The organism is Mesorhizobium sp. IMUNJ 23232, assembly GCF_044326205.1.
Lineage (GTDB): Bacteria > Pseudomonadota > Alphaproteobacteria > Rhizobiales > Rhizobiaceae > Kumtagia.
In genome coordinates this window covers 115,344-173,014 of the sequence record NZ_JBIRCY010000006.1, presented here as the reverse complement: position 1 = coordinate 173,014, position 57,671 = coordinate 115,344, and the positions used below count along the sequence as shown (strand labels likewise).

Annotated in this window: 47 protein-coding genes and 2 tRNA genes (2 of these 49 cut by a window edge); 29 read left to right on the top strand and 20 right to left on the bottom strand. The window is 62.5% G+C overall.

The window, feature by feature from the left end; genetic code table 11:
- The 4 genes from ACH196_RS06640 to ACH196_RS06625 all read left to right on the top strand — a co-directional run.
- A protein-coding gene (locus ACH196_RS06640) for a sugar ABC transporter ATP-binding protein (RefSeq protein ID WP_396645939.1) crosses the window boundary here: on the top strand, positions 1-1,286 show its 3' portion. The gene continues 247 nt to the left of window position 1, outside the view; the window shows 1,286 of its 1,533 coding nt (coding positions 248-1,533); its start codon lies off the left edge, out of view; its stop codon occupies positions 1,284-1,286.
- Positions 1,287-1,334: 48 nt separating this feature from the next.
- Positions 1,335-2,363 carry an ABC transporter permease gene (locus tag ACH196_RS06635; RefSeq protein ID WP_396646008.1) on the top strand — a complete coding sequence of 343 codons (1,029 nt, stop codon included), beginning with the start codon at positions 1,335-1,337 and terminating at the stop codon, positions 2,361-2,363.
- Between the two features lie 108 nt (positions 2,364-2,471).
- Entirely contained in the window at positions 2,472-3,461 is a 990-nt protein-coding gene (gene iolG, locus ACH196_RS06630) for an inositol 2-dehydrogenase (protein WP_396645938.1), read from the top strand.
- A gap of 88 nt (positions 3,462-3,549) precedes the next feature.
- A complete protein-coding gene (locus ACH196_RS06625; RefSeq protein WP_396645937.1) occupies positions 3,550-4,338 on the top strand; it encodes an SDR family oxidoreductase in 789 nt (262 codons plus the stop codon).
- A 7-nt stretch (positions 4,339-4,345) separates the two neighbouring features.
- Here ACH196_RS06625 and ACH196_RS06620 read toward each other — a convergent pair whose 3' ends face one another.
- Positions 4,346-5,455 carry a Gfo/Idh/MocA family protein gene (locus tag ACH196_RS06620; protein WP_396645936.1) on the bottom strand — a complete coding sequence of 370 codons (1,110 nt, stop codon included), beginning with the start codon at positions 5,453-5,455 and terminating at the stop codon, positions 4,346-4,348.
- 152 nt (positions 5,456-5,607) lie between these two features.
- Here ACH196_RS06620 and ACH196_RS06615 point away from each other — a divergent pair, with 152 nt between their 5' ends.
- The 6 genes from ACH196_RS06615 (at position 5,608) to iolB (ending at position 12,544) form a co-directional block, all read left to right on the top strand.
- A complete protein-coding gene (locus tag ACH196_RS06615; RefSeq protein ID WP_396646007.1) occupies positions 5,608-6,465 on the top strand; it encodes a MurR/RpiR family transcriptional regulator in 858 nt (285 codons plus the stop codon).
- A 104-nt stretch (positions 6,466-6,569) separates the two neighbouring features.
- On the top strand, positions 6,570-8,504 hold the full coding sequence (gene iolC, locus ACH196_RS06610) for a 5-dehydro-2-deoxygluconokinase (protein WP_396645934.1): 1,935 nt from the start codon (positions 6,570-6,572) through the stop codon (positions 8,502-8,504).
- Positions 8,505-8,542: 38 nt separating this feature from the next.
- Positions 8,543-10,387: a 3D-(3,5/4)-trihydroxycyclohexane-1,2-dione acylhydrolase (decyclizing) gene (gene iolD / locus ACH196_RS06605; RefSeq protein ID WP_396645933.1), complete on the top strand. Its 1,845-nt coding sequence runs from the start codon at positions 8,543-8,545 to the stop codon at positions 10,385-10,387.
- Positions 10,388-10,539: 152 nt separating this feature from the next.
- Complete coding sequence (gene iolE, locus ACH196_RS06600) at positions 10,540-11,457, top strand: myo-inosose-2 dehydratase (RefSeq protein ID WP_396645932.1); 918 nt, start codon at positions 10,540-10,542, stop codon at positions 11,455-11,457.
- A gap of 68 nt (positions 11,458-11,525) precedes the next feature.
- Positions 11,526-11,741, top strand: coding sequence for a DUF3329 domain-containing protein (locus ACH196_RS06595; protein WP_396645931.1), 216 nt, complete (start codon positions 11,526-11,528; stop codon positions 11,739-11,741).
- A gap of 5 nt (positions 11,742-11,746) precedes the next feature.
- Positions 11,747-12,544 (top strand): 5-deoxy-glucuronate isomerase, encoded by a 798-nt coding sequence (gene iolB / locus ACH196_RS06590; RefSeq protein WP_396645930.1) that lies wholly within the window; start codon positions 11,747-11,749, stop codon positions 12,542-12,544.
- Between the two features lie 116 nt (positions 12,545-12,660).
- On the opposite strand, the gene ACH196_RS06585 is transcribed toward iolB, so the two are convergent.
- Complete coding sequence (locus ACH196_RS06585; RefSeq protein WP_396645929.1) at positions 12,661-13,905, bottom strand: phytanoyl-CoA dioxygenase family protein; 1,245 nt, start codon at positions 13,903-13,905, stop codon at positions 12,661-12,663.
- A 453-nt stretch (positions 13,906-14,358) separates the two neighbouring features.
- Here ACH196_RS06585 and ACH196_RS06580 point away from each other — a divergent pair.
- Positions 14,359-14,435 (top strand) — tRNA-Pro (locus ACH196_RS06580).
- A 192-nt stretch (positions 14,436-14,627) separates the two neighbouring features.
- On the opposite strand, the gene ACH196_RS06575 is transcribed toward ACH196_RS06580, so the two are convergent.
- The 3 genes from ACH196_RS06575 to ACH196_RS06565 form a co-directional block, all read right to left on the bottom strand.
- Positions 14,628-15,800: a GSCFA domain-containing protein gene (locus ACH196_RS06575; protein WP_396645928.1), complete on the bottom strand. Its 1,173-nt coding sequence runs from the start codon at positions 15,798-15,800 to the stop codon at positions 14,628-14,630.
- A 259-nt stretch (positions 15,801-16,059) separates the two neighbouring features.
- Positions 16,060-17,328, bottom strand: coding sequence for a hypothetical protein (locus tag ACH196_RS06570; RefSeq protein ID WP_396645927.1), 1,269 nt, complete (start codon positions 17,326-17,328; stop codon positions 16,060-16,062).
- A gap of 19 nt (positions 17,329-17,347) precedes the next feature.
- Positions 17,348-18,145: an ABC transporter permease gene (locus ACH196_RS06565; RefSeq protein ID WP_396645925.1), complete on the bottom strand. Its 798-nt coding sequence runs from the start codon at positions 18,143-18,145 to the stop codon at positions 17,348-17,350.
- 389 nt (positions 18,146-18,534) lie between these two features.
- On the opposite strand from ACH196_RS06565, the gene ACH196_RS06560 reads away from it, so the two are divergent.
- From ACH196_RS06560 to ACH196_RS06550, 3 genes are all read left to right on the top strand, one after another.
- The gene (locus ACH196_RS06560) at positions 18,535-18,840 is read left to right on the top strand and encodes an ETC complex I subunit (protein WP_396645923.1); all 306 of its coding nucleotides are present in this window, start codon (positions 18,535-18,537) and stop codon (positions 18,838-18,840) included.
- Between the two features lie 59 nt (positions 18,841-18,899).
- Positions 18,900-18,976 (top strand) — tRNA-Arg (locus ACH196_RS06555).
- 270 nt (positions 18,977-19,246) lie between these two features.
- Positions 19,247-20,476 carry a calcium-binding protein gene (locus tag ACH196_RS06550; protein ID WP_396645921.1) on the top strand — a complete coding sequence of 410 codons (1,230 nt, stop codon included), beginning with the start codon at positions 19,247-19,249 and terminating at the stop codon, positions 20,474-20,476.
- Between the two features lie 752 nt (positions 20,477-21,228).
- Here ACH196_RS06550 and ACH196_RS06545 read toward each other — a convergent pair.
- On the bottom strand, positions 21,229-22,401 hold the full coding sequence (locus ACH196_RS06545) for a cystathionine beta-lyase (protein ID WP_396645919.1): 1,173 nt from the start codon (positions 22,399-22,401) through the stop codon (positions 21,229-21,231).
- A 411-nt stretch (positions 22,402-22,812) separates the two neighbouring features.
- Between ACH196_RS06545 and ACH196_RS06540 the strand changes: the two genes are divergently transcribed.
- The 5 genes from ACH196_RS06540 (at position 22,813) to ACH196_RS06520 (ending at position 27,950) form a co-directional block, all read left to right on the top strand.
- Positions 22,813-23,841, top strand: coding sequence for an amino acid ABC transporter substrate-binding protein (locus tag ACH196_RS06540; protein WP_396645917.1), 1,029 nt, complete (start codon positions 22,813-22,815; stop codon positions 23,839-23,841).
- Between the two features lie 93 nt (positions 23,842-23,934).
- Positions 23,935-25,125: an amino acid ABC transporter permease gene (locus tag ACH196_RS06535; protein WP_396645916.1), complete on the top strand. Its 1,191-nt coding sequence runs from the start codon at positions 23,935-23,937 to the stop codon at positions 25,123-25,125.
- Positions 25,126-25,128: 3 nt separating this feature from the next.
- Complete coding sequence (locus ACH196_RS06530) at positions 25,129-26,289, top strand: amino acid ABC transporter permease (protein WP_396645914.1); 1,161 nt, start codon at positions 25,129-25,131, stop codon at positions 26,287-26,289.
- 36 nt (positions 26,290-26,325) lie between these two features.
- Entirely contained in the window at positions 26,326-27,129 is an 804-nt protein-coding gene (locus tag ACH196_RS06525; RefSeq protein WP_396645912.1) for an amino acid ABC transporter ATP-binding protein, read from the top strand.
- Between the two features lie 152 nt (positions 27,130-27,281).
- Entirely contained in the window at positions 27,282-27,950 is a 669-nt protein-coding gene (locus tag ACH196_RS06520; RefSeq protein WP_396646006.1) for a TIGR02117 family protein, read from the top strand.
- A 10-nt stretch (positions 27,951-27,960) separates the two neighbouring features.
- Here ACH196_RS06520 and ACH196_RS06515 read toward each other — a convergent pair whose 3' ends face one another.
- From ACH196_RS06515 to ACH196_RS06505, 3 genes are all read right to left on the bottom strand, one after another.
- The gene (locus ACH196_RS06515; RefSeq protein ID WP_396645910.1) at positions 27,961-29,175 is read right to left on the bottom strand and encodes an FAD-dependent monooxygenase; all 1,215 of its coding nucleotides are present in this window, start codon (positions 29,173-29,175) and stop codon (positions 27,961-27,963) included.
- A 27-nt stretch (positions 29,176-29,202) separates the two neighbouring features.
- Entirely contained in the window at positions 29,203-29,448 is a 246-nt protein-coding gene (locus ACH196_RS06510; RefSeq protein WP_396645908.1) for a zinc-finger domain-containing protein, read from the bottom strand.
- A 193-nt stretch (positions 29,449-29,641) separates the two neighbouring features.
- The gene (locus ACH196_RS06505; protein ID WP_396645906.1) at positions 29,642-31,051 is read right to left on the bottom strand and encodes a calcium-binding protein; all 1,410 of its coding nucleotides are present in this window, start codon (positions 31,049-31,051) and stop codon (positions 29,642-29,644) included.
- A gap of 599 nt (positions 31,052-31,650) precedes the next feature.
- On the opposite strand from ACH196_RS06505, the gene ACH196_RS06500 reads away from it, so the two are divergent.
- Both ACH196_RS06500 and ppx read left to right on the top strand, forming a co-directional pair.
- Positions 31,651-33,858, top strand: coding sequence for an RNA degradosome polyphosphate kinase (locus ACH196_RS06500; protein ID WP_396645904.1), 2,208 nt, complete (start codon positions 31,651-31,653; stop codon positions 33,856-33,858).
- Positions 33,858-35,375 carry an exopolyphosphatase gene (gene ppx, locus ACH196_RS06495; RefSeq protein ID WP_396645902.1) on the top strand — a complete coding sequence of 506 codons (1,518 nt, stop codon included), beginning with the start codon at positions 33,858-33,860 and terminating at the stop codon, positions 35,373-35,375. The genes ACH196_RS06500 and ppx overlap by 1 nt, the downstream gene beginning before the upstream one ends.
- Before the next feature lie 5 nt (positions 35,376-35,380).
- On the opposite strand, the gene ACH196_RS06490 is transcribed toward ppx, so the two are convergent.
- The 4 genes from ACH196_RS06490 to ACH196_RS06475 all read right to left on the bottom strand — a co-directional run bounded on the left by ACH196_RS06490 (position 35,381) and on the right by ACH196_RS06475 (position 38,557).
- On the bottom strand, positions 35,381-35,782 hold the full coding sequence (locus ACH196_RS06490) for a DoxX family protein (protein ID WP_396645901.1): 402 nt from the start codon (positions 35,780-35,782) through the stop codon (positions 35,381-35,383).
- A 155-nt stretch (positions 35,783-35,937) separates the two neighbouring features.
- Complete coding sequence (locus ACH196_RS06485) at positions 35,938-36,363, bottom strand: DoxX family protein (protein WP_396645900.1); 426 nt, start codon at positions 36,361-36,363, stop codon at positions 35,938-35,940.
- A gap of 113 nt (positions 36,364-36,476) precedes the next feature.
- A complete protein-coding gene (fumC, locus tag ACH196_RS06480) occupies positions 36,477-37,868 on the bottom strand; it encodes a class II fumarate hydratase (protein ID WP_396645899.1) in 1,392 nt (463 codons plus the stop codon).
- A gap of 161 nt (positions 37,869-38,029) precedes the next feature.
- Positions 38,030-38,557, bottom strand: a complete 528-nt coding sequence (locus tag ACH196_RS06475; RefSeq protein WP_396645897.1) for a class I SAM-dependent methyltransferase — start codon at positions 38,555-38,557, stop codon at positions 38,030-38,032.
- Between the two features lie 347 nt (positions 38,558-38,904).
- Between ACH196_RS06475 and ACH196_RS06470 the strand changes: the two genes are divergently transcribed.
- Together ACH196_RS06470 and ACH196_RS06465 are read left to right on the top strand one after the other, a co-directional pair.
- Positions 38,905-39,564, top strand: coding sequence for a glutathione S-transferase family protein (locus tag ACH196_RS06470; RefSeq protein WP_396645896.1), 660 nt, complete (start codon positions 38,905-38,907; stop codon positions 39,562-39,564).
- A gap of 63 nt (positions 39,565-39,627) precedes the next feature.
- Positions 39,628-40,389 (top strand): SDR family NAD(P)-dependent oxidoreductase, encoded by a 762-nt coding sequence (locus tag ACH196_RS06465; protein WP_396645895.1) that lies wholly within the window; start codon positions 39,628-39,630, stop codon positions 40,387-40,389.
- 305 nt (positions 40,390-40,694) lie between these two features.
- On the opposite strand, the gene groL is transcribed toward ACH196_RS06465, so the two are convergent.
- From groL to ACH196_RS06445, 4 genes are all read right to left on the bottom strand, one after another.
- A complete protein-coding gene (gene groL / locus ACH196_RS06460) occupies positions 40,695-42,338 on the bottom strand; it encodes a chaperonin GroEL (protein ID WP_396645894.1) in 1,644 nt (547 codons plus the stop codon).
- Positions 42,339-42,442: 104 nt separating this feature from the next.
- On the bottom strand, positions 42,443-42,739 hold the full coding sequence (groES, locus tag ACH196_RS06455; protein ID WP_349006755.1) for a co-chaperone GroES: 297 nt from the start codon (positions 42,737-42,739) through the stop codon (positions 42,443-42,445).
- A gap of 288 nt (positions 42,740-43,027) precedes the next feature.
- Positions 43,028-45,019, bottom strand: coding sequence for a pilus assembly protein (locus tag ACH196_RS06450; protein ID WP_396645893.1), 1,992 nt, complete (start codon positions 45,017-45,019; stop codon positions 43,028-43,030).
- A 138-nt stretch (positions 45,020-45,157) separates the two neighbouring features.
- Positions 45,158-45,565: a hypothetical protein gene (locus ACH196_RS06445; protein ID WP_396645892.1), complete on the bottom strand. Its 408-nt coding sequence runs from the start codon at positions 45,563-45,565 to the stop codon at positions 45,158-45,160.
- Between the two features lie 141 nt (positions 45,566-45,706).
- On the opposite strand from ACH196_RS06445, the gene ACH196_RS06440 reads away from it, so the two are divergent.
- The 3 genes from ACH196_RS06440 to ACH196_RS06430 all read left to right on the top strand — a co-directional run bounded on the left by ACH196_RS06440 (position 45,707) and on the right by ACH196_RS06430 (position 48,587).
- On the top strand, positions 45,707-46,615 hold the full coding sequence (locus ACH196_RS06440; RefSeq protein WP_396645890.1) for a TIGR01459 family HAD-type hydrolase: 909 nt from the start codon (positions 45,707-45,709) through the stop codon (positions 46,613-46,615).
- Positions 46,616-46,634: 19 nt separating this feature from the next.
- Entirely contained in the window at positions 46,635-47,630 is a 996-nt protein-coding gene (locus tag ACH196_RS06435) for a bifunctional riboflavin kinase/FAD synthetase (RefSeq protein ID WP_396646004.1), read from the top strand.
- A 138-nt stretch (positions 47,631-47,768) separates the two neighbouring features.
- A complete protein-coding gene (locus ACH196_RS06430; RefSeq protein ID WP_396645888.1) occupies positions 47,769-48,587 on the top strand; it encodes a MipA/OmpV family protein in 819 nt (272 codons plus the stop codon).
- Between the two features lie 39 nt (positions 48,588-48,626).
- On the opposite strand, the gene ACH196_RS06425 is transcribed toward ACH196_RS06430, so the two are convergent.
- Entirely contained in the window at positions 48,627-49,679 is a 1,053-nt protein-coding gene (locus tag ACH196_RS06425) for a hypothetical protein (RefSeq protein ID WP_396645887.1), read from the bottom strand.
- Between the two features lie 329 nt (positions 49,680-50,008).
- Entirely contained in the window at positions 50,009-50,956 is a 948-nt protein-coding gene (locus ACH196_RS06420; protein WP_396645885.1) for a hypothetical protein, read from the bottom strand.
- 1,179 nt (positions 50,957-52,135) lie between these two features.
- Between ACH196_RS06420 and ileS the strand changes: the two genes are divergently transcribed.
- Together ileS and ACH196_RS06410 are read left to right on the top strand one after the other, a co-directional pair.
- Complete coding sequence (gene ileS, locus ACH196_RS06415; protein ID WP_396645884.1) at positions 52,136-55,102, top strand: isoleucine--tRNA ligase; 2,967 nt, start codon at positions 52,136-52,138, stop codon at positions 55,100-55,102.
- Between the two features lie 150 nt (positions 55,103-55,252).
- Positions 55,253-55,942, top strand: a complete 690-nt coding sequence (locus ACH196_RS06410; protein ID WP_396646002.1) for a hypothetical protein — start codon at positions 55,253-55,255, stop codon at positions 55,940-55,942.
- A gap of 55 nt (positions 55,943-55,997) precedes the next feature.
- Here the strand turns inward: ACH196_RS06410 and ACH196_RS06405 are convergent, their stop codons facing one another.
- Complete coding sequence (locus ACH196_RS06405; protein WP_396645883.1) at positions 55,998-56,450, bottom strand: nucleoside deaminase; 453 nt, start codon at positions 56,448-56,450, stop codon at positions 55,998-56,000.
- A gap of 64 nt (positions 56,451-56,514) precedes the next feature.
- Between ACH196_RS06405 and ACH196_RS06400 the strand changes: the two genes are divergently transcribed.
- Positions 56,515-57,671 carry the 5' portion of a pseudouridine synthase gene (locus ACH196_RS06400; protein WP_396645881.1) on the top strand. Its footprint extends 961 nt past the window's final position, so 1,157 of the gene's 2,118 nt are visible here — the first part of the coding sequence; its start codon is at positions 56,515-56,517; its stop codon lies beyond the right edge, outside the window.

The following is a 57,671-nucleotide window of genomic DNA, read 5'->3' as shown; positions in this document are numbered from 1 at the left end:
AGATACGGCTCAAGGGGCCGCTCGATGCGCTGGAGAACGGCATCGCCATGATCCATCAGGAACTGAACCTGATGGCGCCGATGACGGTGGCGGAGAACATCTGGATCCGCCGCGAGCCCAAGACGCGGCTGGGTTTCATCGACCATGGCGAGATGCACCGCAAGACAGCCGACCTGTTCAAAAGGCTCAACATTCATATCGATCCCGACGTGAAGGTCGGCACGCTGAGCGTCGCCAACAGGCAGATGGTCGAGATCGCCAAGGCGGTCTCCTACGAATCCGACGTGCTGATCATGGACGAGCCGACCTCGGCGCTGACCGAGCGCGAAGTCGACCACCTGTTCACGATCATCCGCAGCCTCAGGGCCGAAGGCAAAGGCATCATTTACATAACCCACAAGATGAACGAGCTGTTCGAGATCGCGGACGAGGTGTCCGTGTTCCGCGACGGCAAATACATCGCCACCAAGGCTTCGAGCGAGGTGACGCGCGACGAGATCATCCGCATGATGGTCGGCCGCGAGATCACGCAGATGTTCCCGAAGGAGACCGTGCCGATCGGCGAGGTGGTCCTGTCGGTCAAGGATCTGTGCCTCAACCGGGTGTTCCACGACGTTTCCTTCGAAGTGCGGTCGGGCGAGATCCTCGGCATCGCCGGGCTGGTCGGGTCGGGGCGCTCCAACATCGCGGAAGCGATCTTCGGCGTGACGCCGGCCAACAGCGGCACCATCGAGCTGTTCGGCAAGCCTGTGCGGGTCGACAGTCCAGCCACCGCTATGCGCCACGGCATGGCGTTCCTCACCGAGGACCGCAAGGATACTGGCTGTTTCCTGCTGCTCGACATCCAGCAGAACACGCAGATCGCCGTGCTGCAATCGGGCTATGTGAAGAACGGTTTCGTCGAGCAAAAGCGGCTCAGCAAGGATTCGCTGGCGATGAGCGACGCGCTGCGCGTCAAGACGCCTGACATGTCCGAGCCGATCATCAACCTGTCGGGCGGCAATCAGCAGAAGGTGCTGATCGGCCGCTGGCTGCTGACCAGGCCGAAGATTCTGATCCTCGACGAGCCGACGCGCGGCATCGATGTCGGGGCCAAAGCGGAGATCCACCGGCTGATTTCGAAACTGGCGGGCGAGGGGGTGGCGGTCATCATGATCTCGTCCGAGATGCCCGAAGTGCTCGGCATGAGCGACCGCATCATGGTGATCCATGAGGGCCGTGTGACCGGTTTCCTGAACCGCGACGAAGCCAATCAGGTGAAGATCATGGAACTGGCGTCGCACTGACGGCGCCCAAGAAGCTGCAAAGGTGGAAGCATCATGTCGACGAGCGAGATGACCGCGCAGGCAAGCAGAATAGGTACCAAGAAGCGGCTGCCGCCCGAGGTGTCGATCCTCGGCGTGCTGATCGGCATCGCGCTGGTGTTCGAGATCCTCGGCTGGATCCTCGTCGGCGACAGTTTCCTGGCCAACAAGCAGCGCCTGTCGATCATCATCCTGCAGGTCTCGGTGATCGGCATCATCGCCGTCGGCGTCACCCAGGTGATCATCACCAGCGGCGTCGACCTGTCGTCGGGATCGATCGTCGGCTTCGTGGCGATGGTGGCGGCGTCGCTGGCGCAGACCTCCACCAATGCGCGCGCCGTCTATCCGGCCCTGACCGACATCTCGCCGTTCTGGCCGGTACTTGCCGGCCTGGCTGTGGGGCTGGCGGCGGGCGCGGTCAACGGCATGGTGATCGCCTTCAGCGGCATACCGCCCTTCATCGCGACGCTGGGCATGATGGTGTCGGTGCGCGGCCTGGCGAAGTGGTACACGAACGGCCAGCCGGTGGCGCTGCTCAACGAGAATTTCACCTGGCTGGGGCGGAGTTTCGACGTCTGGGGTTTCCCGGTGCCGCTGCCGGTGATCATCTTCCTGCTGGTCGCCATCATCTTCCATATCGCGCTCGGCTATACGCGATACGGCAAGTTCACCTACGCCATCGGCGCCAATCCGCAGGCGGCGCGCGTGTCCGGCATCAATATCGGCAATCATCTGATCAAGGTTTATGCGATCGCCGGGCTGCTCTCCGGCCTGGCCGGCGTGGTCACCGCGGCCCGTGCGCAATCCGGCCAGCCGGGCATGGGCGTCGCCTACGAACTCGACGCCATTGCAGCGGCAGTCATCGGCGGCACCTCGCTCGCCGGCGGCGTCGGTCGCATCTCCGGCACAGTGATCGGCACGATTATCCTAGGCGTGCTGACCTCGGGTTTCACTTTCCTGAAGGTGGGCGCCTACTACCAGGAGATCATCAAGGGCTTGATCATCGTGGCGGCGGTCATCATCGACCAGCAACGGCAGAACAGGCGCAAGAAGGCTTGACGCCGGGCATATAGCCTCGCCATCGCTTGTGGCGGGGCGGCCTGACAGGGCCACAGGTTCATAATCATCCGTCCGGGGCAGCCGGACCACTTGCAACGAGGATCGAAGATGACAGTTCGTTTTGGCCTGCTTGGCGCCGGCCGTATCGGGAAAGTCCACGCGCGGGCCATAGGCTCCAATCCGGCCGCCGAACTGGTCGCTGTGGCCGACGCTTTCGAGAAGGCGGCAAAGGACATTGCCGACGCCTATGGCTGTGCGATCCGCAGCATCGAGGAGATCGAGAAGGCGTCCGACATCGACGCCGTGGTGATTTGCACGCCAACCGATACCCACGCCGACCTGATCGAGCGTTTCGCCAGGGCCGGCAAGGCGATCTTCTGCGAGAAGCCTATCCATCTCGACGTCGAGCGTGTCGAGAAGTGCCTCGATGTGGTCGACAAGACCGGCGCGACGCTGATGGTTGGCTTCAACCGCCGCTTCGATCCGCATTTTGCTGCCGTGCGCAAGGCGATCGACGACGGCGCAATCGGTAAGGTCGAGCAGGTGGTCATCACCTCGCGCGACCCTGGCCCGCCGCCGCTCGACTACATCGGCCGTTCCGGCGGCATTTTCCGCGACATGACCATCCATGATTTCGACATGGCGCGTTTCCTGCTCGGCGAGGAGCCGGTCAAGGTGCTGGCGACCGCCTCGGTGCTGGTCGACAAGAAGATCGGCGAGGCCGGCGATTTCGACAGTGTCAGCGTCATCCTTACGACCGCCAGCGGAAAACAATGCGTCATCACCAATTCCCGCCGCGCCACCTATGGCTATGACCAGCGCATCGAGGTGCATGGCTCCGAAGGCATGGTCGCTGCGGAGAACCAGCGGCCGGTTTCGATCGAACTGGCGAACGGTAAGGGCTATACGAGGCCGCCGCTGCACGACTTCTTCATGACGCGCTATATCGACGCCTACGCCAACGAGATCGCAAGTTTTATCGAGGCGGAGAGCAAGGGCAAGGCGGCCTCGCCGGGCGGACAGGATGGGTTGCTGGCTTTGAAGCTCGCCGACGCGGCGCTGAAGTCCGCGACGGAGGGTAAGGCCGTCCAGCTCTGAAGGCAGACGGACAAGGCAATAGGGTTTGACACGCCGCGCCTCCCGCATGAGGGCAGGGCGGTTTGGCATTTGATGGAGAGATGGAAAGATGGATGAGGGACGCAACAGCCACACACGCGCCATTGTGACAGGCGGCGCGCAGGGTGTCGGCCTGGCAGTGGCGAACCGGCTGGTGGATGAGGGGTGCCGCGCTGTAGCACTGGTCGGCCGTTCGAAGGAGAAGGGCAAGGCCGCCGTCGACGCGCTGAAGAAGAAAGGCGCAGACGTGATCTTCATCAGCGCCGACCTGTCGGACGCCGCCGCCAGCGGCCATGTCGTGGCCGAGGCGCTTGGGCATTTCGGCAGCCTCAACGCGCTGGTCAACGCCGCCGCCACCTCGGCGCGTGGCTCGCTGGTCGACACCACGCCTGAAGTCTTCGACCAGATTTTCCACACCAATGTGCGCGGCCCTTTCTTCCTGATGCAGCGGCTGGTGCGTCATCTGCTGGAGGCCGAAAAGCCCGGCTCGATCGTCAACGTGCTGTCGATGTCGGCGCATGCCGGCCAGTCGTTCCTGGCGCCCTATTCGTCGAGCAAGGGCGCGCTGGCGGTGCTGACCAAGAACGCCGCCAACGCCTACCGCAAGAACCGCATCCGCGTGAACGCCGTGCTGCCGGGCTGGATGGACACGCCCGGGGAGAACATCGTGCAGCAGAAATGGCATGACGCGCCGGCCGACTGGCTGGAGAAGGCCGAAGCCGGACAGCCGATGGGACAACTGGCGAAACCCGACCAACTCGCCGGCCTGATCGCCTATATGATCAGCCCGCATTCCGGCATCATGACCGGCTCGCTGGTCGATTATGACCAGAACGTCGCGGGGGTTGTCGGGGAGTAGCGCGATATCATCGCACCTCCACCCACGAGGATAGCTCGAACGAACGCGCCATGGCGTGCACGGTGCGCTCGATCTCCAGCCCCTCGTCGAAGTCGACGATGTGGGCTGGCTTGCCCTCCAGCCGCGAGATCAGTTCGCGGCATTCGATCGTCTTCAGGTCGTTGAAACCGAGGCCATGGCCGGGCGCCGGGATGAACCTGTCGTAGGGCTTGTGCTGCGGCGCGATCAGGATCGTGCGAAAACCCTGCTCGGTGGGGCGGTCGGATGTCACATAGAGCTGAAGCTCGTTGAAGCGCTCCTGGTCGAAGACGATCGAGCCTTTCGAGCCGAAGATCTGGATGGCGATGCGTCCCTTGCGGCCCCAGGCCGAGCGGTTGACCAGCAGCGTGCCGGCGATGCCGTTTTCCAGCCGCATCAGCACGCTGGCGATGTCGTAAGTCTCGACGTCGCGGCGCCCGCCGCCGGCGACGGCGCGGTCGGCATAGGGTTTCGCCATGTCGCACATGACGCGCGACACGCGTCCGAAGAGTTTCGAGACCAGCGACAGCGGATGCACGGCGAAATCATCGAGCGCGCCGTAGCCGGACGCGGCCTCGTGCTTCCAGAAGAACAGGGCTTCCGGATCGGCCATGAAGTCCTCGTCCATCTCGATGCGGACGAGGTTGACGTCGCCGATGATCTTTTCGTCGAGCAACTGGCGGATATGCCGGAAGGCGGGGCTCTGGATGTAGTTGTAGCCAAGCACCGCGACCTTGCCGGATTTGCGCGCCTCATCGGTCATGGCTCGCGATTCGACCAGCGCCGGGGCCATCGGCTTCTCGCACCAGACGTGTTTTCCGGCCTTCAGCGCTTCAATCGCCATCTCCGGGTGGAACTGGTTGGGCGAGGTGACCGAGACGATGTCGACCTCCGGGTCGTTCACCACGGCGCGCCAATCTCCTGACGCTTTCGCGAAGCCGAACTCGCGGCCTTTCTTATTAGCCAGCTCATCATTGGCTTCGCCCAGGTGGACGAGCTTTATTTCCGGCACGTCACCGAATACGGTGCCGACCGAATTCCACGCCAGCGCGTGGCATTTGCCCATGAAGCCCGTGCCGATCAGTCCGACGCCAATCATTTTCGATCCTCCAACCTTGCGTGCCGGCTCCAGCGGCAATTTTGTACGAGTTAGTCGATTTTTTGTTGAAATGGAACGGCTGGTTCATTTTATTGTTTGAACATGTCGCAGCGGCATGATCCGGGAGGTCGGCGCGAATGAGTGAGCAGGGAATGGAGGACGAGGCGCCGCGCGACTACGACACGCTGCGCGCGCTGATCCTCGAACGCCGGCAATCGCTGCCAAAGCGCATCGCCCAGGTCGCCGCCTATTCGCTCGACAATCCGGATGAGATCGCCTTCGGCACGGCGGCCAGCATCGCCGCATCGGCGGGCGTGCAGCCTTCGACGCTGATCCGCTTCGCCCAGCATCTGGGCTTTGCCGGCTTCACCAGCCTGCAATCGGTGTTCCGCGAAAGGCTGCGCGAGCGCAATTCCTCATACGAGGAGCGGCTGAGCGGACTACGCGCGGAGGGAGCGGAGGGGGGCGGCAGCCGGAAGATCCTGGAAGGTTTTCTCACGGCGTCGGAGAATTCGCTGGCGACGATGACACGTACGCTGGACGAGGAGGTGCTGAACCGCGCCATCGCGATGCTGGCCGAAGCCGAGACGATCTATATCCTGGCGCGCCGCCGCTCCTATCCGGTCGCCAGCTACATCGCCTATGCGCTGGGCAAGCTGAAGGTGCGTAGCCAGATCGTCGAGTCGCCGTCGGGCCTAAACCCGGAGGTCATCTCCTTCGCAACCGCCAGGGATGCCGTGCTCGCCATCAGCTTCTCGCCCTATGCGCCGGCCACCATCGAGGAGGCGCGGCTGCTGTCCGAGCAGGGCGTACCTATGGTGGCGATCACCGACAGCGCCTTTTCGCCGCTGGCGCAGTTCGCCGACGTATGGTTCGAGGTGGCGGAGGCGGATTTCGGCGGATTCCGTTCGCTTTCGGCCACAATGGCGCTGTCGATGGCCCTGTCGGTCGGCGTTGCCGAGAAACGGCGGTCGCCGTCGCGGCGCGGGAAAAAGGTGGCCGCGCGGTGAGGGAATGTACATTCCATATTGACTGAAAGGTGGAATTAATATTTCATTGAGACGTCATTCGCGGGGTCTGTGGGCCGCGCATCCTTTGACGATGGGAGGCGATCATGGCGAATCCGCCGGACGAAAACACGGCAGAACTCGACGTCATCACCATGGGCCGCGCGTCCGTGGACCTCTACGGCCAGCAGATCGGCTCACGCCTCGAGGATATCGCATCCTTCGCAAAATCGGTCGGCGGATGCCCGGCCAACATCGCCGTCGGCACGGCGCGGCTCGGTCTGCGCTCGGCGCTGCTGACGCGCGTCGGCGACGAGCAGATGGGGCGTTTCATCCGCGAGCAGATGCGCCGCGAGGGCGTGTCGGTCGACGGGCTGGTCACCGACAAGGAGCGGCTGACGGCGCTGGTGCTGCTGGCGGTAGAGGAGGAAGGCGTCTCGCCGATGATCTTCGTGCGCACCGACTGCGCCGACATGGCGCTAGACCCGGATGATGTCGATGAAGCCTTCGTCGCCTCCGCGCGCGCCGTGGTGGTGACCGGCACGCATTTTTCGCGGGAGAACACCGAGGCCGCGCAGCGCAAGGCGATAAGAATCGCCAAGGCGCATGGCCGCAAGGTTGTATTCGACATCGACTACCGGCCGAACCTCTGGGGCCTTGCCGGCCATGCCGCCGGCTTCGAGCGTTACGTGAAGTCCGACCGGGTTTCGAACCGGCTCAAATCCGTGCTGCCGGATTGCGACCTGATCGTGGGCACCGAAGAGGAGATCATGATCGCCTCCGGCGCCGACGATCCGCTGAGCGCGCTGAAGGCGATCCGCGCTCTCTCGCAGGCGACGATCGTGCTGAAACGCGGCGCAATGGGCTGCATCGTCTATGATGGGCCGATCAGCGACGATCTGGAGGACGGCGTCGTCGGCAAGGGTTTTCCGATCGAGGTGTTCAACGTGCTTGGCGCCGGCGACGCCTTCATGTCCGGCCTGCTGCGCGGCTGGTTGGGCGGCGAGAGCCTGGAGACGGCGGCGACCTGGGCCAATGCCTGCGGCGCCTTCGCCGTGTCGCGGCTGCTCTGCTCGCCGGAATATCCGACCTGGGCCGAATTGCAGTATTTCCTCGAACATGGCAGTCCGCACCGGGCCCTGCGCAAGGACGAGACGCTCAACACCATCCATTGGGCGACGACGCGGCGCCGCGCGATCCAGTTGCTGATGGCGCTGGCGATCGACCATCGGGTGCAGCTCGAAGAGGCTGCGGCCGCCGCCGGCGTGGATAGCGGGAAGATCGGGCAATTCAAGGTTCTGGCTGTGAAGGCCGCCGCGCGCGTCGCCGGTGGCCGGGACGGCTACGGCATGCTGATCGACGAGAAGCATGGCCGCGACGCCATGTTCGAGTTCGCGCGGCATTCCTTCGCCTGGCTCGGCCGCCCGGTCGAACTGCCTGGCTCGCGGCCGCTGCGCTTCGAGTTCAGCCAGGACATCGGCTCGCAACTGGTCGAGTGGCCGGTCGAGCACTGCATAAAATGCCTGTGCTTCTATCATCCGGACGATCCGGCGGCGCTGAAGCTGGAACAGCAGGACAAGCTGCGCACCCTGTTCGAGGCCGCGCGCAAGGTGGGGCGCGAACTGCTGGTCGAGATCATCGCCGGCAAGCACGGCCCGCTCGCCGAGGACACGGTGCCGCGCGCTCTGGAAGAGCTTTATGCGCTGGGCATCAAGCCGGACTGGTGGAAGCTGGAGCCTCAGAATTCCGCGGCCGCGTGGCGGCGCATCGGCGCCGTCATCGAGCGCAGCGATCCGCTCTGCCGCGGCGTCGTGCTGCTCGGCCTCGAAGCGCCTGAGAATGAGCTTGTCCAGGCTTTCCGCGCCACTGCCGACGCGCCGGTGGTGAAGGGTTTTGCCGTCGGCCGCACCATTTTCATGGAGCCGGCGGAGCGCTGGTTCGCGGGCAAGATCGGCGACGAGGAAGCGATTGCCGAGATGGCCGCGCGTTTCGAGCGGCTGACCTCGGCATGGCTTGCGGCGCGCAGCCGCAAGGCGGCATAATCCGCAAAAAGATATCCGGCACGGTTCGGGAGGAAACAATGACCAAGACCATCCGCCTGACCATGGCGCAGGCGCTGACGCGCTATTTGGCCCGTCAGATGACCGAGATAGATGGGGCGAAAATGCCGATCTTCGGCGGTGTCTGGGCGATCTTCGGCCACGGCAACGTCGCCGGCGTCGGCGAGGCGCTCTACCAGGTGCGCGACGAGCTCCCGACCTACCGCGCGCACAACGAGCAGGGCATGGCGCATGCGGCGATCGCCTTCGCCAAGGCGAGTTTCCGCCGCCGTTTCATGGCCGCGACCTCGTCGATCGGGCCGGGCGCCACCAACATGGTGACGGCGGCCGCGCTCGCGCATGTCAACCGCATCCCGCTGTTGCTGCTGCCCGGTGATGTCTTTGCCAATCGCGCACCCGACCCGGTTTTGCAACAGGTGGAGGACTGGGCCGACGGCACCGTCTCCGCCAACGACTGTTTCCGGCCGGTCAGCCGTTATTTCGACCGCATCACGCGGCCCGAGCAGATCATGTCCGCGCTCAACCGTGCCATGCAGGTCTTGACCGATCCGGCCGAATGCGGGCCGGTGACGCTCAGCCTCTGCCAGGACGTGCAGGCCGAGGCTTTTGATTATCCGGAGAGTTTCTTCGAGGAACGCATATGGATTCCGCGCCGGCCCCGGCCGGATGAGCGCGAATTCGCGGCCGCCGTCGCGGCGCTGAAGGGCGCAAAAAAGCCGGTGATCATTGCCGGCGGCGGAGTGCTCTATTCCGAAGCCGCCGGCACGCTGAAGGCTTTTGCCGAGAAACACGGCATCCCGGTCATGGAGACCAATGCGGGGAAATCGAGCCTGCCGCACGAGCACCCGCTCAACATGGGCTCGGTCGGCGTCACCGGATCATCGGCCTCCAACCTGCTTGCGGAGCAGGCGGACGTCGTGCTGGCGGTTGGCTCGCGCCTGCAGGATTTCACCACCGGCTCCTGGGCGCTGTTCAAGGCGGATGGCGTAAAGATCGTCGGCCTCAACACGCAGCCTTTCGATGCCGGAAAACATCGCGCGCTGCCGCTGGTTGCCGACGCCAGGGCCGGGCTGGAGGCGCTTGGGGCGAGCCTCGGTGGCTGGAAATCGCCCGACGCCTGGGTGGCGACCGCGAAGGCCGCCAAGGCCGACTGGCTGCAGGCCGCGAAGGCCGTAACCGATCCGACCAACGCGCTGCCGTCGGACGCGCAGGTGATCGGCGCGGTGCATCGCGCGCGGGGCTCCAGGGCGACGCTTGTCTGCGCATCGGGCGGGCTGCCGGGCGAGTTGCACAAGCTGTGGCCGGCCGGCGCGCCGGGCAGCTACCACATGGAATACGGTTTCTCGACCATGGGCTACGAGATCGCCGGCGGGCTCGGCGTGAAACTCGCCAAACCCGACCACGACGTGATCGTCATGCTCGGCGACGGCAGCTACATGATGATGAATTCCGAGATCGCCACTTCGGTCATGATCGGCCGGAAGCTGACCATCGTCGTGCTCGATAACAGAGGTTTCGGCTGCATCAACCGGCTGCAGATGGCGACCGGCGGCGCGAACTTCAACAATCTGCTGAAGGACGCGAAACACGAGGTGCTGCCGCAGATCGATTTCGCCGCGCATGCCGCCTCGATGGGGGCTGTGGCGCGAAAAGTCGCGTCGATCGCTGAACTGGAACGGGCGCTGAAGGAAGCCGAGGCTGACACGAAGACCAGCGTCATCGTCATCGATACCGATCCGCTGATCTCGACCGAAGCCGGCGGCCACTGGTGGGATGTCGCGGTGCCCGAGGTTTCCGTGCGGCCGAGCGTCAACAAGGCCCGCAAGGACTATGAGGAAGCGTTGAGGCAGCGTGTTGTGAACTGATGCGCCTACTTACCCTCCCCCGTGGGGAGGGTCGGCGCGTGGGTCCAAAGGACGGGTGGGGGTCCCAACCGCTGCCCGGCCAAAATCACCCCCACCCGGCGGGCTGGGCCCGCCGACCTCCCCACAAGGGGAGGTAGAAAGCGGAGAGAACTTTGAAAGCCAAACTGGGCATGTCCCCCATCGCGTGGTGGAACGACGATCTGGTCGAACTCTCCGACGACGTGTCGCTGGAGGAATGCCTGCGCCAGTCGCGCTCGGCGGGTTTTACCGGCATGGAAAAGGGGCGGCGTTTTCCAGAAGACCCGGAAATCATGCTGCCGATCCTGAAAAAGGCGGACGTGACGCTATGCGGCGGCTGGTTTTCCGGCACGCTGGTCAACGAGGATATTTCGGCCAACAAGGACCGCATCCAGCCGATGATCGACCTGTTCAAGGCGGTCGACGCGCCCTGCATCGTCTATGGCGAGGTCGGCCGCTCGATCCAGGGCGACCGCTCGAAGCCGCTTGCGGGCAAGGCGGTGCTCTCCGACGATGAGATGAAGGCCTATGCGAAGCGCGTGACCGAGTTCGGCGAATGGTGCGCCGGGCAGGGCATGCCGCTTTCCTACCACCATCACATGGCGGCGGTCGTCCAGTTCGAGCACGAGCTCGACGCCTTCATGAATTTTTCCGGGGAGGGGATTCCGCTGCTGCTCGACGCCGGGCATCTGGCCTTCGCCGGCGGCGACGTGCTGCGCGCCATCGACAGGCACCACAAGCGCATCAGCCACGTGCATGTGAAGGACATCCGCCAGCCGGTGATCGACGGCCTCGACTGGTCGAAGCAGTCGTTCCTCGACGCCGTGGCGCTCGGCGCCTTCACCGTGCCGGGCGACGGTTCACTCGATTTCGGCGCAATCGTCCAGAAATTTGCCGACTACGGTTATGAAGGCTGGTTCGTGGTCGAGGCCGAGCAGGATCCGCGGAAAAACCCGCCGCTGAAAATGGCCGAGGTCGGCCACAAGGAATTGATGCGGGTCATGACTGCGGCGGGTTATACGGTCGAAACACAGGGTTTTCCGGCCGCCTGAGCGTGATATGAGGGAAGCGGCGGCCACGGCCGCCCGAAGGTAAGCAGAACCGAACGGATACTACCCTCATGGCCAACGACCGCGATCACCCCTGGCTCCGCCCGCTGTGGGTTCGGATCGCGATCGTTGTTGTCTGTGCGATTTGGTCCGGCCTCGAATTCTACAGCGGCCAGGCTTTTTGGGGCACGCTTGCCGGCGGCATGGCGGTCTATGCGGCGTGGATGTATCTGGTGAACCATCCGAAGCCGCAGGATCAGCCGTCGAAGGAACAGCAAGAGGAATGACGCAAATGTCGAAGCTTCTGGTCAAGCGCAAAGCCGGTGACGGGCTGGTGGCCAAGATCACGCCGGAAAGCGCCGGCTGGGGTTATGTCGGTTTCGAGCTTCACCGGTTGAAGCCCGGCCAGACAGTGTCGGCACCGACGGGTTCGCAGGAAGTCTGTCTGGTCTTCGTCACGGGCAAGGGCGAGGCGACAGCCGACGGCGAGGATTTTGGCGTGCTCGGCGCGCGCATGTCGCCCTTCGAAGGAAAACCCTGGTCGCTCTACGTCCCGCAGGATTCGCAATGGTCGGTCACCGCCGAGACCGACCTCGAACTCGCCGTCTGCCTGGCGCCAGGACTGGGCAAGGGCCTGCCGGCGCGGGTGATCGGCCCCGAGGACGTCAAGCAGGAGGTTCGCGGCAAGGGCACCAACACCCGCTACGTCACCAACATCCTGCCGGAAGGCGAGCCGGCCGATTCGCTGCTGGTGGTCGAGGTGATCACGCCGGGCGGCCATACGTCCAGCTATCCGCCGCACAAGCACGACCAGGACAATCTGCCGGCGGAATCCTACCTCGAGGAGACCTACTACCACCGGCTCAACCCGCCGCAGGGCTTCGGCTTTCAGCGCGTCTACACCGACGACCGCTCGCTGGACGAGGTGATGGCGGTGGAGGACGGCGACATCGTCATGGTGCCGAAGGGCTATCACCCCTGTGCGGCGTGCCATGGATACGATCTCTATTATCTCAACGTCATGGCCGGGCCGAAGCGCACCTGGAAATTCCACAACGCGCCCGAGCATGAGTGGCTGATGAAGGCGTAGGCGGCAAAGACCCGCCGCCTTGCCGGAGCGAGAACCAAAGCTTCCAAATGAAAACGGCCGGACGATCGTCCGGCCGTTTGCTTTCCGAGGACGCCGCGAGGCGCGGCGCCGGAGGCTCAGATATAGTTCTGCATGAAGCGGACGCCGGCCTTGCCTGCGTATTTGCGCACATGCGCGGCGGCAGCCAGGATGTCCTTGTTCTTGTTGGTCTGGGCCATCTCGATCTTGTGGTCGGAAGGGGCGAGCGGCCGGCCGAACAGCGAGTTGGTGTATTGCACCTGCGCCATCAGGCGCGATTCCGTCTCGGGGTGCGCACCCTTGTGAAGGGCACTGGTATCGACCAGGAAGACGGTTCCGCGCTTGCCAAGGATCTTGGTTTCCTCGTGCGCAATGCCCTGCTCGGCGACCTTCTGGTCCGAATGACGGCCGTCGGCCCACAGGGCGTCCGGACGGTTGCGGTGCGTGCCGCGCAACAGCACGTGCGGTCCGGAAGTGAGATTGACGTCGCTCAGGTAGACGAACATCTTCACGAAGCCCAGCCGGTGCATGTCGTGATGATAGAGTTGCGCCGTATCCGAGAGCTGCTTGTCGTTCTTGGCCTTCACGAAGGAGTTGAGGAAGGAAACCGGGGTGTTGAAGATCGGCGGGACGCCCATATAGGCCTGCACGATCGACAGCAGCAGCGGGTCTGACGAAAGCTGGTACATCTCCTCGAAGCTCGCGAGCCAGCGCGCGTCGCCCTTGATCTGCATCGGCGCGCCAGGCTTGCCGTCCAGGGCACCCTGCACCTTGTCACCGTGGTTCTCGACCAGCTTGCCGAGGATCTTCTGCTTCAGGCTTTCGACGATGGTCTCCGGAATGGTGAACTTGGCCTTCCAGTAGCCATGCAGCTCAAGGTGGCGGGCGGCGCCCTGGACAACCTTCGCCCAGGCGTCAGCAGTCTCGTCCTCACCGTCCTCGCCATTCACGAGACTGACGGTCGTATCGTCCATCATGTCCCCTTCCGGGGCAGCCGGCTTCGCCGCGGCGGCGGGCTTGTCGCCGTTCGGCTGCGGCACATACTCGCCGAACAGCGTCTGCGACATGTCGTAGCGGGTCTTGCGGACATGCGAGGCGATGACGTCGCTGAACACCTTGTTGCTTTTGCCCTTCGTCTCCGAGAAGGCGGCACGCATGTTCATGTATTCGTCCTGGTCGTTGACCGAGGTAAGCGTGTATTTGCGATACGCCTCGGCGGCGCGGCGGGCGCGCCAGTTCGGCTCCAGATAGTCGCCGATATTCTGGCGGAGGTCCTCGGCGGCGATCTGTTCAACCTGGATCGAATCGTTACGGGCCTCGATAAGAATCTTGTCTGAACTCATAGTGCAATCATTCCTCTTCCCGGCTGGGTGAATGGGCTAGCAATAGATGAAATAACGCGACTGTCAAAGCCGGTTCAACCACCTTGGCTGGCGCTTCCGTGTGCCTCACGGAATTCCTGATCCTATAATCCGCTCTGATAGAGGGTCTCGATGTTTCAAGCGCTTCTCAACTGCTCTTGGCATCTTTGCCGGCTTCGGGGCTCAACGGAAGATTGCCGCAACAACCAAGAAGCCGCACATCGAGCAAATCTTTTTGACCCCGTGATGACGGACGCTGAGGGCGGTTCCATATCCCAGAAATTCCGCGATCGCAATCTTGATTGAATCAGGCCACTTTGGCGGGGCGATGCCTTCCCGGCGGACAAGGCAGCCTGGGCGCTATCGAAAACCAGATGGGAATAGTCGGCCATACGAACTTGCTTTGCGGTCGCCTCCGCCATAAAGAGAGCCCGCCGGAGTGTAGCGCAGCCTGGTAGCGCACCTGATTTGGGATCAGGGGGTCGCAGGTTCGAATCCTGCCACTCCGACCATCCGGATGATCATATAGGATATGGTCAGCCGCTGTGACGGTCTGGGCGCCGGGGCGAATCATTTTGATGCGCGACAGGTCGTATTTCATCGATTTCCGAGGCTGGTGGTGGTTTGCCTCGGAAACCGCAGCAGGATCGTAAGCCGCCGGCCCGACGAGCGCGGTTCCGGCGACTTGTGAGCGCCGCCCGCCGCTATTCTGCCGCTTGCTGACTGGCGACCTCTCCGCGGGCGTCGAAATGGGCGCTCTTGAAGGTCTGGACGATCTTGGCAACCATCCAGTTATTGACATGCCGGCCGTCGTCCTCGCGGAAGCTGGTCGGCGCGTTCGACATCACCAGTTCATAGGACGGGAAGTAGGTGACGTTCGGGTACTTGCGTGCCAAGGCGCCGAGGACGGCACGCAGGATGCTCTTGCCTTCGGTGTTGGCGACCAGAATGTCGTCGACGCCGAATGTCCGCGACAGGCCGACCGGCGATACGGTCAGGACGATTCGTGCTTCGGGTCTGACCTTACCGATGATCTGGATCACGCGTTCCATGTTCGCGAAGTTCTCCTCGTACGAGGACATATGGAACTCGGTCTCTTGTTCGCCTGCGCCGCCGGCATAGCCGGGTTTCTGGCAAGCCATCAGACCGGACTTCCTGTTGCGGAAGACTTCAGCCATGCCGAGCGTCATGAAGAACACCGAGGCTTCGCGGATACCGCGGTCGATTGCCGCGCTGGTAAGCCGGTTGGCTTCGAGCAAATCCTCCGGCGTGCGGCCAAAAATCATGCGGCGGTACGGATCCTGATAGGCTTTTGTTCCGCCCCAGTAGATGTCCTTGGTCACCCAATAGTCGTCGGGCGCGAAGCTCAATTCGCCGATGTGCCGTTCGAATTCCTGCCGGATGGTAAAGGAGTTGAAATAGTCCATATGCGGCCGCGCGGGCAGCCGATCCATCCTGTACCGATCCGGCGCCATCGGCACATCCTGCATCGGCGGTCCCACGTCGAATCCTTCCGCGGTCAGGTAGAGCCGGATGCGCTCGGCGAAGCAACTGCCGATCGTGAAGAGCTTGTCCTTGTGGCCGAACAGCGGCTTGATCGGAACGGTCATCACCTTGTTGACATGGTGTGTGCTCCACCGCGGATTCGGCTTTTCGCGCGCGAGGATTTTCTTGATCGGTGCGTCGACCGGAGCAGCGTCGAAGGACGCGGGTGCTGCGTTGTCGTACTCGGCCATGGATTTGACTCCCCCCATTTTGCGGGCAGTTAGGAAACTTGATGCCTTCTCAGCATCAGAGACATAGACCGAATCACTTCCTGTTTGGACTGGCAAGAGCCAGGGTGCCAACGTGCTTGTGCCCGAGGCCCGGTCGAACACCACGCAGCTTCATGCCGGGCGGCTTCCCGGCCAAACAGCGGCGGTTCGTCGGAACATCCGATGCCTATGATCAAAGTCGGGCGGAAGCTAGACCAAGCCACGCTGGTCGGCAATGCATTGCCGGGTCGATAGGGCTCCGACCTCAGGTTGACGAAAGGTCAGCTACTCCTGTGGACACTTTGCGGCAGAGGCCAGGCGCCTGGAAGACGCATAGTGCAAGCATGCCAAACCGAGGTCGAGTGATGCTGGATCGATGGCATCAGGAAACGGGCTGAACGTCGGCCTCGGCATTGTCGTAAAGCATTGCTATGCGCCGTTTTTCGGGAGGCAGCTTGCCGATATCCTTAGGCTTACGCTTTGCCAGCCGCTGGGTGGCGCGCTTGTTTTGCTCCACATATTTGGCGTTTGTCGGTTCCAATGTGGCAGCCTGACTGGCATGCCGGCTTGCCTGTTTCAAGGCTCCGTTGGCCATGAACATCACGCTCAGGGCATAGTGCGATTTCGCGAAGGCCGGATGTGTCCGGAGCAACCGGCGGTGTAGACTGATTGAAAGATCGATCCGGCCCAGGTCCCGCATGCACACCGCCAGCGCCCACTGATAGTCCGCGAAGTTGACATAAAGGCCGCGCGCCGCCGCAAGATGCCCGACAGCCGACTTTGCCTGTCCCAATTGCAGGAAGGCGTGGCCCGTCAGATATTGCGCAAAGTCGGAGGAAGGGTGAAGCGATGTCGCCTTGACCCCTATCTCGGCAGCCTTCGCCCAGTCCCGCGCCGAATGGGCGACGAAAAGCGCGTAGTAGGCTTCAGGGAACCCTTCGATCTCGCATCCGAACCCGTCCTCGAGCATTGGCGGGGGCGGTTCGTTGTTCAGCAGTCTGCGGATCATCGGCGTCAACCGCTCTCTGTTGCGCAGATAACCGCCCGGGCCGTGGCCGACGAAATTCATCGACCGGGCCTCGTAATTCGGGAGTCCCTTGGCGAGGGACATGCAATACAGATCCAGCGGATCATTTTCGCCCGCGAGCGAATAGATCGGCATGGTAGCCTGCGCGATGAAGCGGTGGATGTTGAGGAAAGGTGTCTTTGCATCCGGGGCCAGAAGCCGTTCGCTGCGGCTTGCCGGCAGGCGGATCGTCGTTTCGGCGCCGAAGGCGAGCACGCGCGCGCCAAGCAGGCTGCCGAACAGGATCGCGCCATGCCCGCCCATGCTCTGGCCGACCGTGTAGATCTCCGTGGCCCCGAGATGACGGGCCCACAGCTTGATGTTCATGATGGTTGTCGGCAGATCGGAGCCGAGGCCGGGCACGCCGTTCTGGTACCACTCGTTCTTGCCGTTGTTGACGTAGAGCCGGCTCGCGTCGAGCTCCATGCCGACCTTCCAGAAATGAAAGGACCGCGGCGGGACGCTCGAGCCACTGAAGAGTATGATGAGTTTCGTCGACCCCGCGACCGGAACGAATTGGAAATGCGCCCCGCCTTCCTCGGTTGGTGGCGAGGAGAGGGGCCGTTGGTTGTTTTCGAAATCCATTCTGATCGGCAGTCCGCTTTTAGAAGGCCATTATGCGGTGGCGGTAAGCCCGCTCAAGCAGGAGGCCCGTGACGAGAAAGAGGGCTCCGATAACAAAAACATAGGTTTTGTCCAAGAGCGGATCGTAGGTCAGGTACACTGCGGTGCGGATCCACTCGACACAGTGCAGGATGGGATTCCATCCAATCACCGCCTGCATGGCGGGCGGCGATAGGGCCGGCACGTAGAAAACACCCGAAAGAATCAGCAGCGGAAAACGGATGACGCCCCATATCCGTTCATATGTCGGCAGCAGGGTGGCCACGACGGCATTGAAGGTACCGACACCAAAGCTCAGGAAGCAGAGAGCGCCAAGAGCCTCGGCAAACTTGACATAGTTGATGATGACCTTTTCTTCGCTGACGATGGAGAGCATGGAATAGAAGATAATCCAGATTATGAACATGATGATCGTTTCGAGGACAAGCCTCGCGACAATCGCGTCGATCGGTTTCACTGGCGGATAGGCCAACAGTGCTTTGTTAGCCGTTATGGCGCTAAGCCCGCGCGAGGCGATCGCGCTGAACATGCGGAAGGTTAGGATTCCGGAGAGGATGAACAGCAGCAGGTTCTGGCCGAAGGGTATGCGATTCTCGATGAACGACCTAACGGCAACGACAAACACGACATAGGCCATCGGCTCCAGCAGCAGCCAGATGAACCCGAACTTGTTGCGGCCGAAACGGGTTCTCGTCTCGCGCAAGATCATGGCGGTAACCACGCGGGCGGCTACGCCGATCTGGCTGGAAAAGGTTGGCGTACGGACTTCGCTGAGCATCTGATTTTCCGCAGTCATATTGCCGACGGCGCTTAGACCATATCATCGTGGATCGCGCCAGCCGTCACCAAAGCAGCAACTGGAGACAAAAATGCGGCCATCCCGCTGCTCTTTATAGCTCCGGTAGGGAGATCGCCTCTCCCCGGCAGTGGCACGCCGAGTCATCGAACAATCCTCCGCTCAATCGGGGGGCGACCCCGTCATCGCTCAGCCTTCTTGCCCAACAGGCTCATCATGATCTACAGACGAAAGGGCAGATCAACGTCTTGGACGGTTCGCAGCAGGTCCGCTTTGACGGATCATACAAAGCTCGGCATCCCCGGCGGATATCTGTTTGGGAATTCAGGATTGCGTTCCTGGATCGCCGGCACCAAACTCTGAGGACACCTATGTCAGCGCGCATCTACAGCCCTGCCAAGACCGCGATGCAGTCCGGGAAGGCCAAGACGGGATATTGGGTTCTCGATTTCGACCCCGAGAAGCCGCGCAAGATCGACCCGCTGATGGGCTATACTACCTCGTCGGACATGAAGAGCCAGGTCCGGCTCACTTTCGACACTAGGGAAGAAGCCATTGCCTATGCCGAGAAACACGGCATCGCCTTTCGCGTGCAGGAGCCCAAGGAAGCCAAGCGGCGGCAGATTTCCTATGCGGAGAATTTCCGCTATGACCGCAAGACGCCCTGGACGCACTGAACGCCCCGCCTGCCACATCGCCGCCAGCGCGGCGAGCAGTATGCCAAGGCGTAGTCTTTGGTCCCGTAGCTCAGCTGGATAGAGCACCGGCCTTCTAAGCCGATGGTCGCAGGTTCGAATCCTGCCGGGATCGCCACTAACCGCCTGTTATCAAACGTGAATTAGCTGTTACGATTTGGCAGCGCAGGACGCTTTTGTGCCGTGTCGGGGCATCGCGGAAATTCGCTTGCGCCAACGAAAGCGCCTCTCTGTCATCCGTAGAACGCGAAACACCCGAAACAGAACTTGAATTCGAATTGAGAGAAATCAACCCGCAAAAGTTGTTGCAGCCTACAGGGTTGTATCACTATATGCTCGCCTGCACCACATTGGAGCAGGCGACGCGGTCTGCGTGGAGGGGGAATCGATGGCAATTGTATCTGGCGGCACAACTGTCGCCCTGGACATGAGCGGCCTGAAGGTCGCTGACCTTTTTGACTATGACGATGCCACCACGACACCCACCGAGGCGAAATATTTCGACGACGCCAAGAATTTTGTCCTCGTCAAGGGCGCTGGCCTGACCTTCGATGCATCGGACGCGCTCACGGGCGGCACCCTCTCGACTTTCGAACTGGTGGCGGCGGGTGAAACCACCTTCAAGATCGCATCCATTCCGAACGTCAAGGTGACGGATCTCTCGAAGTTCATCGCATCCGGTGACACCAAGGGCCTGCTCGGGCTTGTGCTGGCCGGCAACGACACCATCACCGGGACGGGCCTGGACGACAAGCTGTCCGGCTTCGGGGGTGACGACACCTTTGTCGGTGGCGGAGGGAAAGACGCCATTGATGGCGGGGCCGGGGTGGACACGGCGAGCTACCTTACGTCTAACGCTGGCGTCACCGTCAATCTGCAACTGGGCACCGGCACCGGCGGCGACGCCCAGGGCGACACGCTGACCGGCATCGAGAAACTGATCGGGTCGAAATTTGCCGACAAGCTGACCGGAAGCGCTGGAGATAACATCCTGATCGACGGCGGACGCGGTATCGATACGCTGACCGGCCAGGGCGGCGACGACGTCTATGCCGTCCACAATGCCGGCACCGTGATCGTCGAGGCGGCAGGCGCGGGCAGTGATCGCGTTGGTGCGGGCGTCAAAACCTTTGTGCTGGGTAATGGCGTCAGCGCCGAGTTGCTCAACACCACGTCGCTGAAGGCAGCCTACGCGATCAACCTGACCGGCAATGATTTTGTCCAGTTGGTGCGCGGCAATGCCGGCGACAATGTGCTGGATGGCAAGGGCGGCAACGACATTCTCCACGGCATGGGCGGCAAGGATACCTTCGTGTTCTCCTCGGCGCTGGGCGCCAGCAATGTCGATACGATTGCCGACTTCAAGGCGGCCGACGACACCATCAATCTGGAAAACGGCGTCTTCACCGCGCTGACGACAACCGGGGCGTTGGCAGCGGGCAGCTTCCAGGCCAACGCCACCGGTGTGGCGGCTGATGCCGACGACCGCATCATCTACGAGACCGACACCGGAAAACTGTTCTACGACGCGGATGGCAATGGTTCCGGGGCCGCCGTTCACTTCGCCACCCTCACCGGCAACCCGACGCTGACGGCGGCCGACTTTGTGGTGATTTAAGCTGATCGGCCATCGAATGACGAAGCCCGGCCGCGCCTTCGCAGCCGGACTTCAGGTTGGGGACCGGACTTTTAAGCCGATGATCGCAGGTTCGGATCCTGCCGGTTGAACCCCCGAAGCTTCCGTTTAATGTAAGAAAATCAAAGGTGTTAGCCGGGGCGCAAACGCGCGCCACTAGGCTAAAAGAGTTTTCTCGGCTAACTTTTAGTTGGACCCTGGGGGTGAGGAAATCGCTGGATTAAACACCCAAACTCATGGCGGTTTCGGCCTGAAGTGGTTCATGCCGCCGACGTTGAATAAACATTCGGCGTCGGCAGTACATATTTGTCAACCGCCCTTCACGATTTCGTGTATTCTCGCCGGCGGAGCGGGCTGGGAGGAAAAGAATGTTTAGCCAGGCCGTTCCGGGCCGCTGGCTTCACCCACCCCCCACCCAGGGGCCAGCGGCCCTCAATTCTCCCGCCTTAGCTCCAGAGCGAGCCATACAGCGCCGCGATGATGCCGACGACGATGCCTGCGGTGATCACCATGACGATTATGGCGATCAACCAAGGCGGGCCTCTTTGCGCGGGCATGGATATTTGTCCTGGGCGAGGATCATACCTCACGCCCGCCTCTGTCGCCAGCGGATGAGTCCGCGTCCTCAAATTCGGACCGGCCCTTGAATTTTTTGGCGCGGGACCACGACTATGAAAGCACCGCTCACTGTGGCGTTGCGCAGCGCATGCCTGCGATCCGTCAGCAGGGATGCTTCAGACTGCCGCCGCCGCCGCCAGCCCGCGCTTGAGATCGGCTCTCAGGTCATCCGCATCCTCCAGCCCGATCTGCAGCCTCAGAATCGGCCCTTCATAGGAATTCCTGGCAACCGTGCGGTCGCTGATGTTGACCGGCACGGCGAGGCTTTCGTAGCCGCCCCACGAATAGCCGAGTCCGAAGATTTGCAAGGCATCGAGGAAGGCGTGGGCGCTGGCCGGTCCGCCGCCGTCGAGCACGATCGAAAAGATGCCGCTCGCGCCGGAAAAGTCGCGTTTCCAGATGGCGTGGCCGGGATTGCTCTCCAACCCCGGATGCAGCACGCGCGCCACGCCGGGCTGCGTTTCAAGCCAGCGTGCGAGCGCCAGCGCGCTCTGCTGATGCCGTTCCAGCCGCACGCCCATGGTGCGCAGGCCGCGCAGCACCTGGTAGACGTCGTCGGGGCCGGAGCAGGCGCCGAGCGTGAAGAACGTCTCCTGCAATGTCTTCCAGCAGTCTTCGTTGGCCGACACGGTGCCGGCCAGCACATCGGAATGGCCGGCCGGATATTTGGTGGCGGCGTGGATCGAGATGTCGACGCCATGGTCGAGCGGGCGGAAGAACATCGGGGTCGCCCAGGTGTTGTCCATCATGACAGTCGCGCCGCTCGCCTTGGCCACGCGCGCAATCGCCGGAATATCCTGCATCTCGAAGGTGTTGGAGGCCGGCGATTCGGTGAAGACGACTTTTGTGTTCGGCTTCATCAGCGCCTCGATGCCGGCGCCAACGAGCGGGTCGTAATAGTCGACCTCAATGCCCAGCCGCTTCAGCATCGTGTTCGCGAAATGGCGGGTCGGATGGTAGACCGAATCGGTGATCAGCACATGGTCGCCGCTCGACAGGAAGGCCAGCAGCGGCACGGTGACCGCCGCCAGTCCGGACGGAACGACGATGGTTCCCGCCGATCCTTCCAGCGCGTCAACCGCAGCGGCCAGCGCGTCGGTGGTCGGCGTGCCCCGTGTGCCGTAGGTGTATTTCTGGTTGCGCGCGGCCATCGTCGCCGCGTCGGGATAAAGCACCGTGGAGGCATGCACCACCGGCGGATTGACGAAGCCGAAGAAGTCGCGCGGGTCGTTGCCGGCATGCGCCAGCAGCGTATTGGTTCCCAACCCCGCAAAGTCCCGTGTGGCCATATGATCTCCGTCCGTTCCATGGCCTGAATCGCAACCGGCCTTGTTCCGAAGCCTTAGAGCGGCGGCCACCGCGCCGCAACATACCGATCCGGACAGAGGGCGGAACCAGTTGCGCCAGGCTTTTTCTGCCGTGCCGGGAAAAGAACGGGCCTTCGCGTCGTTGACCGATTCGCGACGAAAGGAGTCTCAATCAAGCGGCTGTCGCAGCGTCGTATTTTCAAACTCTTGCCGCCTTGGTCATTCCGCTTGACCTCGCGGGAATAATCGCCTTCGATGCGGGTCTTGAATGGGGAACACGGCGCGAGCGTCACCAACGACGCCGCGTCTCGGGAAATGGGCCCGAGCGGGAAACGCCGCCTCATAAGGGGAAATCGGGATGGAATCCCGTCAAACAGAAAAGGGCTTGTAACGATGAAAAATGCTTTGAAGGTCGTTCTCGGCGCTGCCGCGCTTGGGATGGCGAGTTTTGCCGCATCCGCCGGCACGCTCGAGGACGTGAAGGCCAAGGGCTTCGTCCAGTGCGGCGTCAACACCGGTCTCGCCGGTTTCTCCGCGCCGAACGACAAGGGCGAATGGACCGGCCTCGACGTCGACTTCTGCCGCGCTGTGGCGGCCGCGGTGTTCGGCGACGGCACCAAGGTGAAGTTCACCGGCCTCTCCGCCAAGGATCGCTTCACCGCGCTGCAGTCCGGCGAGGTCGATATCCTCTCGCGCAACACGACCTGGACGATCAGCCGCGACACCGCCCTCGGCCTGAATTTCGGCGGCGTGACCTACTACGACGGCCAAGGCTTCATGATCAACGCGAAGAAGATCCCCGATGTGAAATCGGCGCTTCAGCTCTCCGGCGCGGCGATCTGCGTCCAGGCTGGCACGACGACGGAACTGAACCTCGCCGACTACTTCAAGGCCAATAATCTCCAGTACAATCCAGTGGTGTTCGAGAAATTCGAGGAGGCCAATGCCGCCTATGACGCGGGCCGTTGCGACGCCTACACGACGGACCAGTCCGGCCTCTATGCCGTGCGCCTTCAGATGTCGGCTCCGGACGATCACGTCGTCCTGCCCGAGATCATCTCGAAGGAGCCTCTCGGACCGGCAGTGCGCCAGGGCGACGACAAGTGGTTCGACATCGTCAAGTGGACCTACTACGCGCTGCTGAATGCCGAGGAAGCCGGCATCACCCAGGCCAATGTCGAGGAGATGAAGGGTTCTGCCAATCCGGACATCAAGCGTCTGCTCGGCGTCGAGGCCGAAACCAAGATCGGCACCGACCTTGGCCTGACCAACGACTGGGTCGTGAACATCGTCAAGGCGACAGGCAATTATGGCGAGATTTTCGAGCGCAACGTCGGCCAGGGCAGCCCGCTGAAGATCGCCCGCGGCGTCAACGCCCTGTGGACCAAGGGCGGCCTGCAGTACGGCATGCCGATCCGCTGATCGGCGCCGCCGGCCGGAGGGGCGTTCCCTCCGGCCTTCCCGGTTCGAGGCTGAATAACGGCCCGGACCCAATGTCATAGGAAGGGGAACCCTGTGGCGACACAAGATATCGTCAGCGTGGGGCAGCCCGCCAAGGCTTCGCTTCTCTACGATCCGAAAGTCCGAAGCTTCGTCTTCCAGATGGTGCTGGTCCTGTTGCTGGTGGCCGGCATCTGGTGGATCGTCGACAACACGATCGAGAACCTTCGGCGGTCCAACATATCGACGGGCTTCGCCTTCTTGCGCGGCCGCGCCGGCTTTGACATCTCGGATAGCCTGATCGAGTACACGTCGGACTCGACCTTCCTCCGCGCGCTGATCGTCGGCGTTTTGAACACCCTCAAGGTAGCCATCGCCGGCATCATCTTTGCCACGATCATCGGTTTTCTTGTCGGCATCGGCCGCCTGTCGAACAATTGGCTGATCCGCAAGATCTGCACGGTCTATGTCGAGGTTTTCCGCAACATTCCGCCGCTGCTGGTCATCCTGTTCTGGTATCAGGGCGTGCTGGCCTTGCTGCCACAGGTTCGCCAGAGCCTCGAACTGCCGTTCAGTTCGTTCCTCAACGTTCGCGGCTTTTATCTCCCGGCAATCGTGTGGAACGGTAGCGGTTTGATGGTGCTAAGCGGGCTCGTGATCGGCCTGTTGCTAAGCTGGTACGTTGCTCGTCGGGCCTATGCTCGCCAGATGGCAACGGGCCAGTCCTTTCCGGTGATTTGGGTCAGCCTGGCGTTGATCATTGGCATGCCGTTGCTCGCCTATCTTCTGGCCGGCATGCCGGCCACGGTCGATTACCCGCAGAAGGGCGGCTTCAACTTGACCGGCGGCGCCAACGTCAAGCCGGAATTCCTGTCTCTTCTTCTGGCACTCTCCTTCTACACGGCCGCGTTCATCGCCGAAATCGTCCGTGCCGGCATTCTGGGCGTGCCGAAAGGGCAGACGGAGGCGTATTCCGCACTCGGCCTGCGGCCTCCCAAAGGCCTTCGCCTCGTGGTCATCCCCCAGGCGCTGCGCATCATCATCCCGCCGCTCACCAGCCAGTATCTCAACTTGACCAAGAATTCGACGCTCGGCGTGGCGATCGGCTATCCTGAACTTTACTCCGTCGGCGGCACCACCTTGAACCAGACCGGACAGTCGATCGAGGTCGTGGTGATCTTCATGATCGTTTACCTGTCGATCAGCCTCGCCACTTCCGCGTTCATGAACTGGTTCAACACCAAGATGGCTCTGAAGGAGAGATAGACCATGCAGGAACATGATCTCTCCTGGGTAAGGACGGAAATGACGCTGGCCCAGCCTGCGCCGTCCGGTCAGGTCGGCGCCGGCGCCTGGATCCGCAACAACCTGTTCTCCACGCCCGTCAATTCTGCGATCACCGTGGTCGCCGCCCTGGCGATCGCGTGGGTGGTGCCGCAGATGCTCAACTGGCTGTTCTTCAGTGCCGTCTGGAGCGGCGCCGACCGAACGGCCTGTTTGACGACGGAGCAGGGAGGGCAGCTTGCGGCCGGCTGGTCTGGCGCCTGTTGGCCGTTCGTGAGCAGCCGCTTCGGTTTTTTCATGTTCGGCCGCTATCCGGTCGACGAGCGTTGGCGCGTCATCCTGTGCGGCATAATCTTCATTGCCCTGCTTGCGCCCTTGCTGATCCCGCGCGCGCCCTACAAGCGGTTGAACGCCATCCTGTTCTTCGCGGTGTTTCCGTTCGTCGCCTTCTTCCTGCTGATTGGCGGTTTTTTCGGCCTGTCCTATGTCGAGACGCCGCTGTGGGGTGGCCTGATGGTCACGCTGGTGATCTCCTATGTGGGCATCGTCACGTCCCTGCCTCTGGGAATAGTGCTGGCACTCGGGCGGCGCTCCAAAATGCCGATTGTCAAGCTGCTGTCGGTGGTGTTCATCGAAACGGTGCGCGGTGTGCCGCTGGTCGCGGTTCTGTTCATGGCGAGCTTCATGCTGCCCTTGTTCGTGCCGCCGGGCATGACCTTCGACAAGCTGCTGCGCGCGCTGATCGGCGTGGCGCTGTTCTCGTCAGCCTATATGGCGGAGACCATTCGCGGCGGCCTCCAGGCTATTCCGAAAGGCCAATACGAGGGCGCGGATTCGCTTGGCCTCGGCTTCTGGCAGAAGATGGGGCTGATCGTCATGCCTCAGGCGCTGAAACTGGTCATTCCGGGCATCGTCAACAACTTCATCGGTCTGTTCAAGGACACCACGCTGGTCCTGATCATCTCGCTGTTCGACCTGCTCGGCGTCGTCAAGCAGAGCATTTCCGGCGACCCGACCTGGGCCACGCCGCAGACCGCCAAGACCGGCTACGTCTTTGCCGCAGCGATCTTCTGGATGTTCTGTTTCAGCATGTCGCGCTATTCTCAATACATGGAACGCCGGCTCGATACCGGGCACCGCAAATAACCGCGGGCCATGAGCCTCGCTAAAAGGGAACCTTCGATGGTCATTGAAAACGCAGTCAGCGCCGAGGAAATCAAGGTTGACGTCAAGAAGATGCACGTCTCCGACACGGACGTCGCCATCGATATCGTCGCCATGCACAAATGGTATGGCGACTTCCATGTGCTGAAGGACATTAACCTCAAGGTGATGCGCGGCGAGCGAATCGTCATCTGCGGCCCTTCGGGCTCCGGCAAGTCGACGATGATCCGCTGCATCAACCGGCTTGAAGAACACCAGAAGGGCAAGATCGTCGTCGACGGCAAGGAACTCACCAACGATCTGAAGAAGATCGACGAGGTCCGGCGCGAGGTCGGCATGGTGTTCCAGCACTTCAACCTGTTCCCGCATCTGACCATTTTGGAGAACTGCACGCTTGCGCCGATCTGGGTGCGCAAGATCCCGAAGAAGCAGGCGGAAGAGACCGCCATGCACTTCCTGCGCCGCGTCAAGATTCCCGAACAAGCCAACAAATATCCCGGCCAGCTTTCCGGCGGCCAGCAGCAGCGCGTCGCCATCGCCCGTTCGCTGTGCATGAACCCGCGCATCATGCTGTTCGACGAGCCGACTTCGGCGCTCGACCCGGAAATGATCAAGGAGGTGCTGGAGACGATGGTCGGGCTGGCCGAGGAAGGCATGACCATGCTCTGCGTCACCCACGAGATGGGCTTTGCCCGCAAGGTGGCGAACCGGGTGATCTTCATGGATCAGGGCCAGATCGTCGAGCAGAATACGCCGGCCGAGTTCTTCGACCATCCGAGGCACGAGCGGACGAAACTGTTCCTAAGCCAGATCCTGCACTGAGGCTTGATCCGCAGGTTGCCAAAATTCGGCGGCTTGAACTCAGCTTCAGCAGCAAGGTGCACTGCACGGCCTTGAGCCCGGCGCAATCGCCGGGCTCTTCTTTTGCGGGTGGCCGAATCGCCGGAGATTCGCAGGTCGGGAGTGTGAGCGTGGTGAAGCGGCTTTTCCGTGCTTGCGGTATCATAATCGGCTTGTTCGTCGTGGCGGTCGCGCTGGGCACGCTCGTGCCCCGGCCGCTGTTCGGGCCGGGAAGCGACGACGCGCCAAAATCCCGCCGCATCCTCGTCCTGTCCAATCCGATCCATACCGACATCGCCGTTCCGCTCGACGACGTGGTTTTGCGGACCTTCGGTTTCCTGCTCGACGACGGCATGCCGCTCGACGCACCGGAGGTGAAATACCTGGTTTTCGGGCGCGGCAGCCGCGAATTTTACATCGCCACACCCACCTGGGACCAGTTGAAGCCGATGCCGTTGCTGAAGGGACTGACGCTCGACCGCGCTGCCATGCATATCGACGTTGCCGGCCCGATCCCCGAACCGCATCCAGAGGTCAACGGTTTCGATGTCGGCGAGCGCGAATTCGGTGCCATGCTGGCGTTCATCAAGGATAGCTTTTACGAGGATGCCGAGGGGCCGCTGATCATTCCGGGCGTCGGCTACGGCTCATTCGACAAATTCTACGAGGCGGACGGCTACTTCACTGCGCTTGTCGGCTGCAACACCTGGACCGCAAGGGCACTGCGCGAGGCCGGCATCACAACGGGAATGTGGAACCCGTTGCCGGTCACGCTGCGATGGTCACTCGAATTACATAATTGATTTCAACGGTTTATGGCGAATTGATGTCTTCGCCGTAGAGCCAGTCCATGTCGGCGGCGAGGCTTTCTGGCGACCGCGAAGCGAGCACGAGGTTCCGACCCCAGGCGGCCGGGCCGGCGGCATGCCATACGAAGCGATTGAAGGCACCGCGCCGCGCAACTTTTTGGATTCGAAGGCGCCGGGCCTGCTCCCAGGTCGCGAGTGATTTGGCCAAGTCAGTTGAAGGGCTGGAAGAAAAAGCTGCGGCGAGTGTCCACGCATCCTCAATGGCCATGGCCGCACCCTGCGCGGCGAATGGCGTCATGGCGTGGGCCGCGTCGCCGATCAGCGCGAAATTTCCGTGTTGAATCCAAGGCTTGGCGGAATCGACCGTGTGGATCGGCCAAGCGGTCCAGGCATCCGCGTCTTCGGCAAGTGCTGCCAGCGGCGTCGCGCTACGGCGGAGCATGTCGCGCAACGGCGCGGGGTCGGGTTTGCCCGACCAATCCTCGCCAAGTACCTGACCTTGCGTGAAAGCAACGAAGTTGAACTCTGAGCCACCGCGCAGCGGATAGGCGACGAGATGGAAACCCGGATGCAGGAACGCATTCACCGTCAGGTCCGGAAAAAGGTTTCGGATCAAGGGGTTGTCAGCGGGAATGGTCCGCCGCCATGCCACGAGCCTGACCGAACGGGCTGCAACCCCCGGCAAAACCCTGTTTCGCAGCTTCGACCACACGCCGTCGGCGCCGACAAGCAGCATTCCTCCCAGACGCCTTTCCACTCCGCCGGTCCGGATCTTGATGACCACACCGCTCGACTCGGAAGGCTGGAAATCCTCCACGACCGTGTTGGTGATCAACGAGATCTTTTCAGTTCGGGCTACCGTCGCCAGCAGTGCCTTTTGCAGGTCGGCGCGGTGGACGACCAGATAGGGTGCGCCCCACCGCCGTTCGGCCGAAGCGCCAAGCGGGACGCGGGCGAGTTCCCGCAGATCCTTTGCGTTGCGGAGCACGATGGCGGGCGGGCGAACGGCCAAGCGTTCCAGGCCGGCGAGCACGCCGAGCCGGTCAAGGATGCGGGTGGCGTTGGGCGAAAGCTGAAGCCCGGCGCCGATCTCGCCAAGTTCCGGCGAGCGCTCGAAAACCTGGACCGAAAAGCCGCGCGCCGCGAAGGCCAGTGCGGCGGTCAGCCCGGCAATGCCTGCTCCGGCGACGATGATCCGCGAAGGTCGTTCGGCTTCCATGAAATGTCCGGCCTCGCCGGACGTCGCTCAGGCCGCCTGGCTAATATAGGCGCAGCCTTCCGGCCGCGTTTCATACGCCTTGAGCGCATGGTTGTAGCGGAAAAGCGTCGAGCAGTAGGGGCAGACTTTTTCGTCGTCGGCGCCCATGTCGAGGAACACGTGCGGATGGTCGAAGGGCGGGTTGGCGCCGACGCACATGAATTCCTTCACGCCGATCTCGATCGCCGCATGCCCGGCGTCGTTCTGGAAATGGGGAATCGCGCCGCCAGCCATTTTTCGTCTCCTGATCGCTTTGCTGCCTCTTAGCAGGGGGGAGGAGTTTCGCCAATCGGGTTTGCCTGGCAACATAGGCTAAGCGACCGCTGAGAGGTCGCAACAACTTGTCGGGTAGAATGCGATCATAGGGCGAATGGCTCGACGCCACCGCTCCGGAGGCCGGCGATAACCGAGCCTCCGGCAGGTCGCCTCAAATTATCTGAAAGTCGGCATTTGCGAGGGAGAGCCCCGCGGCAAGGCTAGCAAACTGGATTGCGGCACCTACGCCATTGCCATCCGCGTCGTAGAACAGCTTGCCCGTATCAGTTTCGTAGACGATGAAGTCGTTGGCATCCAGCGCTGTGCCGGTGGCGTTTGCCCGGAAGTAGGACGACGAAAGCGTGCCTGTGTTAGTCAAAGCGGCGAAAACGGCATTCTCCAGACGGATCGTGTCGTCGACCGGAGAAAAGTCGGTGATCGTGTCCAAGTTGGAAGCGCCCAGGGCAGTAGAAAACACAAACACGTCCTTGCCCGCGCCTCCGGTGAGCGTATCAGAACCGCCGCCGCCATTGATCAGGTCAGCGCCGTTCCCGCCCTTGACGACGTTCGTGGCAGCATTGCCGGTGAACTTGTCTCCAAACCCCGACCCCTCCAAATTCTCGATGGAGTTGAATGTATCGCCGGCGGCATCTCCCGTGTTCGACAGCGGATCGGCCAGGCTGACGGTCACGCCCGCCGATGCTCCCTCATAGGAGGCTGTGTCGTTGCCGAGGCCGCCACTGAGGTAATCCGCGCCCGCGCCGCCAGCGAGCAAGTCGTTGCCGTCGCCGCCGCCGAGCGTATCGCTGCCGTTTCCACCCTGCAAGACGTCACTACCGGACGCCCCGCGAAGCAGGTCACTGCCGTCCAGGCCAGAAAGGATGTTAGCGCCGGCATTACCGTCGAGCGTGTCGTTGAAAGCTGAGCCTTCAAGGTTCTCGATAGAGTTGAAGGTATCGCCCTTCGCCTCGCCGGCATTGAGTGACGGATTGGTAAGATTTACTTTGACGGCGGTCAGGGCGTGTTCGTATGAAGACGTGTCTAACCCGCTTCCACCACTGAGATAGTCCGCGCCGACACCGCCAGTCAGAAAATCGTTGCTATTGCCGCCACTTATTGTGTCGTTTCCACCAAAACCAAGAAGGATATCGGCATCGACCGATCCGACGATGCTATCCTTTCCGGCAAATATAATTTTGCTAATTTCCGAATCGTTATTATTCTTAAAGTTTTTTATATCGATCCAGCCGAGATTACTTATATCCCACGCTTCGTGCTTTATGATTTCACCGCCGAACTCGCTTTCAAAGGTAATTAAGTCCCAACTCAAATTCCCAATATATCCGGAGGCACCTACTGCAACATCACCTTGATAAATTATCTCTAAATCACCTGCGGCATCAAAGTATTTAACTTGATTTCCGTACCGGTATTCGTAATTAATAAATGAAACACGGTGACTGTCATCTTCATCTATGTAGTACAAAAATGGTCGACGCGAGCTTTTGAAATCCGCAATAGTGAAGTGCTCGTAATCGAGCTGCGTCATATCAATGGCGTTTAATGTGGTAAATTTAGACATGAATCTTTCTCACACTGTATTTTGTTGCATGCCTATCCATTTGACGGCGCTCCGATGAATGTTCAAGTTTTCACTCGGATCACGACCAAATTCCATTCAAAAATACCATACATCGACCTCTGGCTGCTGACAGATGCACTATCGATTACTGCCCACGATCCAATCTTCAGCGAAAGGAGTTCCCGAAGCAATTGCTACTTGCATTAGAGGACGAGGGCAAGCCGCTATGCCGCGGTGCTCCTTTACGGACTCCATGCGATGCCTTTTTGCAACTGTAGTCCGATATCGATTGAGTTTATTTTGACGCTCGTTTGATCGTCAGAAGCAGTTTTATTCGGCTTCCAAGGGTCATTGATGAGGTATGAGAATACGAAAATGTGAGCAACTGTTTGCCAACAGTGATCGCGCCGAGCGGTGTTGTACATAAGGTAGCGGCCGCCGGCCTTGAACACGGTGGACAGCGTGTCCAAGGTCCACGATGTGGCTCCAGCCAAAACGGTGCGTAGAGTGTTCACCCCTGAAATCAAACTGTCACACTTGCCTGTCAGGAGGTAGACTGCCGCGTCAGGTGCGGGCGACAGCCGGGGATTTTTGCTGCCATGAATGAACTGAGACCCTTGCAGGCGGAATTTGCGGCGGCGGAGATGGTCGCCGCGGAGATGGCGGCGGGCAATCCCGACCGCTTCGTCAACCGCGAATTCTCCTGGCTGCAGTTCAACCGCAGGGTCTTGGAGGAATCGCAGAACCCGCACCATCCGCTGCTGGAGCGCGTGCGGTTTCTGTCGATCTCGGCCGCCAATCTCGACGAGTTCTTCATGGTGCGCGTCGCCGGGCTGGCGGGCCAAGTGCGCGAGGGGATCGCGTTGCGCAGCCCGGACGGGCGCACGCCCGAACAGCAGCTCGAGCAGTTGCTGCATGAGGTCGGCCGGCTGCAGGAGGACCAGCAGGAGAGTTTTGCGGCGCTGAAGACCTTGCTTCAGGAGAAGGGCATCGAGACGGTCACCGCCGACGTGCTGACCAAGGAAGAGCAGGTGTGGCTGGAGGACCATTTCCAGCAGCAGATCTTTCCGGTGATGACGCCGCTGTCGATCGACCCGGCGCATCCGTTTCCGTTCATCCCCAATCTCGGCTTTTCGATCGTGCTGAAATTGCGCCACCGCAAGGACGGCGAGGAGATGAACGCGCTGCTGAGGCTGCCGGTGGCGCTCAAGCGCTACATAAGGCTGCCCGACCGCAAGCCCGGCGTGCGCTTCATCCCGATCGAGGAAGCGGTAGGCATCTATATCGGCCGGCTGTTCCCCGGTTATGAACTGAAAGGCTCGGGCACGTTCCGGCTGATCCGCGACAGCGACATCGAGGTCGAGGAAGAATCGGAGGATCTGGTCCGCTTCTTCGAGACGGCGCTGAAGCGGCGCCGCCGCGGCTCGGTGATCCGCATCGAGTTCGACGGCCAGACGCCCGCCGAACTGCGCGATTTCGTTGCCGGCGAACTCGGCGTTTCGTCGAGCCGTATTAGCGTCATCCATGGGCCGCTGGCGCTCAACCAGATTTCCGAGATCGTGGCGGTCGCCCGCGACGATCTGAAGTTCGTTCCCTTCAACCCGCGCTTTCCCGAGCGCGTGCGCGACCATCGCGGCGACTGTTTCGCGGCGATCCGCGAGAAGGACATCATCGTCCACCACCCCTATGAATCCTTCGACGTCGTTGTGCAGTTTCTCCGCCAGGCCGCCGCCGACCCGGAAGTCGTGGCGATCAAGCAGACGCTCTACCGCACCTCGAACGACAGCCCGATCGTGCGCGCGCTGGTGGATGCGGCGGAGGCGGGAAAGTCGGTGACGGCATTGGTGGAACTGAAGGCACGCTTCGACGAGGAGGCCAACATCCGCTGGGCGCGCGACCTGGAGCGCGCCGGCGTGCAGGTGGTGTTCGGCTTCATCGAGCTGAAGACCCACGCAAAGATGTCTTTGGTGGTGCGCCGCGAGGACGGCAAGCTGCGCAACTACGTGCATCTCGGCACCGGCAACTATCACCCGATCACCGCGCGCATCTACACGGACCTGTCGTTCTTCACGACCGACCCGGGCATCGCCCACGACGTCGCCCAGATCTTCAACTACATCACCGGCTATGCCGAGCCGGCCGAGGAGATGAAGATCGGCATGTCGCCGCTGACATTGCGCCCGCGCATCCTCAAGCACATCGCCGACGAGATCGGCCACGCCCGTGAGGGGCGCCCGGCGCGCATCTGGATGAAGATGAACTCGCTGGTCGACCCGACGACAATCGACGCGCTCTACGAGGCCAGCCGCAACGGCGTCGAGATCGACCTCGTCATCCGCGGCATTTGCTGCCTGCGCCCGCAGGTGCCCGGCCTTTCCGACAACATCCGCGTGAAATCGATCGTCGGCCGCTTCCTCGAACACAGCCGCATCTTCTGCTTCGGCAACGGCCACGGCCTGCCGTCGGACGAGGCGATCATCTATATCGGCTCGGCCGACATGATGCCGCGCAACCTCGACCGCCGCGTCGAGACGCTGGTGCCGATCACCAATCCGACTGTGCATGAACAGGTGCTGGGCCAGATCATGCTGGGCAACATAATGGACAACCAGCAGAGCTTTGAGGTACTGGCTGACGGCACCTCGCGGCGCATCGTGCCGGACGAGGGCGAAGAACCGTTCAACGCCCAGGAATATTTCATGACGAATCCCAGCCTGTCCGGGCGCGGCGTTGCGCTGAAGAGCAGCGCTCCCAAGCAGATCGCGCAGTTCAAGCGCCGCAAGAAGACCGCAGCAGCCGCTAGCTGATGCTGTTACAGTCGCAGGGGCGGCTTCCGGACCGCAGCCCGATTTCGATCATCGATATCGGTTCGAATTCGATTCGCCTCGTCGTCTATGAGGGTATCGCTCGGTCTCCGACCGTGCTGTTCAACGAGAAGATGCTGGCAGGCTTGGGTCGCGGCATCGTCTCCACTGGCAAGCTTGATCCCGAGGGCGTCACCCGGGCAGTCGAGGAGTTCGGACGCTTCCGCGCGGTTTCGGACCAGGCGGGGGCGAAGGAACTCTATGTCATCGCCACGGCGGCGGCGCGCGAGGCCGTGAACGGCCCCGATTTCATCCACCGCGCCGAGCAGATTTTGGGCACCGAGATTCGCGTGCTCTCCGGCCGCGAGGAGGCGCATTATTCGGCGCTGGGCGTCATTTCCGGCTTCCATCCTGCGAACGGCATCGCCGGCGACCTCGGCGGCGGCAGCCTCGAACTGGTCGACGTGAAGGGCGACGACATCGGCGACGGCATCACCCTGCCGCTCGGCGGCCTCAGGCTGCAGGACATGGCGAAGAACTCGCTGACGGCCGCGGCGAAGATTGCCCGCGACGAACTCGCGCGCGCGAAGCTCTTGAAGGCCGGCGAGGGCCGCGTCTTCTATGCGGTCGGCGGCACCTGGCGAAACCTCGCCCGCCTGCACATGTACGCGACCAACTATCCGCTCGCCGTTATGCACCACTACGAGCTCGGCATCGAAAGCTCGCTGCCCTTCCTGCGCCAGGTGGCGCGCGGCGAGACCGACAAGATCAAGGGCATCGAAGGCGTGTCGAAGAGCCGACGCGCACTGCTGCCTTACGGCGCGGCCGTCCTGCTCGAGATCATCGCGTCGATGAAGCCGTCGAAGGTCGTGGTTTCGGCGCTCGGCGTGCGCGAGGGATTTCTGTATTCGTTGCTGTCGCCGCAGGAACAGCGGACCGATCCGCTGATCTCCGCTTCGGAGGAACTGGCGCTGCTGCGCGCCCGCTCGGTCACGCATGCGCGCGAGCTGGCGGATTGGACTGGCCACTCCTTCAGCGTGTTCGGCATCGACGAGACCGAGGAGGAGATGCGCTATCGCCGCGCCGCCTGTCTGCTGGCCGACATAGGCTGGCGCGCGCATCCGGAATATCGCGGCACCCAGTCGCTCAACATCATCGCCCATGCATCCTTCATCGGCGTCGACCATCCTGGCCGGGCGTTTCTGGCGCTGACCAATTATTTCCGTCACCAGGGCGTCTTCAACGATGCCGGCGTTGCGGAGATTGCGGCACTTGCTACGCCGCGCTATCTCGAACGCGCCCGTCTGCTGGGCGCCATGATGCGTGTCGTCTACCTGCTGTCGGCGTCGATGCCGGGCCTTATCCCGAAGCTGAAATGGGAGCGGCGGCCGAATGATGGCTTGGCGCTGGTGGTGCCAAAGGCGTTCGCCGCGCTGGCCGGCGAGCGGCCCGCGGGCCGGATGGCACAACTGGCGCGGGTGACCAGCCGCAGGCTGGAACTGGTGGTCGGCGGGGAATAGGCGGGTCAGCTCCGCCCGCCGTCGATCGAGAACCGGCCCGGTCCGGCAAGCGCCAGCGCCAGAAAACCGCCGGCCAGCCCGATATCCTTGAGCAGCGCCTGCATATGCAGGAAGGCTATTGCCGGATCGTCGGCGCCTTGGCCTATATGGCCGATGACGCTGGCCGCAATGCAGAACAGGGCCAGCAGGATGGCTACGATCCGTGTCTGGAAGCCGGCTACGATGCAGATGCCGGCGATGAGCTCGAACAGACCGCTGCCCCAAGCCACCGCCGTCGTCATCGGGAAGCCGAGGCCGGCGAAATAGCCGGCGGTGCCCGCGATGTCCGAAAGTTTCATGATGCCGTTGGGGATGAAGACCACGGCGAGCAGGAAGCGGGCGATGAGGGCTGCGGCGTCGATGGGCATGATGAGCTCCGGCTTTGTTGGGAACTTTGCGCCAAAGCCGGCCGCCTGTCATGCAATTCCGGAACGCTGCTTGATTGTTGCGTTCGGCATCGACTCTAAGCAGCAAACAAAAAGGCCCGGACGTGCCGGGCCTTCTCGACGGAATTTTGTGACGCTCAGCCGCGGCGGGCGTCGATCGACAGTGCGCCGGGACCGAAGGCCGCGAGCACCAGCAGGCCGCCGGTGATCGACAGGTTCTTGAGGAAGAACAGCAACTGGATCTGGTCGGCGAAGTTTGTGTGGGCGATCAGCGAGGCTGCAATGGTGAAGACGGCAATCGCGATTGCGGCGATACGGGTCTTGAAGCCGACGAGGATGGCAAGGCCGCCGAAGAATTCGAGCAGGCCGACGACGACTGCCGCCACCGTCGGCAGCGGGAGGCCGATGCTGCCGAACCAGCCGGCGGTGCCGGAAATGTCGGTCAGCTTGCCGAAGCCGGCAAAGATGAACAGGATCGAGAGCAGCAGGCGGGCGGCAAGCACCACAGCCGCGCTGCCGGCGGCATTGGAACTGGCGCCGGCGGTGGAGGTGTTGAGGGACATGGTCTTATCTCCGGGAGGGTTTGAAGTCCCGGCGAAGATAGACGAGTGTGATCGTTCACCAAAGATAGCAATCGTTCGACACATCGTTCACTTTTGGAACGATATTCTCCTTATCATCCCGGATGCGTCATGTCCTCCGGCCGCACCAGCCGGTCGAAGTCGGCGTCGCTGACATAACCGCCGCCGACGGCTTCCTCGCGCAATGTGGTGCCGTTCTTGTGCGCGGTCTTGGCGATTTTTGCCGCATTGTCGTAGCCGATGGTCGGGGCGAGCGCAGTCACCAGCATCAGCGAACGCTCGAGCGCGGCTTTTATATTGTCTTCCCGCGCTTCGATGCCGACTACGCAATTGTCGGTGAAGGAGACGGCAGCGTCGCTCAGCAACTGCACCGACTGGAGGAAATTGTAGGCCATCAGCGGGTTGTAGACGTTGAGCTCGAAATGGCCCTGGCTGCCGGCGAAGGTGATGGTGGAATTGTTGCCCATGACCTGGATGCACACCTGGGTGAGTGCCTCGCACTGCGTCGGGTTGACTTTTCCCGGCATGATGGACGAGCCGGGCTCGTTTTCGGGCAGTGAAAGCTCGCCGAGACCCGAGCGCGGGCCGGAGCCGAGCAGGCGGATGTCGTTGGCGATCTTGAACAGGGCGGCGGCGGCCGAGTTGAGCGCCCCGTGCGAGAACACCATCGAATCATGCGCGGCCAGCGCCTCGAACTTATTGGGCGCGGTGACGAAACCGATGCCGGTGATGGCGGCGATGCGCTCGGCGACTTTTTCGGCAAAGCCGATCGGAGCGTTGAGGCCGGTGCCGACCGCCGTGCCGCCTTGCGCCAGTTCCTGAAGCCCGGGCAGCGTCAACTCGATGCGCTGGATCGACGAGGCAACCTGCGCGGCATAGCCGGAAAATTCCTGGCCGAGCGTCAGGGGCGTGGCGTCCTGCGTGTGGGTGCGGCCGATCTTGACGATGTGGTCGAAGGCTTTCGCCTTTGCGTCGAGAGCGGCGTGCAGGTGCTTAAGCGCCGGCAGAAGGTCGTGGGTGATGCGCTCGGCGCAGGCGATGTGCATGGCCGTCGGATAGGTGTCGTTCGACGACTGGCTCATATTGACGTGATCGTTGGGATGCACGGGTTTCTTCGAGCCCATAACGCCGCCCAGCATCTCGATCGCCCGGTTCGAGATCACTTCGTTGGCGTTCATGTTGGACTGGGTGCCCGAACCCGTCTGCCAGACGACCAGCGGAAAATGCTCGTTGAGCTTTCCGTCGATGACTTCCTGCGCGGCCTCGACGATCGCAGCGCCGATCTTCGGGTCGAGCCGGCCGAGTTCCATATTCACTTCGGCCGCTGCGCGCTTGACGATGCCGAGCGCCCGAACCACTGACAGCGGCTGCTTTTCCCAGCCGATCTTGAAATTGCCGAGCGAACGCTGCGCCTGTGCACCCCAATAGCGGTCGCTGGCGACTTCGATCGGCCCGAACGTATCGGTCTCGGTTCTGGTCTGGCTCATCTGCTTCCCTCATGCACGCGTTTTCGCCGGTGGCGTATCGCGTCGCACAACGGGCATCAAGCGAAGATTGGACCGCGCAACCACCCAAATCGGTTCAAACGGAAAAACCCGCTTTTTCCGAAGCTTGCCTGAACAAAAGTCTAATGGCCCACTGTGACCGGTCAGGCGTTGACGGGTTGGGCGCGGACATGGATGCCAACGGCGGTGCCGAGGGGCTCGGTGGCCCGCGCCGTAATTTCGAAACCGCATGCGGTCAGTTTTTCGCTAAGCAGGGTATTGATCTTTCCTGCCTGCGCCACGCCTGGCGGTTCGTAGAACAGGTCGAGCCAAGCGCCCGGCTTTGACAGGCGTCGCACCGCTTCCAACTCGCGGCGCGGATCGATCCAGAAGACATTGACGTTGACGGCAAAAATCCGGTCGAAGCGCATGCCGCCGAAATTGGCGTCCGCAAATTCCGCGGCATGGAACGAGACGCGGCCAGCGGCGACGTCGGCGGCATTCCGCTTTTGCGCAGCGGCGATCATCTTGGCGGAACGGTCGATAGCGACGAGGCTGCCCGCGGCAAGCCGCTCGCAGACGAGCCCGGCGAGCACGCCATGCCCGCAGCCGACTTCCAGTAGATCGGCGGTACCGTCGAAGGCAAGCTGTCGCGCGGCCCAGAGCAGACGCGGCGGAATTTTGTCGGTCATGTCCTGACAAAGCGAGTTCTTGTGGAGCGACGACTATCCCCGCCGCGTGTCGTTTCATCAAGCGTCGGCAAAAATAGAAACCGCCCCGCCGGTGAGGGCTCCGGCGAGGCGATTTGTGTCGTTGGCCATCCTTCCGACTCGTCATCCAGATAACCATTGCACATCCCTAGAATGCCTGGGGCTCCGGAGGGTTCCGCCCGATTTTTCAGAAATCGCGCGTTGACCGGGAGCATCGTCACGCTGGGCTGCGGGAGAACGCGTTCGGCACTCGCCTGTTGCCGCGGCGCCGGTGTCGCGCTACCCACACTATGAAGCCGCCGGACGGCCTGTCCGGGCCTGGGGGAAACATGAGCGAGTTCGTCCTTTATATCGGCAACAAATGTTTCTCCTCGTGGTCGCTGCGGCCGTGGATTGCGATGCGGCATCTCGAAATCCCGTTCCGCGAAGAGTTCGTGCGGCTGCGCACGCCCGAAACGGCGGCAAACCTTGCAAAAATTTCGCCGACGGGACAGGTGCCGGTCCTGAATCACGATGGCAGGATTGTCTGGGAAACCCTTGCGATCCTTGAATATTTGAACGACCTCTTTCCGGAGAAGCGGCTCTGGCCGGCCGATATCGGCGCCCGCGCCCTGGCACGTGCGGTCGCGACCGAAATGCATTCCGGTTTCAGGGAGCTTCGCTACGGCTGGCCGATGAACCTGCGCCGGCCGAAAGCCCACAAGCCGATGCAGGACGAAGGCGATGACAATCGCAGGCGCATCGAGGCGATCTGGCGGGAGTGCCGGGAAAAATACGGGCAGGGCGGCCCGTTCCTGTTCGGCCATTTCACTGCGGCCGACGCTATGTACGCTCCCGTCGTGACCCGCTTCGATACCTATGGCGGCGAACTGGCGCCGGACATCCGCTGTTATGTCGACGCCGTGCTGGAGACGCCGGCTATGCGCCACTGGTACGCTGAAGCGGCGAAAGAGCCGTGGCCGGAACCCGGTCCGCACGAACAGGACTGAGCAATCGCTTCACGCCGGCTCCACCGGAGCCTATAACCGGCGCAGCCAAAAGGAGCCTGCCGAATGACCGCGACATCCGCCTCGAAGCCGCTTGCGGGAAAAGTCGCGCTGGTCACGGGAGCTTCGTCGGGCATCGGCAGGGCGACGGCCCTGGCGCTCGCCGAGGCCGGCGCGGCGGTGGCGATCGTTGCGCGCCGCGCCGACAGGCTGGCCGAACTTGCCGCCGCGATCGAGGCCGCCGGGGCCAAGACCCTGGTGATCGAAGCCGATCTTGGCGATGCCAGCACCCCCGCTCAGGTGGTCGAAAAGGCGGCGGCGCGCTGGGGGCGTCTCGATATCGTCGTCAACAATGCCGGCGTCATGTTGCTGTCCTCGGTGGCCGAAGCGGTCGGCGAGGAATGGCGCCGGATGATCGAGCTCAACCTGTTGTCGCTGATGAATGTCACCCAGGCGGCGCTGCCGCACCTCAAGGCCGGCAAGGGCCATGTAGTCAACATCGCGTCGGTTGCCGGCCGTGTCGCCAATCCCGGTGCCAGCGGCTATGCGGCGACAAAATTCGGTGTCGTCGCCTTTTCGGAGGCGCTGCGCCGCGAGGTTTTTTCGGACGGCGTTCGGGTGACAGTCGTCGAGCCAGGCCTGGTACGGACTGAACTTGGTGACCATATCACAAATCCCAATTCCAAGGTGGGGTTGGAACGCCGGCTGGCCGAGATCGAACCGCTGGAAGCCGAGGACGTGGCCGCGGCCATTTTGTTTGCGGTGTCGCAGCCGCCGCGCGTGAGCATCAACGAGATATTGATTCGGCCGACCGGGCAGGAACGCTGAGCGCACGGCGTAAACGTGAAGGGTGAAGGCGCGGCGACCCGGCCACGCATTCCGCCGATCAAAATCCCTCACAAAGCAAAAACGCCTCCCGCACCTTTGACAGTGCTGGAGGCGTCTTTTTGTCCTTGGCTGCCTTTTGAACTGCCTTGGACACCCGGATAATGCGCCGCCGGCAAAAGGGTTCCAAACTTTTGGGATTTTTTCAGCACGACCCACGACAGCAAAAAAGGGCGGCCTTTCGACCGCCCTTTCTTATTTTCGAAGCCTTGTTTGGCAGGCTCCTCGGGTCAAGCCCGAGGACGGACTTAGAAATCCATGCCGCCCATGCCGCCCATGCCACCGCCCGGCATTGCCGGAGCCGCTGACTCCTTCTTCGGAGCCTCGGCGATCATGGCCTCGGTGGTGACCAGCAGGCCGGCAACCGAAGCAGCGTCCTGGAGGGCCGTGCGCACAACCTTGACCGGGTCGACGATGCCCATGGCGATCATGTCGCCATACTCGCCGGTCTGGGCGTTGTAGCCGTAGGTCGCGCCCTTGTTCTCGAGGATCTTGCCGGCGACGATCGAAGCTTCCGCTCCGGCGTTGGCGGCGATCTGACGAGCCGGGGACTGCAGCGCGCGGCGCACGATGGCGATGCCGGCAGCTTGGTCGGAGTTGACGCCGGTGGCCTTGAGGTTGGCCGAAGCGCGGAGCAGAGCGACGCCGCCGCCGGCGACGATGCCTTCTTCCACCGCAGCGCGGGTGGCGTTCAGCGCGTCGTCAACGCGGTCCTTCTTCTCCTTGACTTCCACTTCCGTCGCACCGCCGACGCGGATGACCGCAACGCCACCGGCGAGCTTGGCCAGACGCTCCTGCAGCTTCTCCTTGTCGTAGTCCGAGGTGGTCTCCTCGATCTGCTGCTTGATCTGGGCAACGCGGCCCTGGATCTCGGCCTTCTTGCCGGCGCCGTCGACGATGGTGGTGTTCTCCTTGGAGATCGACACCTTCTTGGCGCGGCCGAGCATGTTGAGGCCGACATTCTCGAGCTTGATGCCGAGGTCTTCGGAGATGACCTGGCCACCGGAGAGGATCGCGATGTCCTCCAGCATGGCCTTGCGGCGGTCGCCGAAGCCCGGAGCCTTGACGGCGGCGATCTTCAGGCCGCCACGCAGCTTGTTGACGACCAGCGTGGCGAGCGCCTCGCCCTCGACGTCTTCCGAGATGATGAGCAGCGGCTTGGAGGTCTGCACGACGGCTTCCAGGACCGGCAGCATGGCCTGCAGGTTGGAGAGCTTCTTCTCGTGGAGGAGGATGTAGGCGTCTTCCAGGTCAGCTACCATCTTGTCCGGGTTGGTGACGAAGTAGGGGCTGAGGTAGCCGCGGTCGAACTGCATGCCCTCGACGACTTCCAGCTCGGTCTCGGCGGTCTTGGCTTCCTCGACGGTGATGACACCCTCGTTGCCGACCTTCTGCATGGCTTCGGCGATCATCTTGCCAACCGACTCGTCGCCATTGGCGGAGATGGTGCCGACCTGGGCGACTTCTTCCGAGGTCTTGATCTTCTTCGAAGCCTTGCCGAGCAGGCCGACGACTTCGGTGACGGCGAGGTCGATGCCGCGCTTCAGATCCATTGGGTTCATGCCGGCGGCAACTGCCTTGTGGCCTTCCTGGACGATCGACTGAGCGAGAACGGTCGCGGTCGTGGTGCCGTCGCCGGCGATGTCGTTGGTCTTCGAAGCGACTTCGCGGACCATCTGGGCGCCCATGTTCTCGAACTTGTCGGCAAGCTCGATTTCCTTGGCGACGGTGACGCCGTCCTTGGTGATGCGCGGCGCGCCGAACGACTTGTCGATGACGACGTTGCGGCCCTTGGGACCGAGCGTGACCTTCACCGCGTCGGCGAGGATGTTGACGCCGTGCAGCATGCGCTCACGGGCGTCGCGGGAGAATTTTACGTCTTTGGCAGCCATTGTTTGAATTCCTTCGGAATTGAGGCAGTAGGGAGTAGGCAGTAGGCAGTCGGGGCGGGGCAGATCGACTGCCTACTGCCCACTGCCGATTGCCCAAATTCAGATCAGCCGATGATGCCCATGATGTCGGATTCCTTCATGATCAGAAGGTCTTCGCCATTGAGCTTCACTTCGGTGCCGGACCACTTGCCGAACAGGATGCGGTCGCCGGCCTTGACGTCCAGCGGAACCAGCTTGCCGGCTTCGTCGCGGGCGCCCGAACCGACGGCGATGATCTCGCCTTCCTGCGGCTTCTCCTTGGCGGTGTCCGGGATGATGATCCCGCCCTTGGTCTTCTCTTCGGATTCGACGCGGCGAACGACCACACGGTCATGCAGCGGCCGGAAATTCGACTTTGCCATGATTGACTATCCCTGAATGCGGATGTTGAAAGGGGTTTCCTCCATCCGGTCTGACCGGATCGCGGTTAGCACTCGCCTTGGGTGAGTGCTAACGTGGCGCGGAGATAGGCCCTGGCCATCGCGATGTCAAGAACGCGGCGAGGCGGGTAGCATCCGATTTTGGGTAGATTTTTTGCAGCCGGCGCCAACGCCGCGGCAAAGTCTTCGCTTCGGCCGGGCGCAGCGGGGCAATCCAAACAAATGCCCCGCCAAGGCGAGGCATTAGAACAGGCGATAGGCTCGGCCGGGTCAGCTTACGATGCGCAGGTTCGAAAGCTCGTTGGCGATTTCCTCGAACACGACGTCCAGGGTAGCGCCGGTGGCGTTCCAGAACAGCACCTTGTTCTTGTCGATGCGCGACGGCGAGGCGCATTCCTTCAGGAGATTGATCTGCGTCTTCTCCGCCGTCTTCGTCTCGTCCAGATCGAGGGCAACGGTTATGACGATGATCTTTCCCCCATTGTGGATCTTTTCCCCTTCTTTATTTGGGTCGGGTATCATTCGGGAAAAGGTACTATTGTTGCAGAGCGACTTGAAGTGCTCGTTCATCGCCGCGGTGTAATTGGCGTTGGTGAAGGTGGTCTTGGGGATCGAGGTGCTGGTGCCCTGGAAGATACGCCCTGTCTTCGTGGTGTCGACGATCAGCCGTGTATAGCCGAGCGAGGAGTAGATCGACCGGTTGCCGGCGCTGTCGGAGTAGCGGTTGCCGTATTCGTCGCCGAGCGAATCCGGCGTGTAATAGGTGTTCGCGCCGTCGGTCACGACGATCACCACCTTGTCGTTGCCCCTGTCGGTCTCCGGTCGTCCGCCGGTGAACGGCAAGGTGCTCGACACCGTCCTCCACCCCCAGGCCATGCCTTCGGGAACGTTGGTTGCGCCGAGCGGCTGCATGGCGTCGATAGCGTTGTTGATTTTGGTCACGCCGGCCGCGACTGACACGTCGGTGAGGGGGGTTATCGCGGTCGTCGAGCAACTCTGGTTGGGACCGACAAGGGTTTTGTCAGTAGCGGATCGGAAGGTTTCCGCCCCCTTCTCGGGAGCTGTCGTCGGAAAATACTTCGGCATGTATTTCTGCCGGCGGTTGTTCTCGTTCCCAGTGTACACATCCGGCCACCAGTTGTTGTAGGACCGGATCGGGTCGGACTCGTCGGGCGCGAACATGGGGACGAACAATGTCGCCGGCGTGCCGGTCGACGGGGTCGTGTCGTCCACGTCATAGGGTGAGGGACGCGCTTCGACGCAGCCTTTCCAGGTGGCAAAGGGGGCGTATGTAGGCTGGTCGTAACCGACGTCCTTGTAGTAACCTTGTGTGCAGTTTCCTCTCCAGTCCTTTTGGGTGCAGACCCATTCGGTCCCGGTCTTTACGAATGTATGGCCGCTAATGCGCTGAAGGTCCTTGTACATCGTGAAGCGCGTTATTTTCTTGTCTTTCTCTGTGCCCCAGCCTGTTCCCTTCTTGTACCAGACCCCACCGATGTTCTGGACATATCTGTCGCCGTTAGCTGTGGCTTGGGTTGAGTCCATCGTCCCAGCCCAGTCGAAATTCTCATGATGGATCGGCGAGATGCCGTCCCGGTCCATCCATGTCTTGTCGGCGTTGTCCGGCCCGATATTGACCGACGCGGCGAACGGCACGACGGAGAATTGGACGGGTTGGGCGACCTGCCTCATCTGGTCGGCACCGTTGGCCAGGGTGGTGACGAGTTCCTTCGCCGCCGTCTTGAGCAGATCCATTCGCATCGTACTGGAACTGCCGCCTTTTTCGGACATCGAGCCGGAATTGTCGAGGACGAGTGCGACCTCCAGCGTGTTCTTCAGCCTGATTTCGGAGGTCTCGCTGAAGGTGACCTTGGTCACGGCATTTTTGCCGAGCATGCTGGTCAGCGCCGGCAGGAAATAAGGATTGTATGTGACGGTGGCCGTGAACTTCATCGTGCCGCCGCCGGTATTATCCTTCGGCTGGACGAGCGTGAGTTCCACCTTGCTCGGATCCAGGCCGTTCAAATTGGCCTTGAAGAAGTCCTTGGCGTATTTCTCGACCTCCTCGTCGGTTTTGCCGTCGATATAGAGGCGGGCCGCGGCGAAGTTGGCGGCGTCGAGGGCGGCGAGGGTCTGGCCGCGTTCGCGTGTCATTTCGGTATAGTCTATCGCGAGCGCGAGACCGCCCATCATCGGCAGCATGCAGATTACGGTCATCATGGCGTAGTTGCCACGCCGGTCGGCCCAGAATTTCCTGAACATTTCACGCACCCGATCGTAGATTATCGAATGACGGTCGCATGAATAGTTGAACATCCCGTCAGCCGGGATGGTTAAAGTTTGCGGGCAAAGTTCAAGCTGGATTAACCATTTCCCGGGCCGGGATAGCTGGCGATCGGTTCAGGAGGCTGGATCGCCTAACCGGCCGGCCCTGTATCGAGGCGCGGCCGGCCGCAGTGGTTCGCCGGAGGGCTCAACCGGCGGCGCCAGGATGATCTCCCGCGCCGTCTGTGCGGCGGACCGTCCCGGCTGCCGAGCCGCAGGCGCGTTCCTGCGGACTTCGGCGGACAGGTCGCGGATGGCCGCATCCATCGAACGCGCCAGCCGCACGACCTCGTCATGTGCCTGCCTGGACCGCAACAAGGCGCGCAGAGCAAAACCGGCCGATGCCGCGGCAAGGACCAGCGTCGCGGTGGCGGTCGCCAGCACGAGGTCGGCGATCGGCACGCCGATGCTGACGGCGCCCTTCAGTGCGATGAAGCAAACGGCGCAAACGACCGCCGTGCAGACGATCAATCTCCCCGACATGGTCCTCGTCCCCGGTAACACCGCGCCGTCCCTTGCGCGTTCCGATCCGTGGGAAGCAACTTCCCCGCTGCTATCTTGCATGGCGGGGCGAGGCTGTTAAGTCAAAGCTGGTGACACGGTGAAAACTCTCGGTTAATCCGGATGCCGCCGAGTGCCGACCGGGAGAACCGGGGCTACGGCAGTGAAATAGCAGCATACGGTGCGGCCTTGGTAAAATTCGTTCGATCGCTGGATGAGCTGTCCAGCTATCCCGTCATTTTCTGCGACGTCTGGGGCGTGCTCCACAATGGCGTGCACAGCTTCCACGACGCCGTTTCGGCGTTGGTGCTTGCTCAGGACAGAGGGCAGGTGGTCATCCTGATCACCAATGCGCCCCGGCCGGCCGCGCCGATCGTCGCGCAACTCCAGGCGCTTGGCGTGACCGGCTGGGACCGCGTGATTACCTCGGGCGACGTGACCCGCGAACTCGTCGCCAACGGGCCGCGAAAGATTTTTCATCTTGGGCCCGAGCGCGATCTTACCCTTTATGAAGGGCTCGACGTCGAAATCGTCGAGGATTTTGAGGCGGTCGCGGTGGTGTGCACAGGGCTGTTCGACGACGAGACCGAAACTCCGGACGACTATGCGGACATGCTGCGACGCATGCGGGCGCGCGACCTGCCTTTCATCTGCGCCAATCCCGACATCGTGGTCGAGCGCGGCGACCGCACGATCTACTGCGCCGGTGCCCTGGCGCGCGCCTATGCGCAGCTCGGCGGCCGCACGCAGATCGCCGGCAAGCCGCACAGGCCGATCTACGACGCCGCCATGCATGCCGCCGCCGAGGTGCTCGGCCGTGACCTGTCGAAAAACGAAGTGCTGGCCGTCGGCGACGGCGTCCTGACCGATGTGAAGGGGGCCGAGGATTACGGGCTGGACGTACTCTATGTCTCGGGCGGCATCCATGCCAGGGATTACGGCGATGTCGACGATCCCGACCGCGAGAAGCTGCTGGGATTCCTGAGCCGTCACGGGCGCCTTCCGGTCGCCGTGATCCCGCGCCTGAGATAATGCGGGGCCGCGCATCATGATGACGGGCGAGTTTGAATGCCTCGTGGGGTCCGGACGGCTGCCGGAGCGCCTGCGCGGCGGCGTGGTGGCGATCGGCAATTTCGACGGCGTGCATCGCGGTCACCAGGCCGTGTTGGAGCGGGCTCTGGAAGAGGCGCGCGCGCGCAATGTGCCGGCGCTGGTGCTGACCTTCGAGCCGCATCCCCGCACCGTATTTCGCCCGGACATTCCGCTGCCGCGCATCACGCCGGCGCCGGTCAAGGCGAGGCTGATCCGGCTGCTCGGCTTCGACGCGGTCGTCGAACAGGAATTTTCGCGCGAGTTTGCCCAAAAGTCGGCGGACGAGTTCATCGACGAAGTGCTGATGCGTCAACTCGGCGTTGGCCATGTGGTGACGGGTTTCGACTTCCATTTCGGCAAGAACAGGCAAGGCGATCCGGCCTTTCTCGTCGCGGCGGCAAAAAGTCGGGGTTTTGGTGTCACCCAGGTCGAGGCGTTCAGCGACGAAGGCGGCGAAATCGTCTCGTCCAGCCGCATCAGGACGCTGCTCGAAGCCGGCGACGTGACGCAGGCGGCCGGGTTGCTCGGCTACCGCTTCACGGTGGAGAGCGAGATCGTGCATGGGAAAAAACTCGGCCGGACGCTGGGTTTCCCGACCGCCAACATGGTGCTGCCGAACGATGCGGTCCTGCACCACGGCATCTATGCGGTGCGGCTGCGCCGCGCCAATGGCGACTTGCATGACGGCGTTGCCAGCTTCGGCCGCCGGCCGACGGTGGAAAGCGAGGGTGAGCCGCTGCTGGAGACCTATGTCTTCGATTTCAACGGCGATCTCTATGGCGAAGTCTGCGACGTCTCGTTCTTCGGCTTCCTGCGCGGCGAGGAAAAATTCGACGGGCTGGACGCGCTGCTCGAGCAGATGAAACACGACAAGGAGGAGGCGAGGGCGCTGCTTGCCGGCGTGAGGCCGCTCTCCGAACTGGATGTCCGCCTCGCTTTTGAACGCCGGAGCTAACGACGGCTTCCGGTACGCCTGGGCTTGCGCCTGCGCGTTCGCCGAGGGCTTTGCGAGGCCAATCGATAGTCCTTAAATCAAACTTTACCCACCTCGCCGAAAACCCCTGCCCCAAGAGCATCGGATCGGGTTTGAGGTATGACCAATCGGATTGTCGCTGTCGGCGTCGTCATGTTTCTCGGCGGCAGTGCGCTCCCGGCCCAGGCCGAGGAAAAATCCGGCTTTTTCGACTGGGTGCATGGCGACTGGTACCTGACCGTCGGTGCGGCCGGCTTTGCCGCCCCGGAGTTCGAGGGCGCCAGCGACATGGTTTTTCGCGCCACGCCGATGATCTCGCTGGGCAAGGTGGGACCCGAGGCGCGCTTCACCTCGCGCAACGACAACATCTCGCTCTCTTTCATGGATACCGGCGCGTTCCGGGCGGGTGCGGTCGGCAAGATCGTGTTTCCGCGCGACGCGGACGACGCCGACGGCCTGCAGGGCATGGACGACGTGAAATGGGGCGCGGAGCTTGGCGCCTTCGCCGAATTCTACCCGACCGACTGGCTGCGCGTCCGGGGCGAATTACGGCAAGGCGTTCGCGCATTTGACGGCATTGCCGGCGACATCGCGGTCGATGCGTTCAAGGATGTCACCGAAACGGTCCGGGTTTCCGGCGGCCCGCGCCTCTCCTTCGCGTCCGCCGATTATTTCGACACCTATTATGGCGTCGACGCCGAGGAAAGCGCGGCATCGGGTCTTGCCGAATACGATCCGGGTGGCGGGCTGAAATCGGTGGGCGTCGGCGGCGCTATTACCTGGAAGGCGACCGAGAAGGTCACCGCCAGCCTGTTCGGCGAATATGCGCGGCTGCTGGGACCGGCGGCGGATTCGTCGCTGGTCAAGCAACGCGGATCGGATAATCAGTTCATGGTTGGCATGTCGACGACATACCGGTTCAATTTCACGGTGCCTTGATCTTCCGGACGCGCGGCAGGCCGCAATTGTGCGGGCGGCTCAGAACGATTTGCTGAAGGTGAATGTCTTTCGGCAATCGCCGTCGTTGAGCGTGCAGGAGTGTCCGGCCGTTATCCTTACGGACTTCCAGGGATGGAACTCAAAACCCCAGCCTGCCCGGTTGAAACCGCTTGAGGTGTTCGGCAGTTCGACGAACAGGTGGTCGATGAACCACTTGGGCAGCTTGACCTTGTCGTAGAGGAATTCCTTTATGATGGTCTTCAGGATCAGTTCATTGGCGATATGGTGGAGGGCGTTCGGAGAGAGCGTTATGTCACCGTTCGGCCCACCGATGACCACCCCGAATTCGTCGATGTGGACGTTGCAACGGACCGGCGACAAGGCCAGGTGCAAGGCGCTGAAGTCGAGCGTCGCGGACTGCCCGTCCGTCCATTGGATCTCGCGGAACCCGGTGCCACTGGTGGCGAGGAAGGACAGGTCGATCACATCGGGGGTGCCGTGCTTCTTGCCCTCGATGAAGCTCTTGCCGTTGGCCTTCTGCGCGTCGCGCACGGCCTGCGCGAGCTTCTTGTAGTTGCGCGGATTAAAATTGATCCCGTCGAGCGTCGTGCCGCCGATCGCGGGCTCGCCGTCGATGAACTCTTCCAGCTTGATGCCCAGCACCGACATGCGCTTGGCGATGGTCTGATAGATGTCGCTGCTCAGATATTTCGGCGGGCCGGCCTGCGGATCACCCATGCGGCCCCAGTTGCTGGGAGCGACATAGACGCGGCACAGCCCAGGCTTGTTGGTCGAAATGTCGAGGTGAAGATAGTTGTAGCTATGGGTCTGGCTGTAGCCGAATGCGTCGATCCCGGCATCGCGCCACGGATCGGCGTCGGGCAGCGTCACGTCGTGCTTGCGGAACCGGGTGTTGTGTTCGGCCTTCGTCAGCAGGCGCTCGTACTGGTCGCAGTGGAACTCGAAGCCGTAATAGTGGCGCGAATAGCCGGTGATCCACCAGCGCATCCCGTCGAGCGACAGGCCGAGTTCGTTCAGTCTCAGCCTGATCTTGTTGCCTTCCGCCGCTGAAAGAGTCCTGTCCCCGCTCATGTCCGACCTCACTCCGATTGGGATTGAGCTTTGCGATTGTGGAAAGGCTGTCATTTTATGTGGATTTTGTAACAGGAGCACGCCGCCTGGAGAAGGGCCTGTGTCGAGCGCGTTTCATTCGGCGACCCGTCATGCAATCGCCGGTCCTTCCGACAGGGCGCCCGTGACGAGGCCTTGAGAAACCGCCTAAGCCGATCCCGCCGGCTTCGCCAACGGACGGGTAAAGGTATTTTCCCGACGGCACCTCTCGCCGCCGGGCCGCGGAAAAATCCGCGCTGGCCGTTTTGATCCTTCGCTTTTCAAGAACCGCCCCGCTCGGGCGGCCGCCGTCATGACGTGTCGCGGCGCCGCGGCGGCTCCAGCGCGTAGTAGGCCATCGCGTTGGCGTGCGCCAGAATCTCGTCGACCTCGCGGATGTTCTTGCGTTTCGGAGCATCCGGATCGAAGCGCAGCAATCTTCCGCCGGGCGGCCGGCCGCGCCGGAGCGGTGAAAAACGCCGGAACCGGACCGGACCTTGCTTGCCGCCTGCTGCCGCCGCGTCGCGGGCCGCCCTGTCCCGGGCGAGGGCGGCGTCATTGCGCGCCTTCCAGCGGGCAAAGCGCTGCGCCTGGCCGGGAAGATCGTCAAGCGCCCGCCCGAGCGCGTCCAGCCTGAGCGTCAGTTTTGCCGCATTCATCGGATCGTCGCGCGATGGCGGCGGCAGGGGGATGCGTGGCGCATCGTCGTCGAGCGACCGGATGCGCGGCACGGCATGCGCCGGCACATAGTTGCGGCGGATGCGGAACGGATATTTCAGCGCATCGAGCAGCGAAAAGGTTTGTCCACGCGGCCTTGCGGCGCGGCTTTCGGCGGCTTTGCGCTCGGCCTCATAGCGGGCAAAGTCTTCTCTCGACAGGGTGACGGCAAGGCCGAGGCGGCGCATGGCGGCCACCGTGTCGGAAATTTTTGGTTTTGGCTTTCGCGGACGAAACGGCGGCAGCGTCACCACGATGCCTTGCGCCGCCGCGATGATCAGCCGCCGCGCGGCGGATTCGGCGGGGCGCAGCAGCAGGAGAATGGCGCGATAGAGGTGGCGCGGCAGGCAGAGCGCCGGAGACGGCTTTTTCCGCCCCGTCTTCCCCGTCCGTCCCGGCCTTGGGGCGACAGCGGCCTCCTGGAGCACCAAAGACAACGGTCTGCCGAATCCCATCTCGGCCATGCCGACCAGCATCAAGAGGATGTGCTTCAGCGCCTGCCGGTATCCCTCGATTGTCGTACTCGCGTCTCCAAACTCCACCGATGCCTCCTCCGGACAAGGCCGGCATCCAATATGGAACATATCAGGAACATATGCAAGGACCCTAAGAAAATAATCCTTGACGATCGCGCCGCGGCGAGGTTGACACCACGCTGTCAGCACAACACATTGAAAAAGCTTGGTTTTTTGAGAGGCGGGAAGCCCGCATCGCAGCCTTCACGGCCTGTGCGCAAGGCCTTTCGAAAACAATGTCATGCTTGTAAAGCCAAGTAAAAACAGATGGTTAGCCGCAACCCGCGTGGATTTTCGCGCAACAAGCATGACCAAGGGGCCGGCAAGGCCGGCAAAAGCGGCGACCGTGACGACCCCGTGGTGCAGGGGATTCGCATATGACAAGCGGCGGCTTCCGTCGCCTCTTACCATCCCCGCCCTTGCCCCGATCATGTTCACGCATCCTGGATTTTGGCTGCGGCTCGCCGGTCGGCAGATTCCGCACCGGTTTTGTAGCTTCGAATCCGAGGCATGGATTCCCGACACTCTCCGCTCGCTTCGCTCGCTCACGAGGTCGAGAATGACGACAGTCATGGTTTGCCTCAGCCAATCTCCAACGTTGGCGATTAGCCGAAACCAGAGATCATTGTCGTCATTCTCGACCTCGTGAGCGGTGAGGAGCGGTTCGCGAAGCGAACGAAAAGCCAATGACTTGGCTTTTCGAGCGACGAACGCCCGGAGCGAAAGCGAAGGGCCGGAGGGCGAGCGGAGAGTGTCGGGAATCCATGCCTCGATCTCAACGACACCAGAGCCGGTGCAGAATCGGCTGGCCCGCATGATCGGCGAGCCGCGGCTACGGGAGCGCACCTGATCGAAAGCTCTTCCGGCAGCAGACCGTCAGGCGAGCGCTCGACGGCAAAGGCAGCGCATTTCGATCTCAGAGCGCGCCCTTGCCCGGTTGGAGGCCGGCGCGGCGGGGGAGGGATGGCCCAGCCTGTTTAGTCATCCAGGCGTCTCGGCCCTTTATCTCTGCGCCGTGCTCGGCTAAAGAGGCGGCATGAGCGCGCCATTTGCGACCGCGATACGAATTATTGGCCCGGCCTTCCGGGCGGCTTGACGCCGCAGGAAGCCCCGGGAGATTTTTGCCCAGGCGCTCTCGCGCTTTTCCCAGTTCATGATAGTTGAACGCCCTGGCTTTCCGGCCGGGCAGTCCACAATGGCAAGACGATGACCGACACGACCGAAAAACTCGATTATTCCAAGACGCTCTATCTGCCGCAGACGGAGTTTCCGATGCGCGCCGGCCTTCCCGAAAAGGAGCCGCAGACCGTTGCCCGCTGGCAGGAGATGGACCTTTACCGATTGCTGCGCGAGGACGCGGCGGGGCGGCCGAAATATGTGCTGCATGACGGGCCGCCCTATGCCAACGGCAACATCCATATCGGCCATGCGCTGAACAAGATCCTGAAGGACGTCATCACCCGCTCGTTCCAGATGCGCGGCTACGATAGCAATTACGTGCCGGGCTGGGACTGCCACGGCCTGCCGATCGAGTGGAAGATCGAGGAGGAAAATTATCGCTCCAAGGGTAAGGCCAAACCCGACCTGTCCGATCCGGCCGCGATGGTCGCGTTCCGGCAGGAGTGCCGCGCCTATGCGGAAAAATGGATCGCCGTGCAGGGCGCAGAGTTCCAGCGGCTCGGCGTCGTTGGCGATTTCAAGAATCCCTATACGACGATGAATTTCCACGCCGAATCGCGCATCGCCGGCGAACTGCTGAAGTTTGCAGCGAGCGGCCAGCTTTATCGCGGGTCGAAGCCTGTGATGTGGAGCGTGGTCGAGCGCACTGCGCTGGCGGAGGCTGAGGTCGAGTATGCTGACTACGAGAGCGACACGGTCTGGGTGAAGTTTCCGGTTGTCGGCTTCGGTACGCATGACGTGCCTGATGCAGCCAAACAAAAGATGGATATGCTCCGGGGTTCTTCAGTCGTCATCTGGACGACGACGCCATGGACGATCCCCGGTAACCGCGCTGTCGCCTTTTCGCCACGCGTCACGTACGGGCTGTACGAGGTCAAGTCCGCTGAGAACGACTTCGGCCCGCAACCGGGCGAGAAGCTGATCTTCGCTGACAATTTGGCCGAGGAGTCGTTCGCCAAAGCAAAACTGGGCTTCGAGAGACTTGCCGAAGTGAATGATGCGGAACTTGCGGGTTTCGTGCTTTCGCACCCGTTCGCGGGCCTCGGCGGTGGCTACGAATTTGCCGTCCCCATGCTCCCCGGCGACCACGTCACCGACGACGCCGGCACGGGTTTCGTGCATACCGCGCCTGGCCATGGCCGCGAAGACTTCGACGCCTGGATGTCGGCGGGAAAAGACCTGACCGCGCGCGGCATCGACACCGCGATCCCCTTCACCGTCGACGATGCCGGCTTCTTCACCAAGGACGCGCCGGGTTTCGGCCCGGACCGCGAGGGCGGCGCGGCGCGGGTCATCGACGATTCCGGCAAGAAGGGTGACGCCAACAAGGCGGTCATCGATGCGCTGATCGAGCGCAACATGCTGTTCGCGCGTGGGCGGCTGAAGCACAGCTATCCGCATTCGTGGCGTTCGAAGAAGCCGGTGATCTTCCGGAATACGCCGCAGTGGTTCGTCTATATGGACAAGGAACTGGGCGATGCGACGACGCTGCGCTCTCGCGCCCTTGCCGCCATCGACGCCACACGCTTCGTGCCCGCTGCCGGCCAGACGCGGCTGCGCGCCATGATCGCCGAGCGGCCCGACTGGGTGCTGTCGCGCCAGCGCGCCTGGGGCGTGCCGATCTGCGTCTTCGCCGACGAGGACGGCAATATGCTGAAGGACGACGCGGTCAACCAGCGCATCCTCGACGCCTTTGAGGCCGAAGGCGCCGACGCCTGGTTCGCGGAGGGAGCGCGCGAGCGCTTTCTCGGGCCGAAAGCCAACGAGCCGTGGACGATGGTCAAGGACATCCTCGACGTCTGGTTCGATTCCGGCTCGACGCACACTTTTACGCTGGAGGACCGGCCGGACCTGAAATGGCCGGCGGACGTCTATCTCGAAGGCTCGGACCAGCATCGCGGCTGGTTCCATTCCTCGCTGCTCGAAAGCTGCGGCACGCGCGGCAGGGCGCCCTACGACACGGTCGTCACCCATGGTTTCACCATGGACGAGGAAGGCCGCAAAATGTCGAAGTCGCTCGGCAACACGGTCGTCCCGCAGGACGTGATGAAGCAGTCCGGCGCCGACATCCTGCGGCTCTGGGTGATGACCACCGACTACTGGGAAGACCAGCGGCTCGGCAAGAACATCCTGCAGACCAACATCGACGCTTACAGGAAACTGCGCAACACCATCCGCTGGATGCTGGGCACGCTGGCGCATGACGACGGCACGGAAGTGCCTCTGGCCGAGATGCCTGAACTGGAGCGGCTGATGTTGCACCGGCTGTCGGAACTCGACGAGGTGGTGCGGACAGGCTACGACGCCTTCGACTTCAAGCGCATCGCGAAATCGTTGCTCGATTTCATGGTGGTCGACCTGTCGGCCTTCTACTTCGACATCCGCAAGGACGCGCTCTACTGCGACGCGCCGTCGAGCAAGCGGCGGCTGGCGGCGGTGCAGGTGGTGCGCCACCTGTTCGACCATCTGGCGACCTGGCTGGCGCCGATGCTGCCCTTCACGACGGAAGAGGCCTGGCTGGAACGCTATCCTGACAAGCGCTCGATCCATCTGGAGCAGTTTCCAACAGTGCCCGCCGACTGGCGCGACGATGCGCTGGCGGAAAAATGGCGCAAGGTGCGAAAGGTGCGTGGCGTGGTCACGGCGGCGCTTGAGATCGAGCGGGCGAAGAAGGTCATCGGCTCGTCGCTGGAGGCAGCGCCGGCGGTGTTTGTGACGGACGCGGACCTGTTCGCGGCTGTCAGGGATGTCGACATGGCCGAAGTCGCGATCACCAGCGGCATTGATGTCTCGGCAACTGAAGCTCCGGCGGACGGTTTCCGGCTGGACGACGTGGCGGGCGTGGCGGTCGTGCCGCGACTCGCGTCGGGCACGAAATGCGCGCGCTCCTGGCGCTATACCGACGATGTCGGCTCCGACCCGGAGTTCCCGGATGTGTCGGCGCGCGACGCCGCGGCGCTGCATGAACTGCAAAAACTGGGCAGACTTGCATGAAAATTGCTGTATGCGTTGTTATGCGCGACTGCATACGGTAGAGAATTAACCAATCCGGCGACAAACTATCGCCGGATTTCCCCGCCAATCCCGCAGGAAGGGGTATTCGGGGCGACTCTTAAGAGGCTTATCGCAGTGACATTTCTTGGCATGACGGGAGACCGCCGTTCCGGCATTGCGGCCGCCGCCGGTCTGGCGATTGCGGGCGCAGCACTCTCGGGCTGCATGAGTTCGCCGACTTATGGCACCGACAAGACTGCAAGCGAGCAGCTTGTCGGCGACGTCAGCAGCATCCTGTCGCTTGCCCCGAAGGACCGCCCGGCGATCGACTACAAGCCTCGGCCCGAACTGGTAAAACCGGTCAAGGGGTCGGCCGAAGTCTTGCCCGCGCCGCAGGAGAGTCTCGCTTCCGCCGGAAATCCGGAGTGGCCCGAATCGCCTGAACAGAAGCGTGCGCGCCTGCGCGCCGAGGCCGACGAGAATCGCGACGATCCAGGTTGGCAGCCGAACATCGACCCCGATCTGGCGCGCGCTACCGCCGCGCCCACCGAGAAGAACCCGGTGATGAACACCCGCCACCTGGAGACCGGCGTGGAGCCGGTCGGCACCGGCAAATCGGCCGCCCAAAGCGCGGCGTTCCGCAAGCAGTTGGCCGAGAACCGGCAGGGCAGCCCGGACACGCGCAGGTATCTGAGCGAGCCGCCGATCGACTATCGACAGGCTTCGACCGCCGCGCCGACGGGCGAACTCGGCGAGGATGAGCTCAAGAAGGAGCGTCGGCTGAAAGCCGAGGCCCGCAAGAAGAGCGACAGGAGCTGGGCTGATGTCCTTCCCTGGTGACGAAGGTATCCTGTTTCTGCTAAGGCAGGCCTGAATCTTCAGGCATCGGCCGGTCTTAGCGCCGGTTTTGAAAGAAACTCGTGAGGATTTCGCTGGCGGGACGCTCGCCGATGCCGGGATAGACTTCTGGCGCGTGATGGCAGGTTGGCGAAGCGTAGAAGCGCACCCCGTTTACGACCGCGCCGCCTTTTTCGTCCGCCGCGCCGAAATAAAGCCGCCGCACCCGGGCGAATGAGATCGCCGCCGCGCACATGGCGCAGGGTTCCAGCGTGACGTAGAGATCGCAGCCGGTCAGGCGTTCGGCGTCGAGCTTCCGGGAGGCTTCCCGGATCACCAGCATCTCGGCGTGGGCGGTGGCGTCTTTCAACTCACGGGTGCGGTTCCCGGCGCTGGCGACGATCTTGCCTTCGTGCACGAGGACGGCGCCGACCGGCACCTCCCCGCGCGCCACCGCGGCCTCGGCCTCGACAAGCGCAAAACTCATGAAATCCGGGCGTTTCGCGGGCATAAAGACATTTCCCTCGCGTGTCTGGAACGTTACTGCTACACCCCGGCCGGAAAGGCAAAGGCCCATGGACGACGATCGGAAAAAACCTTCAGGCAAGGGCGCACGCGCTCCTGGCGACCGCAAATTCGGTGGCCGGGCAGGCAGCGGCGGACCGGGTGCGAAGGGTGGCAAACCAGGCTTTGGTCCGAAGGGCCAGCCAGGTTTCGGAGCGAAAGGCGGCAAACCGGGTTTTGGGGGCAAGCCGGGTTTTGGTGAGAAGAAGGGATTTGGCGGCAAGGGCGAAAGGCCATTTCGGGACGGCGACAAGCCGGCGCCCAAGCGGAGTTACGGTGATGCGGCGACTGGCGAACGGCCAGCGCGCGCCGAGCGGCCCGCCTACCGTCCGCGTGAGGAGGGCGGAGCCGCTTCCGGCGAACGCACTGCCAAGCCATATCGCGCGCGTCCTGAAGGCAAGACCTTCACGCCCCGCGAGGACCGTCCATTCAAGTCGCGCGAGGACAGGGCGTTCAAGCCGCGTGAGGAAAGGCCGTACAAGCCCCGCGACGAAAGCAACCCGCGTCCGGGCCGCTACGAACGGTCCGTTTCGCGCGATAGCGGTGACGCGGCAAGGCCCGAACGATCGGACCGGCCATTCCGCTCCGACGCTGGAGACAGGCCTTTCACCAGGCGCCGCCCGGAAGCTTCCGCCGAAGGGGAGCGCTCGGTGCGCAGGTTCGAGCGCGACGACCATGCACGCGAGCAAGGCGATCGCCCGCGCCGTTTCGACAAGCCTGCCGATGGATCGCGCCCGCCGCGAAAGCCGTTCGAGAAGCGTGACGCGGGTCCGGCAAGATCTTCCGGCGATCGCAAGCCCTTTTCCAGAGCGCCGATCTCCGCCGAGGAAGGTGGAGAGCGCATCGCCAAGCGGCTGGCGCGTGTCGGCATCGCCTCGCGCCGCGACGCCGAGGACCTGATCGCCGCCGGGCGTGTTCGGGTCAACGGCAAGGTGCTGGCCAGCCCGGCCGTCAACGTGACGATCGACGACAAGATCGAGCTGGACGGCGAGCCGTTGCCGCCGATCGAGCGCACGCGGCTGTTCCTCTTCCATAAGCCGGCCGGCGTGGTGACCACCAATCGTGACCCGGAAGGACGGCGGACGGTGTTCGACGTGCTGCCTCCCGATCTGCCGCGTCTGATTACCGTCGGCCGGCTCGACATCAACACCGAGGGCCTGTTGCTCCT

Coding starts and splice junctions, on each gene's coding strand:
- ACH196_RS06635 (WP_396646008.1), top strand. CDS start 1,335: ATGACCGCGCAGGCAAGCAGAATAGGTACCAAGAAGCGGCTGCCGCCC.
- iolG (WP_396645938.1), top strand. CDS start 2,472: ATGACAGTTCGTTTTGGCCTGCTTGGCGCCGGCCGTATCGGGAAAGTC.
- ACH196_RS06625 (WP_396645937.1), top strand. CDS start 3,550: ATGGATGAGGGACGCAACAGCCACACACGCGCCATTGTGACAGGCGGC.
- ACH196_RS06620 (WP_396645936.1), bottom strand. CDS start 5,455: ATGATTGGCGTCGGACTGATCGGCACGGGCTTCATGGGCAAATGCCAC.
- ACH196_RS06615 (WP_396646007.1), top strand. CDS start 5,608: ATGGAGGACGAGGCGCCGCGCGACTACGACACGCTGCGCGCGCTGATC.
- iolC (WP_396645934.1), top strand. CDS start 6,570: ATGGCGAATCCGCCGGACGAAAACACGGCAGAACTCGACGTCATCACC.
- iolD (WP_396645933.1), top strand. CDS start 8,543: ATGACCAAGACCATCCGCCTGACCATGGCGCAGGCGCTGACGCGCTAT.
- ACH196_RS06595 (WP_396645931.1), top strand. CDS start 11,526: ATGGCCAACGACCGCGATCACCCCTGGCTCCGCCCGCTGTGGGTTCGG.
- iolB (WP_396645930.1), top strand. CDS start 11,747: ATGTCGAAGCTTCTGGTCAAGCGCAAAGCCGGTGACGGGCTGGTGGCC.
- ACH196_RS06585 (WP_396645929.1), bottom strand. CDS start 13,905: ATGAGTTCAGACAAGATTCTTATCGAGGCCCGTAACGATTCGATCCAG.
- ACH196_RS06570 (WP_396645927.1), bottom strand. CDS start 17,328: ATGGATTTCGAAAACAACCAACGGCCCCTCTCCTCGCCACCAACCGAG.
- ACH196_RS06565 (WP_396645925.1), bottom strand. CDS start 18,145: ATGCTCAGCGAAGTCCGTACGCCAACCTTTTCCAGCCAGATCGGCGTA.
- ACH196_RS06560 (WP_396645923.1), top strand. CDS start 18,535: ATGTCAGCGCGCATCTACAGCCCTGCCAAGACCGCGATGCAGTCCGGG.
- ACH196_RS06550 (WP_396645921.1), top strand. CDS start 19,247: ATGGCAATTGTATCTGGCGGCACAACTGTCGCCCTGGACATGAGCGGC.
- ACH196_RS06545 (WP_396645919.1), bottom strand. CDS start 22,401: ATGGCCACACGGGACTTTGCGGGGTTGGGAACCAATACGCTGCTGGCG.
- ACH196_RS06540 (WP_396645917.1), top strand. CDS start 22,813: ATGAAAAATGCTTTGAAGGTCGTTCTCGGCGCTGCCGCGCTTGGGATG.
- ACH196_RS06530 (WP_396645914.1), top strand. CDS start 25,129: ATGCAGGAACATGATCTCTCCTGGGTAAGGACGGAAATGACGCTGGCC.
- ACH196_RS06525 (WP_396645912.1), top strand. CDS start 26,326: ATGGTCATTGAAAACGCAGTCAGCGCCGAGGAAATCAAGGTTGACGTC.
- ACH196_RS06515 (WP_396645910.1), bottom strand. CDS start 29,175: ATGGAAGCCGAACGACCTTCGCGGATCATCGTCGCCGGAGCAGGCATT.
- ACH196_RS06510 (WP_396645908.1), bottom strand. CDS start 29,448: ATGGCTGGCGGCGCGATTCCCCATTTCCAGAACGACGCCGGGCATGCG.
- ACH196_RS06505 (WP_396645906.1), bottom strand. CDS start 31,051: ATGTCTAAATTTACCACATTAAACGCCATTGATATGACGCAGCTCGAT.
- ACH196_RS06500 (WP_396645904.1), top strand. CDS start 31,651: ATGAATGAACTGAGACCCTTGCAGGCGGAATTTGCGGCGGCGGAGATG.
- ppx (WP_396645902.1), top strand. CDS start 33,858: ATGCTGTTACAGTCGCAGGGGCGGCTTCCGGACCGCAGCCCGATTTCG.
- ACH196_RS06490 (WP_396645901.1), bottom strand. CDS start 35,782: ATGCCCATCGACGCCGCAGCCCTCATCGCCCGCTTCCTGCTCGCCGTG.
- ACH196_RS06485 (WP_396645900.1), bottom strand. CDS start 36,363: ATGTCCCTCAACACCTCCACCGCCGGCGCCAGTTCCAATGCCGCCGGC.
- fumC (WP_396645899.1), bottom strand. CDS start 37,868: ATGAGCCAGACCAGAACCGAGACCGATACGTTCGGGCCGATCGAAGTC.
- ACH196_RS06475 (WP_396645897.1), bottom strand. CDS start 38,557: ATGACCGACAAAATTCCGCCGCGTCTGCTCTGGGCCGCGCGACAGCTT.
- ACH196_RS06470 (WP_396645896.1), top strand. CDS start 38,905: ATGAGCGAGTTCGTCCTTTATATCGGCAACAAATGTTTCTCCTCGTGG.
- ACH196_RS06465 (WP_396645895.1), top strand. CDS start 39,628: ATGACCGCGACATCCGCCTCGAAGCCGCTTGCGGGAAAAGTCGCGCTG.
- groL (WP_396645894.1), bottom strand. CDS start 42,338: ATGGCTGCCAAAGACGTAAAATTCTCCCGCGACGCCCGTGAGCGCATG.
- groES (WP_349006755.1), bottom strand. CDS start 42,739: ATGGCAAAGTCGAATTTCCGGCCGCTGCATGACCGTGTGGTCGTTCGC.
- ACH196_RS06450 (WP_396645893.1), bottom strand. CDS start 45,019: ATGTTCAGGAAATTCTGGGCCGACCGGCGTGGCAACTACGCCATGATG.
- ACH196_RS06445 (WP_396645892.1), bottom strand. CDS start 45,565: ATGTCGGGGAGATTGATCGTCTGCACGGCGGTCGTTTGCGCCGTTTGC.
- ACH196_RS06440 (WP_396645890.1), top strand. CDS start 45,707: ATGCCGCCGAGTGCCGACCGGGAGAACCGGGGCTACGGCAGTGAAATA.
- ACH196_RS06435 (WP_396646004.1), top strand. CDS start 46,635: ATGACGGGCGAGTTTGAATGCCTCGTGGGGTCCGGACGGCTGCCGGAG.
- ACH196_RS06430 (WP_396645888.1), top strand. CDS start 47,769: ATGACCAATCGGATTGTCGCTGTCGGCGTCGTCATGTTTCTCGGCGGC.
- ACH196_RS06425 (WP_396645887.1), bottom strand. CDS start 49,679: ATGAGCGGGGACAGGACTCTTTCAGCGGCGGAAGGCAACAAGATCAGG.
- ileS (WP_396645884.1), top strand. CDS start 52,136: ATGACCGACACGACCGAAAAACTCGATTATTCCAAGACGCTCTATCTG.
- ACH196_RS06410 (WP_396646002.1), top strand. CDS start 55,253: ATGACGGGAGACCGCCGTTCCGGCATTGCGGCCGCCGCCGGTCTGGCG.
- ACH196_RS06405 (WP_396645883.1), bottom strand. CDS start 56,450: ATGCCCGCGAAACGCCCGGATTTCATGAGTTTTGCGCTTGTCGAGGCC.